Here is a 57671-nt window from a genome sequence, read left to right on the forward strand (position 1 = left end):
GGCGCACCGACGTTTCGGGGTGGACGATGCTGCGGCTGCTTTCGTGATCAGTGGAGGCAGCTGCGAGCAGGATTGTTGGTGCGGCGAGATCACAGCCTTGCTGGGACGTAAGCCGGGCAACAATCCCAGGGCGTTGCCCTGGGCTGATATGTGCAGCCCCTTTGGGGTTCGGGGAGTGCTTGGGGCACCGGGCCTGCGGTGGGGCGGGGCCGGTGGTTTCGGTGTTTCGTGAGTAGACGTAAGCTCTGGGGCCGACGGGGCGTCGGCGCTACGGCCGCGTAATCTCTGACGCGAACTCTCAGATTATGGTTCCCGAAGGCCAGTTCATTGCTCTCCCAAACGCAATCCTCGCTACTATCCTCGCTGGATTGCTCCTAGGGAAGGAACCAGGCAAACCTCTGACAAGGGCCTCCTTTAGCACGACATCTTCGTCACCGAGAGGAAGAGCCCCTCTTACTTATCAGCAGTCCAACGAGAGCATTTTTCCCAAATCTCTTCCTGCTCACGGGCCATGCGGGCGGCGTCCGCTTCGCTGCGGTCATCCAGCCCGGCCAGGTGGAGAAAGCCGTGAATGAGGTAGAGGAAGGTCTCGCCCCGCACCCCCTTGCCATATTCCCCCCCACAACGGGCCGCCATCTCCACGCTGACGAGGATTTCTCCATGGGGGAAGGTGATCACATCGGTGACAGTGGGATCGTTGAAGAATTCGCCATGGATCTCCGCCAAAGTGGCATCATCGACCAATGACAGCTCCAGCTCGGACAAGTCGGCGAGGCCGCTTTCCGGGTAGCGGGAGAGAACCTCGTCGCGCACGGCCGGGAGGCGGGACTCGATCCATTGCAAATCACTCTCCTGAAGCGGTTCCGCCCAGTGCACGAAGAGTTCCAGTTCGGGGGAATTGCTCATGACGCCGTTCCTTTGCCCGACTTGGAGGGCTGACTCTCCGTCTTTTTGGCCGGAGACGGTTCCTCTCCAGTCTTCTTCTCCTCTTCGCCATTTCCGTTTCCGCGACGGTCAGCGTTCTTCTTGCCCTTCTTTTTCTCATCGGGATAGGCGATGCGGGTGTGCATCATGCTGCGCAGGGTCTTGGCAAAGACTTCCCGAATCACCTTCACTTCATTAAGGGTCAAACCGGACTCGTCAAGCTGGCCATCCTTGATCCGGGAAAGCACGATATCATCGACCAGAGCCCGAATCTTGGTGGGGGTGGGCTTGTCGAGGCTGCGGGAAGCGCTCTCCACGGCATCGGCCAGAGAGATGATGCCACTCTCGCGGGTCTGCGGCACGGGACCGGGATAGCTGAAGTTTTTCCGGTCGACCTCCACGATATCTTCATCGGAGATGTGCCCGCTATCGGCCTCCTCCTTTTGCAAACGCCTCTGCTCTTGGGCCTTGCGGTAAAAGTAGTAAACGAGCGAATCCCCGTGATGCTCCTGAATGACGTCGATGATCTCAGGCGCCAGCTTTTCCTTGATGGCCATATCGACCCCATCCTTGACGTGAGCCACGATGACAAGCGCGCTCATGGTGGGGGTGAGGTCGTCGTGGGGATTGCCTTCCACCTGATTCTCCACAAAGTAGCCTGGCTTTTTCAATTTGCCGATATCGTGGAAGTAGGCACAGACCCGGCACATGGCGGAATTGGCCCCGATGGCATCGGCGGCAGCCTCGGCAAGCTGGGAGACCATCAGGCTGTGATGAAAAGTCCCCGGCGCTTCCATCTGCATACGCTTGAGCAACTTGTGATTGAGGTCACTCATCTCCAGCCAGCTGATCTCGGTGGTGAGGAGGAAAACTCCTTCCAAGATGGGCAAGACCGCACTAACGGCCATTCCAGTGAGCAATCCCATCCCGAAAGCTACTCCCATCTGGGTGAGACAGGCCTGGGCGGCAGCACTGCCTTGCCAAAGTTGCGCCGGATCAATGGCCCCGAAGAGCAAACCGAGCACCACGCTCACCAAACCAATGTAGCAGCCCGCTCGCAGGAGCCGGCCCCGCTTCTTAACCCGCCGGGTGGCCACCACCCCGGTGTAACTGGCGACCAATCCGTAAGCGAGAAATGGCATCGCTTCCTCGGGTTCCATCAGAAGAGCCCCTAGAATGGCGGTAAAAATAGCGGAAAACGTCCCCACCCGCTGCCCGATGAGGACAGAGTGAAACAAGGGAATCAAGGCCACCGGCATCAGAATCAAGCCGTGCACCGGGTCCATCGCCAGCACGGCCCGCAGGATAAAAAGCTCGGCCAGCAAGCCCCCGATGACGAGGAAGGTCTTGCTACTCCGGCTCGAAGTCGCCGGGTAGTTGAAGTGGAAAATGAGGACCGCCGCCGCGAGAATGACCAGGGTCACGGTCCAGCCTGCCAGCAATTGTCCTTCGAAAGTCCCGCCTGGCATGGAGGTCACCAGCCAGCCGGCAATCAACGCCATCAGCGAGTAGAGCCCGATGCGGACCCCCAAGCTGCTCTCGAGAGACTCGCTGACGTGGCGGTCTTCCTGCTTGCGACGTTTCCGCCCCGAGCCCAAGCCCCGGCGCGCCAAGCGCTCCCGTTTGATTTTATCGAAGAATTCCAAAATCGATTGATTGCCCTCGCACGCAAGCTCTCGCGAGACTGGCGGCGATAGCTGCGAGGCTACACCGTCTCCTGCCGAATGCCAATCATTCGATGCAAATTCCCCAAAAGTTCCCCGCCGTCACAAAAAGCTCATCACGATGGAGTCCCGATGAAAGCAAGCGCAATCATCGACAAGAGAAAGGAGTCCTCCCGGCGGCACCGTCCTCCGGAGAGCCCCCGTTTCCCGACGCAAGAAAACTCGACTCCACCCGCTCCCGTGCGCTAGTTCCTTCATGCGCTTTTTCCTTTTTTCCCTCTTTCTCGCCACTCCCCTTGCTGCCCAGCAGGGAAGCCCGCTCCCCGACCAGGAGGAAGGCTACGAACACCTCGAGCGCTTCATCCACCTCCTCGAAGAAGTGCGGGCCCACCACCCCGAGGCCGATAAGGTCACCTACGAGCGCCTTATCAATCACGCCCTAGAGGGCATGGTGGGTTCACTGGATCGCTTCTCGGCCTTCTACCATCCCGAGACCGCCCGCCATCTGGACCTCGAAAGCGAGGACCCGAGCGAAGCTCTGACCCTGCCCAGTCTGGGCCTCTCGCTGGCCGAGAAAGAGGGCCACATTGAACTCGCCCGCGTTTGGGAGCATTCGGCAGCAGCCCAAGGTGGCCTGCTCGATGGCGATATCCTCCTGAGAGTGGACGGCGTAGCACCGGCGGAAGGAGACCTCCTAGCCGCGCGGACCGCTCTGAGTGCGCCCCCCGGACAAGCCGTGGTGGTAACCGTGCTTCGCCCCGCCAGCAATCTGGAAGTCGAGGCCACCCTCCTCCCCCGGGTGGTGAAGGAGCGGGCCCTGCCCGAGGCCTTCCTCCTCACCGACCAGGGAGCCCCCACCACGGGCTACGCCCGCTTGGGCGAATTCTCGGCAACGGCCGCCCGCGAGCTGGGAGCCGCCCTCGATGACCTGGAAGATCAGGGAATGAAGGCCCTCATCCTGGATCTACGGGGCAATCCCGGCGGGCTCTTGACCAGTGCGGTGGAGATTCTCGGCCTTTTCCTCCCCCCCGACAGCGAAGTAGTTACCACCCGGGGCCGCTCTCCGCAGGCCCAGACCCCGGCCCTGCGCACCCCCGCCCGCCAGCGGGTCCAACGCTCCTATCCCCTCGCCGTCCTCATCGACCGCCACTCCGCCAGCGCCTCCGAGCTGGTCGCGGGCGCATTGCAGGATCTCGCGCGCGGCACCATCGTGGGCGAAACCTCCTTTGGCAAAGGATCGGTGCAAAATGTGGTCGGTCAAGCCGGCGGCACCGCCCTCCGCCTGACCTTCGCCACCTACCACACTCCCTCCGGCCGCACCCCCCACGAGGTCGGCATCTCTCCCGACCTCGCCATCAACCTCAGCGAACGAGATCGGCAGCTTTTCGACCTTTTCCGCCTGCGCCACCAAGCCGACCCGGCCACCTTGCTACCACTGGCTTCTTGGAAAGACCCGGTCCTTTCCGCCGCTCTTGAGCTCCTGAAAAGCGAGAACAATGAGTAGAGAAGAGCGCATCACGGCAAGATCCGTTCGCGCAGACTCCCCGGCGGCAAAGAGCAATCCTCCCGCGCGCCCCACCAGCGGCGGCGATTGCGAGCCACCTGGTCATAGAGCTTGTCGCGAAGAGCCGGGGGAACGAAGGCGGCTACCTTTCCCAGCAAGGCCCAGGGACCGCCGAGGTGAGAAGCCAGGGCCAAGGCCGCCCGACTGCGAAACGCGACTTGCCCCGTCTCCTCATCGAAAAGAGCAAAGGTCTCTGCCTCCTCTCCGGGGCCGGGCAAATCCAAGTCTTCCCGCCGTTCGCGCGCAAAATCACTTCCCAGCGAGGCAAACCAAAGCTTTCCCCCGCGATCCCAGCGATGACACCACCGCACCACCGCGGCGCAGAGCAGACAGTCGCCATCATAAAAAACAATTTTTCTCCGTCCCTCCATGGCATGACAGTCTAGCACCATCCGGGGCGAAAGAAATGCGCGCACTTGGCAAAAAGCTTGCAAGAAAAAGCGCCCCGAGCGCGTTTCAAAGGGAGCACTTGACAAAAATGTCATTTTTACCTTTAATTAACAAAATTACCACAAGCGAACGATCATGAGTCAGACCACCACCCGCCGCCAAGTATTGAAGACCGCCACCGCGGCCGGCACTCTCGCCGCCATCTCCGCCCCGCACATTGCCAAGGCGCAAGCTGGCAACAACGACACCATCAAGGTCGGCATCATCGGCTGTGGTGGCCGTGGCACCGGAGCCATCACCCAAGCGCTCAATGCCGACGCCAACACCAAGCTGTGGGCCGCTGGAGACGCCTTTCAAGATCGTCTCGACAGCTGCTTGAGCAACATCGCTTCCTTCGAAGACCGGGCCAAAGTTCCCGCCGAGCGCCAGTTCACGGGCATTGACTGCTACCAAGGCGTTCTCGACTCGGGAGTCGACGTGGTCATCCTCACCGCGCCTCCCGGATTCCGCCCCGAGCACATTGCGGCAGCCGTCGACAAAGGCGTCCACATGTTCATCGAGAAGCCGATGGCGGTCGATCCCGCGGGTCTCCGCGCTGTGCTGGATTCGGTCAAAAAGGCCAAAGAAAAGAACCTCACCATCCAAAATGGTTTCTGCTGGCGCTTCCACCCGGCGGTGAAAGAAGCCTACGGCAAAATTCTCTCCGGTGAATACGGTCGCGTGAATGCGGTTTACGGCACCTACCTGGCCGGTCCCGTGCGCCCTCTGCCCAATGACGCCAAGAAGCCCTCCGGCATGAGCATGGTGGAATGGCAAGTGGCCAACTGGATCAACTTCGACTGGCTCTCCGGCGGCCCCCTTGTGGAGCAGGCCATCCACACCACCGACAAGGTGGCTTGGGCCATGAACGACGCCATCCCCATCGCCGCCGTCGGCAATGGAGGCAAAATCGCCCGCACCGACCCCGGCAATGTCTATGATCACACCAACGTGACGTATGAATACGCCGACAACGTCTTCTGCCACGTGGCCCAGCGCCAGATTCAGGGCGTGCATACCGAGGTCATCGACCGCGTCACCTGCGACGACGCCACCGTCATCGGGCCAGGTCGCTGCTATGCCAAGGACCACAAAGGCAAAATGATCTGGCGCTCGCAGCCCAAGCCCGGGGAAGAGCAAAACATGTATCAAGTCGAGCACAACGAGCTCTTCGCCGCCCTCCGGGCCGGCAAGCGCATCGATGGCGGCGAGCACATGATCAATTCCACCGCCCACGCGCTGCTGGGGGCCTTTGCCGCCCAAACTGGCAAGCGCATCACCTGGGACGAGCTCTGGAATTCAGAACTGGATCTAGCCCCCGAAGGACTGACCTTCAAAGACGACTTCGAGCCCCAGCCCCTGCCCATTCCCGGAAAATTCTCTCTGGCCTAAGCCCCCTGTGGCGCCATCCTGGCCAGAGCCCTTTCGGAAAAAGCCCGTCATCCGGCGGGCTTTTTTTCCGCCAACCCACCGCACATCCGCCCTCCTTTCTTGATATGAAAATCGCACCCCTGTTTGCCGCCACCTTCCTCGTCGGCCCCCTCTATGGCGAATCCACTACCGGACTCGCCCCCACCGTCACCATTCTGCCCCAGACTCCGGCCGAGCTCCCGGCCCCTGACCAACTGGAAATCAGCCGCAAGATTCACGCCCTCATCGTTGCCAAAGCCAAGGAAGAAGCTTCTCACGAGAACTACGAAGTGCCCGTCCCCAAGGCCGGAGACAAGCCCCTTAAGCTCATTGCCATCCCTGGTGGCAGCTTTCTCATGGGTTCGCCCGCAGAGGAAGAGGGCCGCAATGAAGACGAAGGCCCTCAGCAAAAGGTCACCATCGCTCCCTTCTGGATGAGCCCGACCGAAATCACCTGGGCCCACTACAACCCTTTCTGGCAAAACAATGTCGAGACCTATCCCCGCAACAAGGATGGCACCATCGACACCAACGAGGATCGCTACGTGCCGGAAAAGCCGGACCTCGAAAAACACCCCCTCATCGACGCCGTCTCCCAGCCTACGACCCAGATCATGGATCAGTTCCTCAATGGCGAATTCATCCACAGCGATGAATACCCCGCGATGAACATGACCAATCATGCGGCCGCCAAGTTCTGCCAATGGCTCTCCGCCCAGACCGGCCATTTCTACCGCCTCCCCACCGAGGCCGAGTGGGAATACGCCTGCCGCGCGGGCACCACCACCGCCTATTCCTTCGGCGATGATGCCAGCCAGTTGGGCGACTTTGCCTGGTTCGTGGACAATGGCGACTTCACCTATCATCCGGTAGCGGGCAAGAAGCCGAATCCCTGGGGCCTCTACGACATGCACGGCAACGTCGCCGAGTGGACCATCGACCAGTATGCCGCCGACTCGATCGCCAAACTACCAGAAAATGTCACCAATCCCTGGGTCTACCCCACCAAGCGCTACCCGCGGGTGATCCGGGGTGGCTCCTGGGACCACGACGCCACGGGACTCCGCTCCGCCGCCCGGGCCCAGTCGGACAAAAACTTGAAAATGCGCGATCCCCAGATTCCCAAGTCTGTCTGGTATCACACCGGCGGCCAACACGTCGGCTTCCGCGTAGTGCGCCCGCTGGAGATTCCCTCTGCCGAAGAGATGCACCTCTTCTGGAACACCGACTACCTGACCCCCGAGCGCACCGCCGAGGATCTGTAGATTCTCCGGCTCACGCCACCGGGCCCGGCGTTCCTTCAGGGCCCACTCTCCCCTTCACCCCCTTTGGCCCTGGCACTGCCAACACTCGGCCAAGGAGTCGGGGACCTTTTCCCCACAGGCTGAACAAATCCAATCCTCGCCCAGAGGCTCGTTTTCCCTGGCCAAGTAGTCCTTCACCAGCTCCACGGCCCTTTTTTCATCCTCAGGATGAACCACACAAAGCGCGGGATAAAACTCCGGAATGGGAATCTCACTCAAGCCAGACATGGTCAGATTCCGGTTACGCAGAAAAACTTCGATCCCTTCGCTCTTCAAGAGCGATTCCAGCAAACCCACCCGGGCGTGATCGCGATGGCGATAAATCTCTCTCATTCCCAATCATTCCCCTCCAGCACGCTCTTGCCGATGAGAATTGCTCCCGCAATGGCACAAAAAGAGCCTCCGAGGAGGCTCAAGGTGAGACCAACCGGGCCTTCGAGCGGTCCCCTCCCCCCGGCGAGGTAAATCCCCACCCCGAGCAAGAGAAAGATGATGCCGAAGACCCGCTTGATCATGTGAAGAGAAAGGGAAGGCCCCTCACTTTTGCCGCGCGGCCTCTTGGCGGCGCTTCTTATCGTAAATGGCCTGCTGCAGGGGCGACATCGGCATGCGCTCCTGAGGGGCCTGCTGCTGCACGGGCTTGGGCTTGCCAAAGACTTTGTCCACCGCACTATTCACGCGGGGCTGGTATTCCGGTGCCGTGAACTGCTGGCGCGCCTTGCCACTCAGATTGCTACTGTAGTCGTAGACGTCCTGATACTGCTGAATGGCCACTTTGCCATCCACGATGGTGGGACGAATCATGATCACGAGCTCCGAGCGGCGGAATTGATCGTCGATGTTCTTGAAGAAGTTTCCGACCAAGGGAATCGCCCGCAAAATAGGCACCCCCCCTTCGGAGTCGTTGGTATCTTCTTCAATCAAACCACCGAGCAAGACCGCCGCGCCCACCGGGACGGTGACAATGGTGTCGAGTTGGTCGGAAAGCAGGTCGGGAATGATCAGCTCGCCCACGTTGCGGTCCTCGCCCACGGTGTCCCGCACGATGGAGATTTCGAGAGTCACCTCGTCGGCGGAGTTCACCAGAGGGCGAACCAAAAGCTCGAGGGCGACATCGCGATATTCCACGTTGGTGGACTGCCCGCTGGAGCCATTCAGGCCCTGATAGGTGTTGGTCGGAATGGCGATCTGCGTTCCCGAGGAAATGCGCGCCTCCTTGTTATTGGTGGTAAAAATCGTCGGCCGGGCGAAGGACTGGAAGTTGGTGTAGGTCTCCACCGCATTGATGAAGGCTCCGAAATCGCCGTCGATGCCTGCTGCGGCCAGACCCGCTCCGGGCGTGACCAAGTTGGCAAATTCGGTGATGGCATTGTTCTCAATAATGCCTCCACCGCCACCATTGTTGGTCGCGAAGCCGATGCCGTTGCCATTGAGCAAGCGACCGAGGTTGGTGCCGAATGTCAGCCCGTCAGTCACGGAGAAGCGACCGAAGACCGCACTGATGGCGACCTGCTCATTCTTCACATCCAGTTCGTCAATCAAGCCCTCCACCATTTCAATGTGGTGGGGAGGACCCTGCACAATGATGCTGTTGGCCACGTTGTCCGTAACGAGCAAAGTCTGGCCCACCAGAATGCTCTCCGGCTGGGTGGGGCGATCGGAACCGCTCAAGGAGGCCGTAGAACTGCCCGTTCCTCCACCCGCGCCTCCACCGAACCCGGTGTTGGAATTGTTGTTCGAGTTGGTATTGTTCTGTCCCAAGCTGCGGTTGTTGGCATTGGCCGTGGAACGCGCTCCCCCGGCAGACCCGCCACCACCGGCGACGGCCTCGCTCATGGTGCTGGAAATGGCACTCTCGGCAATAGGAAGAAACTCGTAAACAGGCAAGTAACGGAGCTTACGTTTGAGGAAATTGCGCTTGCTGGTGGGCACATCCCACTGCGCGATGAGTTGCTTGATGAAGACCAGGTCCACCGGACGGCCCATCAGGAAAATCCGATTGGTGCGACTGTCAGGAGTGATGGTGGGCGGGCTCTCCTCCCCACCGCCCTCGGCAGTGCCTCCTGCCGCGCCATTGGCAGCCAGGCCGGGAATGGGCGGCGTATTCGCCGGCTGCGCCTGCTGTTGGCGCTGCACCCGGGCCGATTGCTGGTTGGACTGCTGGGCATTGAACATCTCGTTGAGCTGCTCGGCGAGTTCTTGCACATCGGCATACTCCACTTCCACCCACTCGGTGCCCACTCGGGCGGAAGGAACGTCGATCTCGTCCTTCAGCTTGAGCAGATTCTGAATGAGAGCCGCTTTCTCTGTAATAATTAAAGAAGAGGCATTGCGCACCTCGGAGATGGTGCCGCCGGGGCGCAGCTGGCCAAAGACCTGCGTGAAGGCACGCTGTGCTTCCTCGGGCTTGAGATACTGGAACCTCATCACGTAGGACACCACGCCCTGCTCGAGAGCAAGTTGCGAAGGCTCGGTCACCACTCGGACGGGCTCGGCCGCCGTCGCGGGACCACCCGGCTGATTGGTTCCCAGCAGAGTGACGATGTTGGGATTGCGCAAGTCGGGATTCAGCTGATAGCCCTCCAGCATGAGGAATTTTTCCAAAAGATCGGCTACCTCCTGGTTGGTCATTCCCGGACCTTGCAGGAAGGTGAATTGCACGTCCTTGAGCGCGGAGGGCACGAGCACCCGCTTGCCAGTGACGTTCTGATAGACCGCCACCAGATCATGCGCGGTGGCATTGGGAAATTCCAAGCCCCCAGGATACGGGGCATCGGGGTCGGGTTTACTGAGAGCTTGGGTCAAGTTCGCGGGTGGCGTATCGCCCTGCTCTTCTTCGGCATTGGCTCCTCCCTGCGTCAAGCCGGGAATGGGCGGAACCTGGGCGGAGAGCAGGCTGGAGACCGCAAGGCTCAGGAGTAGAAATTTCGAAATGGACATGATTGTTTAGTTCTGGGGTGGCACCGGGACCCGACGGACTCGGGGCTGACGTCTGTTTTCTTGCGAATTATTGTTGTTGTTGCTGCGAGCGTTGTTGTTATTGGTAGGAATAGGCGGCTGAGCCTGCTGCTGGGCCGGCTGCGGCGTGGCCGCCGGAGGCTGCTGCAAGGTGAGAAACTTGTCCTCGTAGCCGATCCACCTCTTATGCGGACCCATGGTGATGAGAATCTGCGTCGATTTGTAGTTGGTGGGGTCGCGCTTCACATCGAGCACCTGGAAATTCTTTTCGTTGGGCATCCCCGGCGCGATGGTCTGCCGCTCCTTGGGGTCCTTGGTGTTGATCAAGCTGACCAGATAACCATTCCCGGTCTGGGTCCAGCCCGCGAGCACATAGTCATCCAGCTCGTTGGGCGGGGCCTCCACCGGACCGGGGTCCACCACCGGCTTTTCAGTCACAAGGGAGTTGTCCCAAAGCTGACGATACTTGTTGAGCGGGTCTTTGCGAGGAGCTTGCGCGCTCACACTCAGGACACTGGCAAGAAGAATGAGAGAAGTGAATTTCATATTTGGCCTCCTTCCGGAACGAACCATTGGTCGAGGAAGATCTGGCAATCCGCCCGGGTGGCATCATCGCGCTGAGGTTCAAGTTTGATAAAAGTCACCACCCGGAACTCGTTGGGATTGTGCAAACGGTCAATCCAGCTGTAGATCGCCGCCTCGGTGCCATTGACCTCAATGTCGTAGCGCGCCCGATGGTAGTGCAGCGAGGGGTCGACAACATTGGCTCCAAAGCCCTTATCTTTGATGGTGAGCCCTTTGCGCACCGCTTCGTTTTCAGCCAACTGCTGGATCCGGGTCTGCATTTGCCCCGCCGTGGTGGGCTTGGGCTCGTAGCGGGCCAGCCACTCCATGTCTGCGGAGAGCGCGTCGCGGATGCCGCCCATGCTTTCGTTGGTCTCGGCCTTGCGCTCGGCCGCTTCCATGGCCGCCTCCATCTCCGCCATCTTGGGCGCATACCACATATTGTAGGCCAGGAAGTTGACCGCCAAAAAGGCCATGGCCACGAGGAGGATGAGTAAGTTTCTTTCGCGTGAGGTCATCGTTCGTTATAGCGCTGCGCCGACGGGGTCGGCTTGATATCTAAAGCTCCAAGTGTCGCGATTTGTCGGTGTCGGGCTGACAATACTCCACTGAAATTCCGAAAAATAAGAGCTGCGGGTGAGATTTTCTCCGAATTGCACCGCCTGCTCGGCCTTCTCGCTCTCCCCTTCCAGAATCATGAAACGACGCAGTCGCGCCTCTCCACTGGGGTAATCAATCTCGTTGTGCATCTCGATCTCGGTCAGTTTGAGCCCTTCCTTGGGAGCGGCCAGATAAGCATTGTAGTATTGCTCCAAGGGCCAGAATTGGTTTTCGACGATGGGCTTGAGCTCTTCCCACTTGGAAGTGAAGGTCGCCACCTCCTCCGCCACCGGGCCAGAGGCGGCCGCCCGTTGCTCAGCCAGATCGGTGCGCTTTTTGGCCTCATTGAACTTGTAAGCAAAGTAGCCGATGGCTCCGAGGTAACACAGAACCACTGCCGCGATAGCCATCTTGGTTTGCCGGGCCTTCTGCAGCGCGAGCCTCTCGGCCCGGATGTCGGCCGGCAAGAGCTGGCTGAGGGGCTGTGGCAAACGCGGAGCCGGCTTTTCTGCAGCGGAAACCGGAATTCCCAGTATCTGCCCCAGCGCGGCCATTGCCTCTTCCGCAGGAGGGATTTCGCTTTCTCCGGTCCAGACCAAGCACTGCTGCAAGGGCTGGGGCAACAGCTCCTGCATGGAAAGCTGCGCCGTGCCAAGCGCGACTTCGCGACTGAGCTGGGCATCAAAGAGGGCCCCCGGAAGGGCTTGGAAATACAAAGTCTGCCCCTGGGCATCGGAAACCGCAAAAACCCAGCGACCAAATTCGCGCCAGAGCACCACCGACAAGGGAGGGAGGGGCAGGCAGCGGGCGGAGACATCAAAGGCCTTGGGCGATTTCTTGGGCAAACCGCCCTCCGGCGGCGGGGAAAGCACCACCGGCAGAAGAGTGGCCTCCTCCTCCCCCGTGCTCAGGGTGAAGCAGTCACTCAAGGAGCCCGCCGCATCCTCCGCGCGCAAACCCGAGCGCTCCAAATGCAGGTCGGCGAGATCGCGGAACATCTCCTGCTCACCAGTCGCCGCCAAAAAGGGAGCCGCCGAAACGTCGCGCACGGGAAAGGCCATGGTCAACAGTCCCTTGGGCACGCCCTCGACCGCGAGCGCCTCCCGCTCTCCGGTGGCTTTGAGCAGACTGAACTCCTCGGTCCCCCGCCAGATTTCCCAGCCTTCGGCCCCCGGAAAGAGGAGCACTTGTTCGTTCTTTTTAGCGTTTTGACTCACGTGATTGTTCTGAAATGATGAAAACTGTTAATCTACTGCACGATTTCCTCGCGCCGTTCTAGCAAAGTGGGATTGCCCTCGCGATTACGAATCACGATTGTGACCCGTCTTTTCACGTCACCGGACCAACCCGTGCTTTCGATGCGCACGGTGGGGCTGTTGACCGTGATGCGATGTCCATTCTGGGCAAATTCCTCCTCGGTCATGAAAATCGCACCTCCCGGACCAGCGGCCGCCTCCACACTCTGGAAAGGCTGATCGTCATCGGTGCCCAGAATACCATCCGCCCCCCGCACCGTTTCGGGAATGACGTCGGCATCATCGATGGAAACATTGAGCACCCGGGCAATCTTGTCCGCGCTGGCTTCATTGACATCGAGTCCGCTCTGGGTCCAGATCGTGAACCAGTCCTTCCAATTCGGGTTGGCCGCTTCCAGCAAATCAAAACCGCGCACGAATTTCATTTCGTCCAGATTGTAAAAGGGCCGGTTGAAGGGTCGGTCGAGAAAACCCAGATTTTCGTAATAGGGAGCCTCGGCACCGTTCAACTCCTCGGTATCCCCGGCATCCACCCAGTCCACCAGAGCGTCGACCAAGTCCTGCGCGTCAGTCAGCTCCAATCCCCAGTCAAAAAAGAGCTCGCGCAACCACCCCTTGTCATCCGCAATCGGATCCTGATTGCTGAGAAGGTAGTTGATATCAATTTTGTCGGCCTCGGAAGCGAGCTGGCAACTGAAGCCCTCGCCACCCCCTTCAAAGACCTGCCGCAGAATCGGGTCGTCGCGCCGCACCACGGGATTGGCTCCCACCGCGATACCCATCTCGGCCAAGTGCCGGGCCCGCGTGCCCTGGGTCTGGGAAGCCACCAGGTCGCTCTCGAACTTGACCAGAGTGATCACCGAGAAGACCGCAATGCCCAAAATGGACATCAGCCAAAAGACCGCCACCATGGTCGAGCCCCGTTGCCGGGCCCCAGATTGCCGACAACCCAGTCTCATTGTCCACCTCCTCCACCTTGGGGATCGCCATCGTCATTCCCGCCCTGATTGCCTCCTCCCCGGGTGCCTCCCCGGGCATTGGAGCCTTGGCCCATGCCCCGCATCAGCGCGGAGGGATTGGCCTTGGGCGGGACCCAGAAATAGTGAATGACCTCCTCACCATTGGGCTCAAAGACCGCATTGAGTTCGATCTGCAAAGGCAAGCGCCCGCGTATGTCCCAATCGCTGACCCACTCCATGGTGCGGGAATCCATCACCCGCATTTCAAAACGCCAGATATCGCGGTAGAGAATCAGCGAGCCCGCCGGTTCCTGTCGCTCCGTTGCGACCTGGTCTTCATCATCCAAAAGCGGCTCTTCGTAATATTCCAGCACGACATTGACGCCTCCACTGGGCACCGGAACCGTATTCAGAACAATCGCTTGGGCCGAAATCGGCAATCCCGCAAAGGAAAAGGAAGCGGGCGCATTCTGAATCGTCATCGTGGGCAAATAGCGCTGGGCGGTCTCCTGCGTGACCAGTTCGATGACCGCATTGCCCGGCAATTGCTCGAAATTGCGCCCCATGAAGTTGAGAAAAGCTTCCCGCCTCGTCTGGTAGCGCCCCTCCTCCACAATGCGCTCCGCCAGACTCATGGAGCCCGTGGCAATGGCAAAAATGCCACCCAGCAAAGCGGCCGCCAGCCCCATCGCCAGCACCACTTCGAGCAAAAGATAGCCTCCCTGCGAAGACTTATTGACGGTAGAGCCGCGCATATCGCCAGGTTTCGGTTGATTGAATTTGGTCTTGTCCATCCGCAGTCCAGTAGGCTGTCACGCGGATGAGAAACATGTTATTGAGCACCTGCCCGTCCTGATTTTCCATCTCTTCCAGAGGCTCAATGAGAGTCTCAATCTCCACCCCCAGTTCCTCGAATTCCCGCACCTCTTTTCCCTCTTCCAAATTGGGCAAAGACATGGTGCGCCGCAGCTCGCTATCGAGAATCCGCGACAGGCGCTGACTGCGGTGGAGCTTGAAGGTCAAATCTCCCACATCATTGATCGCCACCACCATGGCGGTGCCCACGATAGCAAACATGGAGACCGCGATGAGAACCTCCATCATCACAAAGCCACGGCGATTCCGCTGGCGACTGGAAGTTCCTTTAATCATAAATTTCACTCGATTCGTCAGCCACACGTGCGGTCAGTGGGTCCATCTCCAGCTCGGTCCAGCTCTCCCCGATTTCCAAACGCAGGGAAATCGGTTCGCAGAGACCACTTTGCTCGAAGTTCCAGAAGATCGCCGGGTCCTCGGGCTTCTCCTGATGAAACCAAGCCTGGAAAGGAGCACCCCAGCGCCGCACGAAGACCTCCATCCCTGCCGGAAACTCAAAGCTATCGTAATCGACCGTCAGCTCCTGCACTTCGGTGGCAGCGGCCAGCTCCTCCTCGTAAGAAGCACCGAATTCCTCGCTGGGAGCGGAGGTATCGACTTCGGTCAACTCCGCGCCCTGCAAGATCACCTTGTTGCGCTCGAAGCGGAGCCAGAAGGGCTTCTGGTGCAGCACGGCCATGGTGTGACCGCGCGCCGAGAGCGCCTCCAGCTCCACCACTGCCCTCTTCATGCGCTCTGCCGGGCTATCCGGCTTGTAGGCCATGAAGACGAAGCTGATGAGCAGAGCCACAAGGCTGAGCGTGACCATCATCTCCAACAGGGTGAAGCCACCCCGAGGCATCAGCGTCAAGCGCAGTGGCTTAGTCCTGACTACTGATGTCATCTTCGGTATCGAACTGACCGTCCGGGCCGGCGGAGATCACCTCCGGAGTGCTGGCGTCCTTACTGCCGGGATAGACGTATTTGAGCTCCTTGCCCCAAGGATCGACGGGCAGCTCATCATAGAGCGCGTTCCAACGCTTGGGAACGGGAGCCATCGAGGGCTTGGTTACTAACGACTGTAAACCTTGGGCTTGAGAGGGATACATTCCGCCCAACATGCGATACTCCCGCAACTTGGTCTCCACCCCTTTGACGAGCGTTTCCGACATCTTAATGTTAGCGGTGTCACTCGATTTTCCCACCACCGCCACCGCAACCGAGAGAATGAGTCCGATGATGCCGAGCACGACAATCATCTCCAAAAGAGAGAAGCCGCGTGCCTGGGAAGAGAAGATGAGAGTCTGTTTGCCTGTTCCTTTCATAAATTCCAATGGTTGAGCTGTGCCGACAGCCTACGTAGGATGAAACGCCCTTGAAATAAAAAGTTGTCAGCAAAATCGAGGAACTTTGTTCACTCAGCGAAAACGAGCACTTTTCCGACCTTTCAGGACGCCTCCTTCTCCCGCTGTCGGGCTGAGACCCGCTTGGCTTCGGGGAAAAGCAATTGCAACATCCCCGGCACACAATGCCGCGCCGCCAAGGCCCGCATGGCCTTGCTGATAGCGATGCGATCATCCTCCCGCGCGATGATGGCTCGCGATTGCAGAAACTGGCTGGTCAAGGTCGCGGCTTGCCACTCCACCCAAGCGGCGATGAACCCCACCAGAGTGCCCACCCCCAGGCCAACGGATACCGCTGGCAGGATCCAGCGCACAAAGCTGCCCACGAGGGCGGAAAAAATGACCACCAGAATGAGAAAGGCGGGAAAGGCCCAGGAAAACTTGAGCGCCCACTCGCGCCACCGCAAGAGCTCCGGCTGCCGTTTGCCCAGCAGCGCGAGACCAAAGAGCAAACCGACCTCCGCCAAGGGCACGATACTTTTTTCCTCCCCCCAATCCCGCGTAATGACGATCTCCTCCTCATCCAGCTTGCTGCGCTTGGCCATCCGCGGGGTCAGCTCCAGAGAAGAAGCGGCCAGCAACTGACCCAGAAAACGCTCCCCATCCAAGCGGGTAGGATGGGCCGGCAAGCGCTGCAAAACACGCTCTCCAAACCACTTTCGCATCGCAATCCCGACCACTACGGGAATCAGTCCTAGAATAATCAACGCCCTCACCACAGCCCCAGTCTCGATCCTACCCCCTCCCGCAACAACTTCTTTCTGGGTTCATTGATGCCATGGCCTTGCCACCCCTCCTTCCCAAAGGGGAAAATTTGTGCTACTTCCAACCTCATCAACGCCAGCTCTCCCAGCTTTGGCCTCTGGCCCACCACATGAGAAGACTTAAGAACATAACGATTAGAGGATTAAAGTCCATTCGAGAGCAAACTCTTGAGCTTGACAAACTCAACGTATTTATAGGCGGCAATGGAGCAGGGAAATCGAATCTTGTCGGTGCCTTCCAATTGCTTCACGAGGTCGTGAATCAGCGTCTCACAGACTATTCCATCGCCCGAGGAGGAGCATCCAGCCTCTTTCACTTCGGACGAAAAATCACTTCCGCTATCGAAATCGAACTCAGCTTGCGGCTCTCTAACTCTAGCGTTCTTGACTACAAGCTCCAAATCGAGGCTACGGATGAAGGCCTCTTATTCGTCAAAAATGAGGAAGTCAATAAGCAGGCCGACGGAAGTGACAACGGAATTATTCTGCCAAATTCTCGCCTTGAATCGCGTATCAAAGACGACCGTGATCCTCTCTCCAAGCAGCTATTTTCCTCTCTCGACAGCTTTCGGGTCTACCATTTCCACGACACCAGCGAAACGGCAGCTGTGAAAGGTCATTGCGCAGTCGAAGACAACCGGCTCCTTCGTCCCAGAGCCGAGAACTTGGCCGCCTATCTTTACTTTTTGCAACAGAAACACCCTGAACATCTTGCTCTCATTGAGGACACGATTCGTCAGATCGCACCTTTCTTCGATGGATTCCGGCTCGCGCCCTCCCGCTTGAACGAAGACAAGATTCGACTCGAATGGCAAGAGAAAGGGCAAGATGGCTATTTCAATGCCACCGCACTTTCCGATGGCACCCTGCGGTTCATTTGCCTGACCACCCTCCTCCTCCAACCTGAGGAGGATCTGCCCACCGTGCTCCTACTCGATGAACCCGAACTCGGCCTCCACCCCGCCGCCGTCGCCTTGCTGGCGGATTTACTCTCTTCCTGTGCCGAAAAGTGCCAGGTCATCGTCGCCACCCAGTCAGTCACCCTCATCAATCAATTGCATCCGGAACAGGTTTGGACCGTTGATCGCGAGAATGCGCAAAGCGTCTTCCGCCAATTGAATGAAAACAGCTACCGACAATGGCTCGATGATTATTCGCTCGGAGAGCTGTGGGAAAAGAACCTCCTCAACGCCCGCCCCTGATGAAGCGCTGCCTCATCATTACCGAAGGACAAACCGAGGAGCGTTTTATCAAAGATCTCCTCGCTCCCTACTTTCTCACTCTGGAGCTCGCGGTCACTCCCACCATCCTAAATACCAAAGTTGTAAAAAGCGGCCAAAATTTCAAGGGAGGGGTCACCAGCTACCCGCGATTGCGACGGGACATATCAAAATGCCTTGGTGACTCGAGCGCCCTGCTCACGACTTTCATCGACTACTACGGCCTCCCCGATGACGTTCCAGGCATGGAGAACCGACCACAGGGAAGCGCGCTGGACCGAGTGAGGCACGTCGAAGCAGCTATCAGGCAAGATTTTGGCAACCCTGCAAATTTCAAACCCTTCCTAATGCTACATGAGTTTGAAGCCTTCCTCTTCTGTGATTGCCAAATCACCGCGACCGCGGCTCTCCAGGGGGGGCAAGCGAGAGAGTTGGAACGCGCAGCGGGAGAACGATCACCCGAAGAAATCAATGAGCGGCCCGAAAGCGCTCCCTCCAAGAGAATTCTGCAAATATTCCCCGCATTCCGCAAAACTCTTCACGGGCCTACTGCAGCCAAACGTATTGGACTGGAAACGCTCAGACGAAAATGTCCTCACTTCGATTCCTGGTTGAGCGACCTCGAGAACTTTGCCCGACCCTAGAAAACCATGCGCAGAAACATCCGCAGAAAAGCGAAACCGGCGCAGACTCCCGCATACCAATAGGTGAAGTGACGATTGAGCGATCTCCAATGGGGATCAAAAAGTTTCAACGCAAAAAAGCCCAATACGAATGGAACCGTCGCTACCCGAAGGGGCCGAACGGGTATCAGGAAAAGCAGCAGAACAGACAAAAGTGCACACCCCATCACGACCACCCGCAGGCAAAGGAGTTTCTTTTTCCGCTCTTCTTTCTCCTTGCGGTAGAGAGCACTGATGGCTTTGTCGAACTCGGGTTTGCCTCGCACAAGAGGCAGTGGAGAAGAAAAGCTATCGGCCTGCAACCTCAATCAGCCGAACCGCTTTTCCCTCACTTGCGCCCGAAACGTCGTTCCAGCTCATTGGTAGAATAATGAATCAGCGTCGGGCGGCCGTCAGCAGTGCAGTAGGGCAATTGGCAGCGAAAGAGATCTTCCAAGAGAGCCCAGGCGGTGTCCGGGCGAGCTTTTTCGCCCCGGGCCCCTTGCTTGGCAAAGCGCGCGGCAAAGCTCTCGAAGGCCACCGCACGGCCACCTCGGGTTCCCTCGCTCGCGAGAAGCTCATCCACCAGATGCAGCACCAATTCTTCGATTTCTCCTTCCCCCAGGAAGTCCGGGGCGCTGCGAATCTGCACGGTATTGCCACCGAATTCCTCCACTTCCATGCCTGCCTCCGCGAAGTTCTCGCGATTGGCAAAGACGACGGCGGCATCCCGGGCGTCGAGGTGCAGGACCACCGGCACGAGCAGGCCTTGGGCAAGAGCATCGCCTTCTTTCTGAAGAAGACGCTCATAGACGATGCGCTCGCGGGCATTACGCGGATCCATGAGCACGAGCCCGTCTTTTCCTTCCAAAATCAAGTGCCGATCGTGGAGGCAGCCTAGCACTCGGAAGCTCTCCGCACCCTCCCTCGGCGGGGTCTCTACCGGCAGTTCCTCCTGCCGGGAGACCTCGATGGTGCGCGCTTGCAGGTCGGGCTTGGGCGCGCTGGCGACAAGATTTTGCAAAGCCTCGCGGGAGGGCAGAGGCGGCAATTGGGAAGGAGAATCATCCGGCAAGGGCAGGGGCTTCTTCTCCGGCCCAGGGGAAACCTCCCGGCCCACCCACTCAGCGGGCAAAGTGGCTCTGAGCGCAGAAGTCGCCTCCTCCCCGGCGGCGGGAGAAGCGGGCGGCTCGTCTTGCGCCGTCGATTCAAAAACATCTTGGCGTTCTCCGCGCAGGGCCGCGCCCACGCCCTCCAGCAGGATCCGCCGCACCTCGGAAGGCCGGTGGAAACGCACTTCCCGCTTGGCGGGGTGGACATTGACATCGACCGATTCAGGAGGCAGCTCCAGCCACAGCCAGGCGACCGGGGACATCCCCTTCCCCAGCCGCTCGCCATAGGCATCGGCCACGGCCCGCCAGATGACCCGGTCGTCGATGGGGCGGTCATTGAGAAACATCGCTTGCCCGTGGCGGCTCTTGCGCGCGCCCTCTACCGGAAGGACAAAGCCCCGCACTGAGAGCCTACCCTCCCGCCAATCCACCTCGCGCATGGAGCGCATCAGCTGGCGGCCATCGAGCTCGCCAATGCGCACTCGGGCATCCTTGCTGGCCGGGACATCGAAAACGGTGCGTCCGTCTTTGCGAAAGATAAAGCGCACTCCCGGCGAGGACAGAGCATGCATCCGCACCTCGTGCTCGACGTGACCGCTCTCGGTCAATTCCGTGCGCAGGAACTTGCGCCGGGCAGGGACATTGAAGAAGAGGTCCTTGACCTCCACCTCGGTGCCGACCGCACAGCCGGCCTCGCGCACCTCCCCCAAGCGCCCCCCCTCCACAACGATCTCGGTGCCGTAGTCGGCGCCTTTTTCCCGCGTGGTGAGACGAAAACGCGAGACGCTGGCAATACTGGGCACAGCCTCTCCCCGGAAGCCCAGGGTGCTGATGCCGGCGAGGTCCTCCACCGTCTTCAGCTTGCTGGTGGCATGGCGTTGCAGGCTCATCTCGGCATCGTCCCGCGACATTCCACAGCCATCATCACGCACCTTGATGAGGGCGATGCCGCCCTTGCGCACCTCGACCACGATCTCGCGCGCGCCGGCATCGAGCGCATTCTCCATCAACTCCTTGACCACACTGGCCGGGCGCTCCACGACCTCCCCGGCGGCCACTTGGCTCGCCAAGGTATCGGACATGACCTGCACTTTCCCCATCGCGACCCCACGCTAGCCAAGGATGGCGGGGACGGAAACGATTTCGGTGCAATATGACGGAGGCCTTTTCCCCCGGCGCAAGAAAAGGGGTGGAAATTCGCCTGCAGGGCTTTAACTTTCCCCCATGATCACCCTCACTCCCAAAGCCGTTATTGCGCTAAAAGACCTGCTGGCGAAGAAAGAAGCCGCGCCCACGGCTGGACTCCGCCTGGCCATTGAACGCGGAGGCTGCGCGGGTCTCGCCTACACCATGAAGGTGGCCGAAGCGGGCGAGGACGACACGGTGGTGGAAGAAGACGGCACCCGGGTCATCATCCCAGCGGATTCACTCGACCATCTCCGGGGTTCCACCCTCGACTTCTCGGACAGCCTTTCCGACGCGGGCTTCAAGATCACCAATCCCAATGCCGCGCGCTCCTGTGGCTGCGGCACCTCCTTCGAGCCTGCGGAGGAAGGGAAAAAGCCGGAGTATGATCCCGCCCTGGATGGGACGGCCTGCCGCTAAAAGCGCGGAAAAACCTAATGACTAAAAACTCAAAAATTAAAGTTCAGCCTCCGAATGGCAAAAATTTTTCGAGGGCTGAATCTTTGGTTTTTGGATTTTTGAGTTTTTCGTTTTTCGTTTTTCGTTTTTCGTTTTTCCTCGCGTAGCGAGGAGGGGCGGCCGCTCTCCTGTAAGCCGGATTCTGTTCGACCGGCCCTTTGCCGGCCGCGATGACCATTTCTCTATGCGACTATTACCCGGGGATCCAACGGACGGGTCGCCCTCTCCCCTGTTCTGTCTTGCACCACGCGGGGTTTGCCCTGCCACCTCGGTTACCCTCAGCGCGGTGGGCTCTTACCCCACCTTTTCACCCTTACCCGGCGAACCAGGCGGTTTGTTTTCTGCGGCACTTTCCGTCCAATCCCGCTTGCGCGAGACCGTCCCCCGTTTTCACGAGGCACGCTACCCGATGGAGTCCGGACTTTCCTCACCCACGCCAAAGCGCGACTGCGGTCACCCGGAGAGCGGACAGGGAGTAAGCACCTAAATCCTGAAAAGGTCGACTACTAAATGAATCGCCACGGCCCCGGCCGCTACCATGATGGGGATTTGTGCGGGAATGAGCGGAAAAAGAGGTATCCCTCAGCCGGAGAGAAGGAGGAACCACGGCAGGAAGCAAGTGCCATCAACGACCCCCCACTCACTCCGGGGATTTCCCCCGCCCGGGAGCTTTTTTCTCCGCTGTCTCGTTCTCTTCTTTCTTTGCCGAAACCAGGATGGCGGCCTCTTCTCCCTTACCAGGCTCCGCCGGGGCGACCTTGGCGAGCGCTTCTTCACAAGCCTGCAGCTCGGCTTGGCACTCCAGCCACCGGCGACGATAGCCGCGCCAAATCCAGCACCCCATCAGAAGCCCGAAGAGAAAGCAGAGCGAGCCGAGGAGAAAGTTCCAAAGCGCGAGTTGAGTGAGAAAGTGGGCGGCAGCATCCATAAACTTAACGCACTAATACCTCGACTTGCCCCGCCAACTCACTTCCCGCCTCCGTCATTTCGAAAGGGACGATTTTCAGGCGCTCTTCTGCCAATCCCTGCGAGACCAGGAGGGATCGCACCACTGCCGCCCGAGCGCGGGCCTGGGCCGACGACTCCCCCTCAGTGGGATGAGCCCCGATGACGAAGGTCACTTCCTCGCTCTGCTCCTGGAGAATCCCATGCAAGCGGGGAAGCAGACTCGCGCTCTCCGCCGTCAGAGCCTCGCCGGAGGCATCCAGCCGCAGAGTCCATTCCACCAGCTGGCGACTGAGACCCCGCAGCGCTTCGCCTTCCAAAGGAGACTCGCTGGTCCGGGAGGGAAAATGATAAAAGGAGGGAAATCGCAGCAGCACATCGCTGACCCGCACCTCCTCCCCCAAGGAGCGGGCTTGCTGCAAAATCTCCTCGGCCATCGCCGGGGTCGCCTCTCCTTCTAGCGAAAGCCGCGAGCCGAGCAGCGCAAAGGCTCGCTCTCCCGGCGGCTGGAAAAAGGCCTGCAGCCACGCCCGCCAGGCAGCGGCATCCTTGCCCGCCAAGGTGACCTCCGCGCGTTCGGCCAGCTCACCCACCGTTTGATCCCCCAGGGCAGACAAAAGCTCCTCCCGCCAACCAGTCGGGACGATTCCCCGCAAAGAGATCTCTTCCTTTTCCCGCCGAAACCGCAACCAACCCTCCACCACCAGACGGTTGTCAGCCAATCGTGCTCCGGGCAGGGCACTGACCAATTGCCCAATCCGCCGGGCGTCGGCCTCTTGCTGCACGAATCCGGCAATGGTCACGTCGAGGTAGTCAACGGTCACGCGGGGTTCCCCCACTCCTTCCGCGCGCAGAAGAGCCTCCACCTCCGCCACCCGGCGCGGCAGGGACTCCTCCCGATAGGCACGGGTCTGAAATTTCAGCAGCAAGGGGACGAGCAGTAGGGCCGCCAACACGATCAACACTCTCACGTCCCCCACCCTGCCTTCTTCCCGGACCGGACAAAATGACAAACTCTGTCCTGCCTACTGACCAGCCTTCCTTCAGGCCGACCAATCCCAGTCGGCAAGGTGGCAAACGGCATCGGCGAGCAGGTCGATGCCGCCCTGGATATCGTCCTTGTGACTCATCTCAATCACCTGGTGAATGTGCCGGGTCGGGATGGAGATGGCCCCCGCAATCGATCCCCCGGGGCTCATCCGCTGCAGCCCGGCCGTATCCGTGCCACCAGCGGCGAGAATCTCGGGCTGCCAGGTGATGCGCTCTTCCTTGGCGCGCTCCTTCAGATAGGCCACCATGCGGCGGTCGCAGATGGTGGAGCTGTCCATGATCTTGATGCCCACTCCTTTGCCCAGCTCGGTGCAGCGCTCCTGGGGCTTGGACCCCGGAACATCGTAGGCAATGGTGGTATCGAGGCCGAAACCGAAGTCCGGCTGAATCTCCAGCGCGGAGGCATTGGCTCCCCGCAGCCCGACTTCCTCCTGCACGGTGAAGACGGCATAGAAATCATAGCTCGGAGTCTGGTCCTGCAGCTTCTTGAGCGCCTCGATGAGGACAAACACCGAAACCCGGTTGTCGAGAGACTTCACATTCACGCAATCGCCCATCTCGATGAGACTGCGCTCGCGCGTGACGGAATCCCCCACTTCCACCAGCTTCTTGACCTCGCTGGCGGGCAAACCCACGTCGATGAAGTAATCCTGCAGCTTCACTCCCTTGGTGCGCTCTTCCGGTGCCATGATGTGAATGGGCTTCGAACCCATCACCCCGATGACGTCCTCGCGGCCATGCACGATGACCCGCTGCGCGGAAAGAGTCTTGGGATCAAACCCGCCGAGGGGATTGAAGCGAATGAACCCCTTGTCGTCGATATGAGTCACAATGAAGCCGATCTCGTCCATGTGAGCAGCGGCCATCGCCTTTTTCTCGGAAGACGCTCCTTTTTTGAGGGCCACCACATTGCCCATGGCATCAACGCGCACCTCATCCACCAGACCTTCGATTTCCTTCAACACAAGGTCGCGGATGGGCTTCTCGAATCCGGGAGCGCCGGGGACTTCACAAATCTTTGCTAACAATGGGACATCAATGGCCATGCCGGACGCTAGCAAGAGACATGCCGCACTCAAGGCCACAAAGCGGCTGCGCCAAAGAATGTCTCCATTTCGCGATTTCGTCTCCTCGGAAAGAAGCTTTTCCGGCTGGTTCCCCTGCTCTCGCTTCGCTAGCCTCCGCCATGTCGAACAGGGCAACCGCCCGCCAAAAAACCGAAACACGATGACGGCAAAACCTTACGGAACTCTCTCAAACGGTCGCGAGGCCACCCTTTTCACGCTCACCAACAAGAACGGAATGGAGGCGAAAGTCACCGACTACGGGGCCATTCTGGTTGGCGTGTTGGTGCCAGACAAAGATGGCACCAGCAAGGACGTCACTCTCGGTTTCGATGACCTCGCGGGCTGGGAGCAGGACACCTGTTACCTCGGAGCTACCGTGGGCCGCTTCGGCAACCGCATTGCACACGGGAAGTTCTCCCTCGATGGCAAAGACTACCAGATGGTGCTCAACAACGAGCCCAACGGCGTTCCCTGCCACCTTCACGGCGGCACCGTCGGGTTCAATTCCGTCCTCTGGGAAAGCCGGGAAATCGAGAATGGCGTCGAGTTCACCTACCTTTCTGCCGACGGCGAAGAAGGCTACCCGGGCGAAGTGACCGCCAAAGTGCGCTACCTCCTCACCGATGACAACGAGCTCATCTGGCAAGCGGAAGCCACCACCACCGCCGCCACGCCCCTGAACATGGTTCATCACAGCTACTGGAATCTCTCGGGCGACAGCAGCCAACGCATCGAGAGCCAACGCTTGCAATTGGAGGCCGACCACTACCTCCCCACCGACCCCGGCCTCATCCCCACCGGGGAAGTCGCTCCCGTCGCAGGCACACCCCTGGACTTCCGCCAGGCCACCGTCATCGGAGAGCACATTGAGGATGACTTCGAGGCCCTCAAGTTCGCCGGAGGCTACGACCATGCTTGGGTGGTCAATGGCGAAGGCCTCCGCCTGGTGGCCACCCTGAGCGATCCCGCCAGCGGACGCAGCATGACCCTGCACAGCGAGCAACCGGCAGTTCACTTTTACGCGGGCAGTTTCCTGGAAAGCGCCGTGCCCGGCAAAAACGGGCAGCCTCTCCTCCCCCGCACCGGACTTTGTCTGGAGACTGAACTCTACCCCGATGGACCGAACAAGCCAGCCTTCCCCAACTGCATCCTGCGCCCCGGCGAAACCTACCGCCACACCATGGTGCACAAGTTCAGCTGGTGAGGCTCTTCCCGCCATCAAGTTCGTAAAGGGCCGCAGACTTGAGCTCACCCAGTGGCTTCCCCAGCACCTCCCCTGCAACCGAAGATGAAACGAAAACTCCGCAGATTCATGCTTTGGTCCGCTGGGGGCCTCCTTCTTTGGGTCCTCTTCGTTGCAGTCTCCATTTGGAGCCATGGGAACAAGGACTTCGCCCAAAAATCCGACTGCCTCATCGTCCTCGGTGCCGCCGTCCAAGGCGAACAACCCTCTCCGGTATTCGAAGAGCGCATTCAGCATGGACTCACGCTATTCAGGGCAGATATGGCCCCGATCCTCATCTTCACGGGGGGCTTCGGACCGGGAGCGAGCCATGCCGAAAGCGAAGTCGCGGCCTCCTATGCGCAGGCAAGCGGCATCCCCGAGGACGCCATCCTGACGGAGAACCGCTCTCGCACCACGAGCCAGAATCTGGCCCAAGCCTAGGCTCTCATGAATGCGGCGGGGCTGAAATCTGCCATCATCGTGAGTGATCCCTTGCATCTCAAGCGCGCTTCCCTGATGGCCAAAGACCTTGGCATCCGGTCCGTCACCTCACCCACGCCCACCTCCCGCTACCGCTCCCTTAAAACAAAACTCCCCTTTCTCCAGCGCGAAATCTACTTCTATCATCACTACGCGATAACGGGCCATTGAGAAAGTTCGCTCCATGAAGAGGAGAACCCGTGGAGCGGAGAGTTCTCGTTCCCACTTTTCGGTGGAGGCCCTGAAAAGACCGCTCGACCACCCTTGCGAGGTCGGCCCTCGTTTTCCTTGGTGACCACTTTTCGCCCTGAGCAAGATCTGGTCACTGGGTCCGTAGTCTGGTTCCTTTTTCACCCATGCGACCGCTTACCCTACTCACCCTCGCCCTGGGCAGCCTCTGCGCTGCTGGAGAGCAGATCGATCTCGTCACTCTAGGCGAGGAAACCTTCTCCAGCCTCGGCTGCATCGAGTGCCACTCGGTCTTGCCCGACGACTCCTCGGTCAAGACTGGCCCGGGACTTTACGGACTCTTCCAAAAAGAGGCGCGCGACCATCGCGTGCAGGCGGCGGACGCGAAAAAAGAAGTCACCGCCGACCGCGCCTTCCTCCTCCGCTCCTTGCGCGAGCCCACCGCCGAGCTGGCGCTGAAGGATGAGAACGAGGCCTATCTGCCGGTGATGCCGCCTTACAACGAGCAACTGCTCCCCAACCAAAAAGTCGAAGCTCTCTTCGCCTACCTCCAGACCCTCAACGACCCGGCCCAGGCGGGTCCAAGTGAGGTGCTGGTCGAGAAAGTCGGCGAAGCAGACCAAGGGGGCGCCCTTGCCGATGCGGCGGAAATCCTCGTCACCGATCGCACCCGCATCTTCCGCGCCCGCCTCGGCAAGACCTCGGCCCGCGCAGTCCACGTGGGCACTCCAGTCGGCATCAATTACAGCTTTGATCCCCGCACCCTTTCCATTGAACGCCTCTGGTGGGGCGGCTTTCTCAATCTGCGCGAAGAGCTCTCCGGTCGGGCCGGCAAGGTCTCGCGCCTCGGGGAGCAAGCACAGGAGGTGGAGCTGGGCGGCTCTCTCCTCGCCCCCCTCGACCCCGCCACCGGCCAGCCCATCGACCTTTCTTTCAAGTCCCCGACCCACGCCGATGAGCAACAAATCATTGCCAACATGAAGGGCGCGGCGGAGTTTCTCGATCAACTGGCCGAAGCCTCCGGGCACTTTCTTGGCTACGAAGAGGGCGAGGCTCCGACCTTCGTCTACCGGGTGGGAGCCAACACCTTCCAAGTCCGGCTTGCCATCAACGCCGAGGGCGCGGCCAAGCTGACCTTGCAAGGGCAGCTGACCCATCCCCAGACCTTCCGCCTCTCCCCACTCATTCGCGGACAGGCCGAGGACTGGACCGTGCGCCAACTCCCCGCCGAGCTGACCTTTCAAGTTCCCGTCAAGCCCGCCTGGCGTCCCTGGGAAGCCCAAAGCCAACGCGAACCCCAGGCGGTGGTCACCTCCGCGCCCGACAAGCTGGTGCTCCCCACCGGCTACGGCGCGGAAGTCATCCAACCCCCTCTCGACGTCAATGGCCGCCGCCAGCTCTTCGAGCCCATGGGCATGGCCGAGACCGCCGAGGGAGCCCTCATCGTCTCCACCCGCACCGCCGGACTTTGGAAGTTGCAAAATGGCCAATGGCAGCAAATTGCCGAAGGCCTTCTCGATGCCCTGGGCCTTGTGGTGGAAGACGAAAACACCCTCGTGGTGGGGCAAAAACCCGAACTGACCCGCCTGCGCGACACCGATGGCGACGGCTGGATGGACCGCTACGAAACCCTCTGCGACGACTTCCTCTTCACCCACAACTACCACGAATATCTCCACGGCCCAACCCGTGGCGCGGATGGCAACTACTACATCCAGCTCAATCTCGGTCACCGCGGCAACCCCAAGAATAACCACATGGCTGGCGGCAAGTTCATGGGCACCCAGGGGGGGCTGCGGGCCTGGGCCTTGCAGGTGACACCCGAGGGCCAGATGACCCCCTTTGCCAATGGTCTGCGCAGCCCCGCCGGACTCGCTACCGGCCCCGATGGGCGGCTCTACTACACCGAGAACCAAGGAGAATACGTGGGCACTTCCAAGCTCTTCGTGCTGGAGAAAGACAAGTTCTATGGCCACCCCGCCAGCCTCATCGATCTGCCCGGCCGCCATCCCGACTCCCCGGAGATCGCTTGGGAAAAAGTCCAGCAGAGCAAGGAAAAAGCCCTCGCTCTGATGCCGCATTCCCGCCTCGCCAATGCTCCCGGCAGCCCGGCCTGGGCTCCCGCCGAGAGCGATTTCGCGCGCTTTGCCGGCCACATGTTCGTGGGCGACCAGACCCTCTCGCAAATTTTCCGCATTTTACCCAAGGAAGACCACGAGGCGGCCCTCATTCCCTTCGCCCACGGCTTCGCCTCCGGGGTCATGCGCCTGCACTTTGCTTCCGACGGCAGCCTCTTGGTGGGCCAGACCGGACGCGGCTGGCGCGCCCAGGGGGGCTCCGAGGACGGACTGGTCCGCCTTTCCCGCGCGGAGGAGTCCCTCAGCAACGAGCTCCTCGACCTCACCCGCGAGGGGGCAACCTTTACCCTCCACTTCGCCGAAGCCCTGGCCCAAGCCCCCGCCGCCGAGGCTCTGACCGTCCAGAGCTGGGAATACCACGACAGCCCTGACTACGGCTCCAAGGAGCTACGCAAGACCGATTGGAAGATTACCCGAGTCTCTCTGGGAGAAAACCGCCGACAACTGCAGGTGACCCTGCGCGAGCTCACCCCCCCGGAGGACAATCGCGTTTTTGCCCTGGAGAGCAAAAGCCTGCCCGGCACCAAAGGCGATCTCCTGCAGGCCTACTACTCGCAAACCGTGCGCTGAACCCCGCCCCGGCTCCCTCTGGCTGAGAAAAACTTGCCCCGCCCGGGGGAAAGCGCGTTATACTCCCAAGCCCCGCGAAGAAAAGTTCGCGGGGCTTGCTTTTTATCCCCTTAACCCATCTTCCCATGCCCAAAGTCCGCCTCTCTGGAACCGTCCTCGGCCCCGAGGACCCTAGCCGCTCTGCCCGCGCCCGCCTGCTTTTCCACCTCTTCAATGCCGGTTGGGATATCTACAATTCCAATGGCGACCAACAAATCACCCTCGCCAATATCGAGGAGAAAATCATCGAATCCGACGCCTTTGTCTTCACCCCCGGCGCCAGCTTGCAAGACCTCTTCAAGGCCATCTCGGTCTTTGTCGGCTACCAGACCCTCGACAAGAATCTCGCCAACAAACCTACTGTCATCCTCAACGACGACGGCTCTTGGGACCCGCTCTTTCGCCTCCTGGAGCATCTCCACGACCGCGGCACGGTGAGGCAGAATTACCGCGACTACCTCCTCATCGTCGACAGTCCCTCCGGGGTGGTGAAGGCCTTGGAAGAATTCCGCGACAAAGGACTCCCCCCCATCGATCGGGAAGCCATCGAGGATCATCCCCAGCTCCCCGCCGACGCCAAGACCCCACCCCCGACCGATCTGCAGGGGCGGGTCTGCGTTTTCTGCTCCGCCACTATCGAGAAAGAAGGCTACCTCGCCGATGGCGAAGAGCTGGGCCGGCAACTGGCAGAGCACAAGCTCGGCTGTGTCTCCGGAGCGGGCAAATCCGGCGTCATGGGTGCCGTGGTGCGCGGCTCGGTCGCCGCCGGCGGCTGGACGGCGGGCTCCAATGTCCCCCACATCATTCGCTTGGAGGGGCTCCCCGAAGGACTCTCCTACTTCTGGTTACGTGACGACATCTACACTCGCATGGAGGTGATGATCGAGAACTCCGAAGCCTTCGTCATCTTCCCCGGCGGCTCGGGCACCGTGCAGGAGCTCCTCGCTCTCATGATTTTCCTCGAACAAGGCGATGCCATGATGAAAGGCAAGCCCGTGGTCATCTTCAACCGCCGGGACCAAGACGGCATCGCCTTCTGGGATCCATTGATCAAACTGCTCGAGAACTACTGCTGCCAAGAGCAATTCACCGTCGTCGACGACCTCCACGCCATCGTGCCTACGATTGAAGAAAAACTCGCTCGGCAGGAATGAGGGGGGCTACTTGGACTAAGAGGGATGAGATTGACGTCCTTTTGAGAAGTTTGAACCGCAGATTGACGCGGAGAGACGCAGATTGACGAGGCTTTGAGTCATTTTGGTTTTTTGACGGAGGTTTCTGAACTCCACCCTGTGAAAGGGCTTCCTCCAGAGTGGAGGATGCTATTGTGCGAGGACGAGGGCTCCTTACCTGTCTTCGGCGCCAAAGGTGCCATCCATACCAGCCCCGGACGCAGTCCGGGGTTCGGAAAGGCGTGGAGAAAAAGAAGGGTGATGACGTTGCACCAAACAACGTTCCCGCCGCGACTGGGAAAACGCCGACGGAGAAATCGAAGCGATGTGTCCGTCAGCCATTGCCTTTCGACCCAACATCGCCCTTCGAATCCCCACGGCATAGACGGTCTTCGGGAGGACCTAAGAACTTCACAATCACCCGCTCGACCTCAATCTCTCTTCTCCTAGATCCGGGGGCTCCGCTGCGCTCTACCCCCGGCTACCCTCTGCCGTCCCTTCGGGACTCAAAACCCCGTCAATCTGCGTCCCTCCGCGTCAATCTGCGGTTCGTCTTCAAAAAATTTCCCTCCTCGCCAGCAACAACAAAGCACCCGGAAGCCTTTCTATAAATCATTGCGAAAAGCCCCTCCTTCCCCTAAACCAAGCGGCACGTAATCATGTCAACGCCAACCATCATTTACACCAAAACCGACGAAGCTCCCGCGCTCGCCACCTACTCCTTCCTCCCCATCATCGAGCGCTACGCCCAGGCCGCCGGAGTCCAGGTCGAACTGCGTGACATTTCCCTCGCCGGGCGCATCCTCGCCGTCTTCCCCGATTACCTCAGCGAAGACCAGCGCATCGCCGACGAGCTCTCCAACCTCGGTGCCCTGGCCAAGACCCCTGAGGCCAACATCATCAAGCTCCCCAACATCTCCGCCTCCCAGCCCCAGCTCAAGGCCTGCATCACCGAGCTGCAGAGCCAGGGCTACAACATCCCCGACTACCCCGACACCCCCTCCACCGATGAGGAGAAGGACATCAAGTCCCGCTACGACAAGGTCAAGGGCTCGGCCGTGAACCCCGTGCTCCGCGAGGGCAACTCCGACCGCCGCGCCCCTCAAGCCGTGAAGGAATTTGCCAAGGCCAACCCCCACCGCATGGGCGCCTGGAGCAAGGACTCGCAGACCAACGTGGCCACCATGGCCGCCAACGACTTTGCCCACAACGAGAAGTCGGTCACCATCGCTTCGGCCGGTGAGGCCCGCATCGAGCACGTGGCCGAGGATGGCACCGTGACCGTGCTCAAGGAGTCCGTCCCCCTTCTTGAGGGCGAAATTCTCGACGGCACTTTCATGTCCAAGAAGGCTCTCCTCAACTTCCTCGCCGAGCAGGTGCAGGTGGCCAAGGACAAGGGCATCCTCTTCTCCCTGCACATGAAGGCCACCATGATGAAGGTCTCCGATCCCATCATCTTCGGCCACACCGTGCGCGTCTTTTTCCGCGACCTGCTCGCCAAGCACGGCGACCTCATCGACCAGCTCGGCGTCAACTTCAACAACGGTCTCGGCGACCTCACCGGCAAGCTCGCGGGCGGAGAAGCCACCCAGCAGCTCGAAGCCGACTTGGCCGCCATTTTGGAAAATGGCCCCGACCTCGCGATGGTGGATTCCGACAAGGGCATCACCAACCTGCACGTGCCCAGCGACGTCATCATCGACGCCTCCATGCCCGCCATGATTCGGGACTCTGGCAAAATGTGGAACAAGGCGGGCGAGCGCCAGGACTGCCTCGCGGTCATCCCCGACTCCTCCTACGCCGGAGTCTATCAAGCCACCATCGATTTCTGCCGCGAGAACGGCGCCTTCGACCCCACCACCATGGGCACCGTTCCCAATGTGGGCCTGATGGCGCAGAAAGCGGAAGAATACGGCTCCCACGACAAAACCTTCGAAGCCCCCGCCGACGGCACCATCCGCGTGGTGCAGGGCGACGAGGTCCTTCTTTCCCACGAAGTGGAAAAAGGCGACATCTGGCGCGCCTGCCAAGCGAAGGACGAGCCCATCCGCGACTGGGTCAAGCTGGCCGTCAACCGGGCCCGCGCCACCAGCACCCCCGCCGTCTTCTGGCTCAATGAAGAGCGGGCCCACGATGCCGAACTCATCAAGAAAGTGACCACCTACCTCGGCGAGCACGACACCGAAGGCTTGGAAATCCACATCATGTCCCCCGTCCAGGCCACCGAGTTCACCCTCCAGCGCCTCAAGGACGGACAGGACACCATCAGCGTGACCGGCAACGTGCTGCGCGACTACCTCACCGATCTCTTCCCCATCCTCGAGCTCGGCACCTCCGCCAAGATGCTCTCCATCGTGCCCCTCATGAACGGCGGCGGCCTCTTCGAGACCGGGGCCGGTGGCTCCGCCCCCAAGCACGTGCAGCAGTTCCTCTCGCAGAACTACCTGCGCTGGGACTCCCTGGGTGAATTCCTCGCCCTCGCGGTCAGCCTGGAACACCTCGCCAACAAGTTCGATCAGCCCAAAGCGGCCATTCTTGGCAAAACCCTCGACGAAGCCACCACGCAGTATCTCCTCAACGACAAGTCGCCCACCCGCAGCGTGCCCGGCAACGACAACCGCGGCAGCCACTACTGGGTCGCCCGCTACTGGGCCGAGGCCCTCGCCGCCCAGAGCGAGGACAGCGAACTGGCCGCCGAATTCGCCCCCATTGCCAAGGCCCTGGTGGAGAACGAGGAAAAAATCACCGAGGAGCTCCTCGCCGTGCAAGGCCAGCCCACCGACATCGGCGGTTACTACAACCCCGACTTCGACAAAGCCAGCACCGCCATGCGCCCGAGCTCGACCTTGGCCACAAGCCTGCAAGGGTAATTTCTTACCTCATCATCAGCCCCGAATCCTCCGATGAAACTCCGCGGATGCCTCTTGAAAGACCTGCCACCCTTTGGGGAGCAGGCCATGGAATTCCCGGAGCTTCCGGCGGGGGCCCAAGGGGCTGAGATTCACTTCATCACCGGCGTCAACGGTGCGGGAAAGACGCGGTTTTTGAGTGTCTTGGAAGCGGCGTTGGGGAATTCAAGTGATCTTGATGCAAGGACTAAAGATCGTGCCAGTGTTGGAGTTTGGGGACAGGTTGACGATTTTGATGAAAATGATCCAACCTACCGATGGTCAAACGGTGCCACCCTCCTCAAAACTACGTTGGGATTCAACTTTAACAAAAACGAACCTGATTTCTCGGCGTTTCGCGAGCATCAAATCGGCGATGAAGTTGTCGACTCACAACTAATAATTAATCCAACAACCGGTAGAAGAATTCACAAACTTGATTTTTCTATTATCGAAGGAGTTTTCGCTCTTTCCTTCCGCGGTAGCCTGAAAATCACCAACTCGTCCATTCAAGCACAAGCCCCAGTTAAGCTTGGCTCGCTAACAGACCACCTCTCCTTAAACCAAAGGCCCGAGGGCGAGTCCCAGATGATCGCGCAGGCGCTGGCGAACATCGTTTCGATGGGGTCACAGGAGGTGATGCAAGAAATCACCGATGGACGCTACGGGGCCCTTCTCAAGAAAGTGAACAAGGTCCTAGGCGACTTTCTCAAGCGCAAGACCGCTTTTTTCGTCGATAGCCGACGGGAAAGAATCGCGCTCAAGGTCCTTCTCGGCTCCGAACGCATCGACCTCGATCATCTCCCCGACGGCTTGCGCTCGATCATTGCCTGGCTCTTTGCCACCATCGCCAAGCTTGAGGTGGCTTTTCCCGATGATTCGGACCCACTGGAGCGCGAGTTTATCATGATTCTCGATGAGCCGGAGACCCACCTCCACCCGGCTTGGCAACGCTACGTGCTCCGCATTGCACAGGAGCTTTTCCCCAATGCCCAGTTCATCGTAGCCACCCATTCCCCTTTCATCATCTCCAGCATCAACCGCGGTTGGATTCACATCCTCAACACCTGTGAGGACGACGGTCTCGTCTACTTCGGTGAACCCCAGCCGTGTAGCGAAGGCGACACCTACATGGATGCGGTGGAAGATGTCCTGGGGATCAAAGAACTCTACGATCCGGAAACCGAAGACCTCCTCGCCCAGTTCCGGGAACTGCGTCAGCAAGTTCTCAGCAACGGCTTTGAGGGGGAAACCGAATTGCGCAGCTTAATGATGAAGATTGGAGCGCGCAGCAAGTCACTGGAAAATATGATGGGGCGCGAACTCTTCCAGCTCGACAAAGCCAAGCAAATGGCGGCGGCGTCATGAGAAAGCAAGTCCGCCCCCCAGCCCCCGACGTCTTCCAGAAGCACGCCGACTCTTGGAACGCCCGCTGGGTGGCCCTGCGAGCGAAGAACCCCAGCGCCCGCTTCAGTTGGTATTCGGCCGAGGGCCAAACCGCCCGCGACTGGGCTTTGCCCGCTCTCAAGGTAATGAATCAGGGGCACTGCTCATTCTGCGACAACTTTCCTCTGGATGCTGGCGATCACCCAATCGAACACCTTCGCCCCAAAACCCATCCTGACTACCAGCACTTGGCCTATGCTTGGGAGAATCTCTACTACTGCTGCACCACCTCCTGCAACGGCTTCAAGCGGGAGCGATTCGACGAGGAGGTTCTCAGCCCTGACGCGGACGATTTTGAGCCTTTGCGCTACTTCTATTTTGACACCACCACTGGCGAAGTATTGCCACACCCGTCCGCCTCGGCAGCGAACCAAAAGCGAGCGAAAGTCACCATCGACCTCTTTGGACTGAACAAAGACGAACGCCCCAAGCTCCGCCGCTTGGAAATCCAAAAATGGGCCGGACAGCAAGAGAACAGCAACTTAAACGTGGACGATTTTGGCTATCGTGAGTTTCTGGCCTGAAAGCGCCCCCCTTTTCCCCGACATTCTTTCGGCAAGGCCGGGGTTTGCAAAAGCGGTCGTTCCTGATAAGCCCGCTCTGTGAGCTATCTCGATACTGCCATTGCCGCTGCCAAGGACGCGGGCCAACTCCTGCGCGACCACTTCCATGCCGATAAGAATGTGGACGAGGCCCTCCACCACGACCTCAAGCTGGAGCTGGACCGCAAGTCCCAGGACCTCATCTTCGACCGCATCGCGCAAGACTTTCCCGACCACGCCCTCTACGGCGAGGAGGGCCTGGGCGGCAACCAGCAGTCGGAGTTCCAATGGATCGTGGATCCCATTGATGGCACGGTGAACTTTTTCTACGGCATCCCCCATTTCTGCGTCTCCATCGCCATGCGCCAGGGCGACGAGATTCTGGTGGGCGTGATCTACGACCCCATGACGGGAGAGCTGTGGACGGCGGAAAAAGGAGGCGAGGTCCTTCTCAATGGCCAGCCCCTGCGGGTGAGCAAGCGCGAGAAGCTGGAAGAAGCCATTGTCTTCATCGGTTGCGGCAAGGATGAAGAAGCGCTCAAAATCGGTCTCGAACGCTTTCGCAAGGCCTCCCTGCGCTGCCGCAAGATGCGCATGATGGGGAGCGCCGCCCTCGGGATGGCCTACACCGCAGCGGGACGACTGGACGCCTATGTGGAATCCCGTATTTCGCTCTGGGACATCGCGGCGGGCAAGCTGATTCTCGAAATGGCGGGCGGTTCCTGCGAACTCGTGCCCAATGCAGAGAACCCCGACATTTACGCCATCAAGGCCAGCAACGGCCTCATTCCCATCGACGAAGTGCTTTAAGTGATGTTTAAGAAAATTGATTCTGACCCGACTTGGATCCCGCTGGTGGGCACGGGCTACGATGTCCATCAGTTTGCCGAAGGACGCCCGCTCATCCTCGGTGGGGTGGAGATTCCGCACACCCACGGACTCCAAGGTCACTCCGATGCCGACGTGCTCTCCCACGCCATCGCCGACGCCATTCTAGGAGCGGTGGGCCTGCCCGATATCGGCCACTACTTCCCGCCGGGCGACCCGGATTGCGCCGGCATTTCTTCCCTGAAGATTCTCCAGAAAGCAGCTGAACTGGTGCGGGAGCAGGGGGGACGCTTGTGCAATGTGGACTCCGCCCTGGTGGCCGAGGCACCCAAGGTTCTGCCCCACGCGGCGGCGATGAAGGAAAACATCGGAGCGGCTCTCGGGCTCTCCCCCACCCGCGTCGGCATCAAGGCCACCACCAACGAGACCATGGGCTTCGTCGGTCGTCGCGAAGGCATCGCCGCCCTCGCCAGCGCCAGCGTGCTGATGCCGGAGGACTAAGGGCCGACCCCACTTTTTTCCGCTAGCTCACTTTTACTCTTCGCCCCGCCCACTTCAGCAGGCGCTCGATGTCGTCGAGGACGACGTAGACCGCAGGGACGAGGAAAAGGGTGATGAGGGTGGCGAAGATAATGCCAAAACCGAGCGAAACCGCCATCGGGACGAGGAATTTGGCCTGCATGTCTTGCTCAGCGAGCATGGGCAGGAGTCCGGCAAAGGTGGTCAGCGAGGTGAGCAAAATGGCCCGGAAGCGCCGTCCTCCCGCCTGCAGGGCGGCCTCCCGCGCCGAACCCAGCTCCGCGCGGTGGCGATTGACGAATTCGACCAGGACGAGGGAATCATTGACCACCACCCCCGCCAGGGCCACGAAGCCGACCATGGACATGATGGACAAGTTCATCCCCAACAACCCGTGCCCCCAAATGCCTCCAATGAGACCAAAGGGGATGACGCTGAGGATGATGAGCGGCTGGAAGTAGCTCTTTAGCGGAATGGCGATGAGGACATACATCACCACCAGGGCCGCCAGGAAGCCCATGCCAATCTCGCGCACGGAATTGGCCTGATCCTCTTGCTCACCCTCGAAGCCCCAGGTCACGCTGGGGAAGCGCGCGTTCAGCTGGTTGAGCACTTCTTCGGTGTAGCGGGCCACCACTTCGTTGGCATTGGTCTCCCCGTCCACGTCGGCGGTGATCTTGATGGAACGCTTGCGATCGGTGCGGTTGATCACAGCGGGACCACTGCCGAATTCCAGCACCGCAATCTCACTGAGCGCGACCCGTTCCCCGGCCGGGCTGACCAGCTCCAGCTTCTCGATGGTCTCCACTGTGCGGCGATCGTCTTCCGGCAAGCGCACCATCACTTTGACCTCATCGCGGCCCCGTTGCAGCCGCTGCACTTCGTTTCCGTAAAAGGCATCGCGCACCTGGGCTCCGACTTCGCCCAAAGTGAATCCCAGGGTCTCGCCCGCCCGGGTCAGGCTCACGATTTGGATTTCATCTTTGCCCGCCCGACTGCTGTCCGCGATGTCGATCACGCCCTGGTAATCATTGAGCCTTTCTTTGGCAAAGGCGGTGGCGGCTTCCAATTCCTCCAAATTTGTCCCGGTCAGCTTGAGGTCGATGGCGTTGCCACCCGCCGCTGTCTCGGCCTTGAAAGACAGCTCCACGACCCCCGGAATGGCTCCGACCAGCTCCCGCCAGGCTTCCACCAATTCATCACTGCCCGCTCGCCGTTGGGCCGAGGGCACGAGTTCGATGGTCACTTCGCCAAGATGGGAGGCCTTGGGCGGCCCGCCGGGAGTGAATCCCGTCAGGAAAGGCTGGGTGCCACTGCTGGCCAGGATATGCTTCACCACCGGCTCCCCGTTTTCGGCGCGATACCTCTCACCCAACTCCACGGCCGCGGATTCGATTTCTTCCACGATGCGTTGGGTTTCGCTGAAGGGCACCCCTTGCGCCAGTTCCAGCTTCGCGCTCAAGACATCGCCTTCTACCACCGGAAAGAACTCGGCTTTGATGCGTCCCGTCCCGACCACGGCGAGGCTGACGACAAAGACGGCGAAGAAAAGAGCGATCATGGGATAGCGCCACCGCAGGCCGAAGTTGAGGGCTGGCTGGTAGACCTTGCGAATGAAGCGCAGCAAACCCTCGGAGATGAGGTGTTGCAGCCAAAAAAGAAAGGTCGAGAGCGCAAGGATCCACTTGAGAGGATTCCACGCGGCCATCTTTTTCCAGCGGGGCTCGCGCTGGCGCTCCTCTTCGCTCTTGGTCGGTCCCAGCAGCGCTAGGTGGGAGGGCAGCACGAACTTCGATTGCACCAGCGAAAAGAGCAGAGTGGGAATGACCACCAGCGGAATATTGGGCCAGATTTTTCCACTCACTCCGCTCAGCCCCAGCATGGGGGTGAAGGCCACCACCGTGGTGAGAACGCCAAAGATCACCACCGTGCCCACCTCGTGAGTGCCTTTCCAGGCGGCCAAGGAGGGATGTTCGCCACCTTGAATGCGCGAGTAGACATTCTCCCCCGTCACGATGGCATCATCGACCACGATGCCGAGCACCAGGATGAAGGCGAAGAGAGAAATCATATTGATGGAAATCCCCATCATGGGCATGAGCCACATCCCCCCGGCAAAGGAAACGGGGATGCCCAGCGCCACCAGGAGCGCCAAGGACGGACGGAGGAAGAGGGCGAGCACCACCAGGACGAGGAGGAGGCCGGTGACCGCGTTGCGGGCGAGCAAATCGATGCGCCCTTTCAAAATCTCGCTCTGATCGTTCCAAATCCCGAGCTGCACCCCATCAAGCGCTTGCTCATTTTTCCAAGCAACGTATTCCTCCACCAGCTTGGCCAGGCGGGTGGTGTCCTGCTCGCCCACCCGGTAAACGTTCACCACCACCGCTTCGCGCTGGTCGTAGTCCACGCTCAGATCGACGTCCTCAAAACCATCAATGAGGTCGGCCACCTGCTCCAGCCGCACCACCGAGCCATCGGCCAAGGTCTTGACTGGCACGCGGGCAAAGTCGACCGCGCGAAATTTCTTGCCCACCGTGCGCACGATGAGTTCGCCACCCTGGGTGCGGATGGAGCCGGCGGGCAAATCGACCGAGTAACGGCGCACCGCTTCCGCCACTTGCCCGAGGGTCAGCCCCAGTTCCTGCAAGCGTTCTTCGCTGACTTCCAGCGAGATTTCGTAGGGGCGGGTGCCCGCGATAGAGACCTTGGTGATGCGGGGCTTGCCCGCCAAGGCATTGCCCACGAAGTCGAGGAAGCCCGGTGCTTGCCGCGACTCAAAGGCCAGCAGCTCATCCTTCATCTCCTCCGCCAGTCGATTGAGGGTGGCTTCATCCGCTCCGTCCGCGACCAGGGTGATAGCCATCACCGGGGAAGTGATGACCACCTCTTCCAGAATGGGCTTCTCTGCTTCTTCCGGGAAATTGTCGATGGCATCGACGCGGGTCTTCACGTCATCCATCACATTGCGCACCTCGTAGCCGGTCTCGACTTCGATGGTCACCGCCCCCGTGTTTTGCGCGGAGGTCGAGGTCATTTTTTTGATGCCCAGGACATCGGCGATGGCCTCCTCCACGGGCACCACCACCCCGCGCTCGACCTCCTCGGGGGTGGCATTGGGATAGGGAATGGAAACGGTCAGGGCATCAAAGGCGGTGTCGGGAAAGATCTCCTTGCGCACCTTGAACCAAGTCGTCACCCCTGCCAGCAGGACGGCCAGCATGAGAAAGTTGCCCGCGACGTGATTGCGGGTGAACCAGCGAACAGCGCCTTCCATCACTCGCCCTCCTCTGCTGGGGTTTCCGCGGCCACGGTCACCGGGGTGCCTTCCAGGGCTCCCGTCAAGCGCGTGAGCACGACCCGCTCGCCCGCCTCCACCCCACTGGTGGCCAGGACCGTATCAGGAGTGGTGCGCACGATTTGCAACTGGCGAAAAGTCAGGGTCTCATCGGCAGCGACCACCGCCACCCGATCGCCCTCGCGCACCGCTTCCCGGGGAATGACCACCGCTTCGTTGAGAGCCTGCCCGGTCAAGGACGCTTCCACAAACAAGCCCGGCGGAGGAAGACGGAGCTCGCCCTCGCCATCGGTGGGCTCCACGGCGGCCACCACCCCGGCGGTGAGCGCGCCGCGACTGACCTCGCCCGTGGTGCGCACGATGCGGGCCGGCCAGGACACAGAGCGCGTGCCCAGAGTGCCGGTGAGAGTGACCTCGCCCTCAACCTGGCCATCGGCATCGCGGCGCAAGAGCGCGTAGTCCGCGAGCTTGAGAGGGAGTTCCACTTCGAGACTTTCCTCCGAAAAGAGAGTGGCAATGCTGATGCCGGGAGCAAGAACAGCCCCCACTTCCACCGACTCCTCGCGCACCACGGCATCGAAGGGAGCCCGGATAATGGTTCGGTCCAGGTTCCGGGCCGCGCGCTCGATTTCGGCTTCCGCACTGGCGATATCGGCTTCCGCGCTCGCCACCCGGGCCCGCGCGCTTTCCAGCTGGGGCTTGCGCACCAGCAGGTCGCTGGGCTCTCCCCCGCCCAGCTGTTCCCAGTCGCGCAGCGCCTGCTCGCGGCGGGCTTCTTCCTGCTCAATGGCCAGGCGCGCTTCCGCCAAAGCCTGTTTCGCCTTGTCGCGAGTGGCCTTGGCCTGCTCCAGAGCCGCCCGGTAATCGGCCGGTTCGATGGCGACCAGGATTTCATCACGCCGCACCCGTCCCCCGGGCACGAGTTTCTCATTCACCTCGGTCAACTTGCCGGAGACCTCCGCCGTGAGAGTCACCTCGCGTTGACTCTCCACCACCCCCTCGGCCACAATCTCCGCTCCGCCACTGGCCTGGCCGACCAGGGCCACCGCCACCGAACGGGCCAAGGCCGCTTCTTCCGCCTTCTTGACGGCCTGGGGCTTTGTTTTCACCAAAATCCAAACTGCCGCCACCAGGGCTGCCAGAATCCCCAGCACGGCCACAAAGCTCAGCACCGCCCGCAGGGCCGTCTGCCGCTCGGCCTCCATCTCCTCGTGCGATCGTTCCGCTTCCAACTCTTCACTCATGATTTGCTCGTTTTCTAAAAATGTTCACTTGCCACGCACCTTGAAGTCGCCGCCCAGCGCGAGGTGCAGATCGACCCGGTTCTCAAGACGCTGCCGCCGCAGGGTCACGACCTGACTGGCGATTTGCGTCCGCTGCCCCTGGGCCTCCAGCACCGTCAAGACATTATCGAGACCATCGGCATAGTCGCGCACGGCGGCCTCATCGGCAGCCTCGGATTCAGCCAAAGCCCGCTCCGCAGCCGCGAGGCGTTCGTCGAAAAAGGCATCCGCGACGAGGGCTTGTTCCACCTCGCCAAAGGCAGCGAGCACTTTGCTCTGCAAATCGGCCAAGGCCCCTCGCTCACTGCTCTGGGACAATTCGTAATTGGCCCGCAACTGCCCGCCGGAAAGAATGGGCGCGGTCAGGTTGCCCCCCAGCGACCAGACCCCGAAATCGCTTTTCAGCAGATCCTCCAACTGCGAAGAGCTGCGCCCCGCACTGCTGGTCAGGGAAATACTAGGAAAACGCGCCCAATGAGCCACCTCCCGATCCTTGCTCGCCGCGGCAAAGAGTCGCTCCGCCTCCAAGACATCGGGGCGACGCTGGAGCAATTCACTGGGCAGCCCCACCGGCGGCTTGGTCGGCAGCGAGGGCAAGGTCACCCCCTGCCCCGCTTGTCCCGCCGGGTAACGCCCGACCAGAATCTCCAGCTGGCGCCGCGCCCGCTCCGCTTCGGCCTGCCAGCTGACAATCAACTCTTCGTTATTGGCCACCTCGGTGCGAGCCAGCCGCAGCTGCGCCGCCGTGCCCCCGTCTTCACTCAGGGCATTGGCGAAGCGCTCGTGCACCGCTGTTTCCAATTTTTTGCGCAGCCCGAGGGTGTATTGGGAGAGGGCGACCTGCTCCTGAGCTTCCCCCAAGGCGAGCCAGGCCTTCACCACCTGCCCGGCCAGGCTGGCCCGCGCAGCGCGATAGGCATTCTCCTCGGCCCCCACGCGAGCGAGGTCGGCAGCCTGCCCGGCCGCCACCTTGCCCCAGATATCGGGCTCCCAGCTGACATCCAAGGAAGCCCCGAAATTAGTCGAAAGCGAAGAGAGCGGCCCGCTCGATCCCGGAATGGGCAAACCGACGAAAACCTGTTTGTTGCGGTTGCCATTGAAAGTGCCGTTGAGCTGCGGCAAGGAGGCCGCATTGGAAGCCTCGGCCAGAATGACCGCCCGCTGCACCTTCTCCCGGGTCGACTGCAAATTCGGATTGGCCGCGATGGCTTCCCGCACCAGCGCCTCCAGGCGACTATCGCCAAAGCGCCGCACCCACTCCTCATCGACCCCCGCACGCCCCGGCCCACTGGCCACCCAGGATTGTGGGGCCATCGCAGTGACCGCCGCCATCTGCGAATCCGGCACCGAGCCCACGCCACAGCCCGCCACCAAGACCAAGAATCCGGCCAGACCACTCCAAATCACTACCTTTTTCATGCGCGCAACCCTCCTTCACAAAAATTCAACACCTCGTCCAAGAGCTCCTCCAAGCTCCAGTTCTCCTGCCCGTGACCCTCCGCTATCTGGCTGAAAGCCTCATCCGGAGTGAGGGCGTCGGCCATCACTGCGAAGCAAAATTTCAGCTGCAAATAAGCCCGCTCCTCACTGAGTCCGGGCACCGCCACCTGCAAGGCCACGACCACCTGCCGCATCATTTTCTGGAAATCAACCAACACCTCGGACGGCAAACAAGCGGCCCCCTCCCCCACCATGCGTGACTTGAAACGAGCAAAGAGGCGTTGGCGAAACTTCCGCTCACACACCCGCTCAATCAAGGGGCGGAGAAAGGCTTCCACCACCTCCCGCACCTGAGGCGGCTTTTCCTGTGCCAAGAGCTCCTTCAGCCGCGCCATCCGCTCCCGATTCGCGGGCAAAACATGACGCTTGATGACCGCATTGATGAGGTTCTCCTTGCTCCCGAAGTGATAATTCACCGCCGCCACATTGGCACCGGCCGCCGCCGTGATTTCCCGCAAAGAAACCGACTCGAAACCCTTTTCCGCAAAGAGTTCCTCTGCCGCATCCAAAAGCCGCTCCTGTGTTTCCTGCTTCTCGTTCGCCCGATCCACGGCCGCAATCTAGGAAAACCCGCCCTCGTGTCAAACAATTGTTTGAAACGGTTGTTTTTCTCCTTCAGGAAGCACCTCACAACTCCGTCACCACGAGCCGTTCGTCTCTTTCAGAGCGTTGAGTTGGCGTTGCAGAGCATTGAGCCGCCATTGCAGAGCATTGAGCCGCCGTTGCAAAGCATCGAGACGCCGTTGCAGAAACCGCAGAACCCGAATCGCCCGGTTATGCCTGCGGTGCAGCCTTGAACCTCACCAGATAGCCAAAGCGTCCTTGCTCCTAAAAACCCCGCATCCGAATCACCGCCAAAATGGCACCGCCGATCACGACCAGCCCGGCCAGCACACCCAGAATCCGATCGGTCGTGGTGGCGCGGGGGCGATGAGCGGAGCTGGATTTGGGAAAAACGATGGCGGCATAAACGGCTCCCGCCAGCAGCCCCCCACCGTGGGCCCAGTTGTCGATGAAGTTGTAGCCCACAAAGCCGACCACAAAGGTGAAGACCACGGCCGCGATGAGACGACGGGTCGCACGCTGGGGCACGAGCTTGCCGTGCAGATACTCAAAGGTCAGCACGAAGCCCAAGAGCCCCATGATGCCACCGGAGGCTCCCACCGAGGGATGCTCCGGCAAGCCATGGGCAGAGGCCATTCCACCCGCAATCATGGAGACGAGAAAGACGAGGGCGAAGTGGGGCCAACCAGCCATCACCTCGGTGCGACGGCCGAGATAGAGGAGCCCGAGCCCGTTCATGACGATGTGGAGGAGCTGCCCGTGGAGCAAAGGCGCGGTGAGCAGACGCCAGCTTTCTCCATGAAAGTAGCCGATCCCGTTCATCGATTTGACCAAGCCCGCCTCGGGCAACCCGGCCAAAGTGAGCTCGCCATTCCAAGTCGCAAACGGGAACCAAAGGGAATTGAGGAGGCTGCCGGATTGGGGGAGCCCTTTGAGGGCCTGCACGAGGTAGACCCCGACGAGCATGCCCATGAGGGTCTTGGTGGCCGGGATATGCTGGCGCCGAATCCAGATTTCGAAGCGGACTTCTTCGGCCTCATCGGCCAGCGTCGCGGCATTCAAGCGGCGGGCCCGGCGGGTGCGTTTCCAAGCTTCGTAGGCGGGAATGCCGGCAAACATGAGCCAGAGAACGGCGAAGATGCCCAGCTCCTGGGAACGAAAGAGGCGTCCTTCGGCGAGGGCCTGCCACAGGAAATAGATAATGGGGAGCGCGAAGAGAAAGGCCCGGAAGCGGGAGCTCCCCCAATCCATCTCGGAAAGCGCCGCCTTGCGCTTGCGCAACACAGTAAGCAAGCGGGCGTCCTCTTCAGGCGGAAAACACCGTTCGCGCTCGGGCGTCCAAATGAGCCCGGCAGGCTCGTTGATGCGGCCAAGGTGGGCTTCCAACTCGCCAAAGTCGTAAAAAGCGCGGGCCTGGCCTTTTCCCAGCAAGACCCCGTAGGGAGCACCGGGAGGCTTTTCAGGAAAAATCTGTTCCCGCCGCCAGACGGGCAGGTCCGACTCACTGTCCTGCCCGCTCATAAATGATCCTTATTCGCCGGCGGATTGTTCGTCCGTTTCGGCGGGAGTTTCTTCGCCAACCGCCTCTTCAGCGGGAGTTTCCTCTTCAGCGGGAGTTTCCTCTTCAGCGGGAGTTTCCTCTTCAGCGGGAGTTTCCTCTTCAGCGGGAGTTTCCTCTTCAACCGGAGCTTCCTCGGTCGCTGGGGTTTCTTCCGCAGCGGGTGCTTCTTCTTCGGCCGCAGTTTCCTCAGAGATAGGAGCTTCTTCCGCAGCAGGAGTTTCTTCTTCAGCCGCAGGTGCGGTGGCGGTCTCGATGGCCTCCAGAAGTGCGTCTTCCTCACTGCTCAAATCGATGGTAGCGGGAACCTCCGGCGCGGGGGCCGCAGATTCCTCACCAGCCACGGGCTTGAGAGTGGTGAGCCCCTGGGCCTTGTTGGAGCGGCCTACCAGGATGCCCAAAATCAGGCTGAAAAGGAAAAAGAGAATACCCAACACCACGGTGGACTTCTGCAGGAAGCTCGTGGTGCCAGCTCCGAGCAGCTGGTCGGTCATGCCGCCCCCGAAGGCCGCGCCGAGGCCTTCCTGCTTGGGACGCTGCATCATGACAACGAGAATCATGAGAAGACTGATCACCACCAGAGCGATGATGAGGAGAGTGATGGCAATATTGAGGCCTGTTGAAGCGGCTACCAGAGTCATGGGCGGCGGACTATGGGTAAGGGATCTGGAGTTGTCAAAAGAAGTTTCACGCAATGCGATGGCGGCGCAATACGGGCGGAGAAAGGGACCAGGCCCGGACCCGATGTGGAATGGATAAGAACTTGAGCCAAGCTTTTCACTTTTCGCACGTATCATCCTATGCCAGATTTTACTGAATCGATTTTTAACCCATGAACCGACTCCCCTTCGCCTCTTCCTTAACGGCCTTACTCCTGGTCTCCACGCCGATCCTCAGCGCTCAGACCGTTTCCATTACCCAGAAATCCACCGGCAAATCCCTTTCGGTGAAGATCCTCGGCTACTCCGAGGGCGAAGTCCGCTTTCGGGCCAATGGCCGCGTCTATGAATTGGCGGAGGACAAACTCACCCCCGACAGCTTGGACCGGGTGAAGGAGGCCCTGGCGGCAGCGGGCAAGCTGACAGCGAGCCTGGGGGTCTTGGGCGAGAAAGCCAACGAACTGGCGGGCCACTCTCTTTTCGGAGAGAAGTCCCTTTGGCAAGAACCTGCCGAGGAAGTCGCCCAACGTCTGCGCCTCCCGCGCGAAAGCCGTAAGGAGGACTCCAGCAGCTACCGCCTCTATCCCCCCAGCGACTACTTTTTCCTCGGTGCCCACCCCTACTGCATCACCCTTTACGGCAATAGCGAGCACCAGCCGGAGAGTTTCTCCCTAGTCTACGCCAACAAGGGCGACTTCGGGAGCACGATGGGACGCGGCGAGGATCACTTCAAAAAAGTGCACCCCGACAAAGAGCTGCCCACCACCCTGGAAGAAGCCATCGAGCTGGATGCGGAATTGATCGCGACCACTCTCAGCGAGCTCCTGGGCGAACCCGAGGACCAATATTACGGGGAGAAAGAAGACAAACGCCGGGTCAAGCGCTGGGATCTGGGCGACCATGCCTTCCTCCTTTCCACCATGGACGAGGAATACACCAGCTTGCTGATCGTGCCCACCGAAGTGGCTGATGCCGAGGGCAAGGTGGAATTCATCGCCGACTCCGAGATGAAAAAGCAGCAGGCGGGCAATCTGCGCCAGGAGGACAATGGCGACGTCTGGATCGACAACATCCCCATGGTGGACCAGGGTCCCAAGGGCTATTGCGCCCCAGCGACCTTCGAGCGGGCCATGCGCTACATGCGCATCCCAGCGGACATGTATCTCCTCGCCACTGCGGCTACCGCCCCGGGCGGAGGCACCAATACCATGAAGCTCTCCGACGATTGCAAACGCATCGTGCGCAGCAAGGCCCGCAAGATCCGGGAACTGGAGCTGGATGAGGATCTGGACCTGAAGACGGTGCGCAAATACATCGACAAAGGAGTGCCCATTCTCTGGCAGATGTGCAGCCTGCCGAACTACAATCAAATTGCCAACACCCGCACGATCCAGCGGAGCGAGGTGGAAAATTTCGAAAAATGGGCCGAAGAGATTGCGGAGGAAGCCGAGAAGGTCGCCCCCGGGCTAGCCATCCCCGCCAATCACCACATCTGCATGATCATTGGCTACAATGAAGCGACCAAGGAACTGGCGGTCAGCGACTCCTGGGGTCCGGAATACGAACTGCGTTGGGTCCACGTCGACATCGCCAAGGCCGTCACCAGCCAGGGAGGCTTCGTGATCGACTATTGACTCTCGCCGTAGGGCACACGCTCGCGCGGGTTCTCCGGACCCGAGCGGGCCACGACCTCGTTCTTCTCGTTCATCACGATGCGGCGGGCCACGACCGGCCCCTCCGAGAGGCCCCAGGCCATGATGGTCACCCGCTCCCCTTTTTTAATGCGGTGGGCAGCCCCTCCATTGATGATGAAGTCGGTGCCGTCGGCCCCCCGCTGGGCGTAGGTTTCCAAGCGATTGCCGGAGGTCACCGAAGCGACGAGAACCTTCTCTCCTTCCACGAGGTCGACTTCATCCATCAGATTCCCGGGCAGCTCGATACTCCCTTCGTATTCGATATCGGCTTGGGTGATGACCGCACGATGAATCTTGGATTTGAGGTATTGCCGTAACATGATTCTCGCGCACTCTTCTCTCCCGACAGCGGAATCGTCAACGGCGAAAACGAATTTTCATGGCCGGGGCGAAGGAGTCACCCCCTCCGCCGACGATGTGGGAAAGGGACGCCCTCAGCGCTGGCTGGCCCGCTCGATGGCTCTCTCCACCACCGGGCGCAGCTCTTCATGGGAGAGTTCACCGAGCATTTCCCGCATCCCGGGCACTTGCGCCGCCGTGCCGACCTGACCCAGCAAGTGGGCCGCCGAGCGCACAAGCGCGGACTCGGACGAGCGCAAGAAGGGCACCAGCAAGGGGGCCACCCCGGAGCCGTAGTTCTCAAGAAAGCGCTGGCGGGAGACCGGCTCTTCCACCCAAAGCTCAATCAAAAGGACAGCAGCGGACTCGGGCTTCCGCTCTGCCAGAAAGGCCATCACGTCGTCTGGAATCGCCACTCCCTCCTCCCGCAAGCGGGTAGCATTGTCCACCACCAGACGATCGACCCCGTCACCCTCTTGCGACCAGACCCCGAGGGCCTTGACGAGGGAGCCCAGCTCCTCGCTGGAAAGACTGCCGCCCAAGAGCCCGACCAGACGCACCGTCATATCTTGCCGCATTTGCCGCGGCTCCACGGAAGCCAAGCGGTCCAAGGCCGACTTCACCCGCGTGCGATCCAGTGCGACCAGTTCGGCGTAGTTCAGCTCGAAGAATCGCTCGCTGGTGGCATCATTCAATTGATTGATCAAGGCCCCGCTGGCAACGCCGAGGACCTCGGGATTGACTTTGACCTGAATGAGGCGCAACTCGGGCAGAACGGCCTCGATCTCTCCGATGCGACCGGCGGCGACTTCCACCCGCTCCAAATCCAAGGGCACCCCGGTCATCACAAAAATACCGCCATCCTGAAGCACGCGGAACTCGGGGGACAAGGGCAGGTCAAACTCACCCTTGAGATATTGCTCGAGCTGGAGACTCTGGAACTCTTTCATCTCCCGCACCCAGATGGCAGCGACCTGGCTCTCATTTTCCACCGTGTGAGGCAGGACCATCGCCTCCCATCGCGTGGCCTCCATGATTTCCTGGGGAGAAAGGGAGTCATCGGAAATGCCCGGGAAATAGGCCTGCTCCCTCTCGCCAGTCTCGTCCGCCGCTTCTTCCAAAGCACCGGTCCCGGCCTGCCTCTCCCCCACCCCGCGCACCGAATAGTGGACGGGCATAAGGTAGGCGAGAGCCATCACTCCAGCCAAGCCCAGCGCACCGACCAGAATGCCGAGGGCCCGTCCCCGCACCGCACCCCAGCCCAGGAGGAAAAAGCCCAGCAAACCAGCGAAGCCCCCCAGCAAAAGTCGATCCGGGCGCTCCACGTCGCGCAGGAGGGTGCTCCCCGGTTGCGAGCCAAAGTAGAGGAAGAGAGCGGTCAGCACGAGGGCAAAGAAGCCTGCCACCACCGCGAACACGCGGATGGGAGGGACGGGCCCCACCACCGGCTGCTTGGGAGGCTCACTATATTCCATGGTGCGGAAAGCCACCGGGGCCGCCTTGGCCGGAGCCCGGCCAAATCGGCTCAAATCGGTGTTCTTGCGAATCTCATCCGGGAAGAATCGTTCGCGCTGATTGGCGATCACGTCGGGAGTGACCTGAAAACGGCTTTCACAAGATCCACATTCCACCATGCGCCCCTTCAGCTCCTCACTCACTTCGAAATCCTGGCGGCAATCGGGGCATTCAATACGCAATGTCATAGGTCACTTTGGAGTAGTCAGCGTGCTAAGCGGGCCCAAGTGTCTCTTTTTCCTTCGCCCGCATCAACTCATTCCCACAAAAATCGAGTCCTTCTCCTTTCTCCTGCCATTCCCGCTCTTGCCAGCCCCCCTCTGGCGCGATAATCACAAGGAATGCTTCCAGAAATTGAGCGCCTCCTCATCCTCCAGCAACGCGACCAGACCATTGCCGGGCTGGAGAGCGACCTCAAACGCCTCCCCCACGAGAAGGAACTGGCCCGCACCCGCCTGGCCACCTCACAAAATGCCGTCGCCAAGGCCAAAGCCGCGCTGCAAGAAAACGAAATGGCGATCAAAACCGTTGAGCTCGATGTCGAGACCCGCAAGAACACCATTCTGCGCCTGAAAAACCAGCAGTTCGAGACCCGGAAAAACGAAGAGTTCCGCGCCCTCGGCACCGAGATCGACCGCTATCAAGCCGAGATTGACGACCGCGAGACGACCGAACTGGAGCTGATGGAAAAGGCCGACACCCTGCGCGCCACGCTGGATGAAGCCAAAGCCACGCTGGAAAAAGCAGAAGCCAGCGTGAGCGAGGAAATCACCCTCATCGACCAACGGGAAGAAGAAGAGCGCAAACGCCTGGCCGAAGTGAAGCTCCAGCGCCAAGCAGCGCAAGAAAAGCTCGCCGACGAGGATCTCCTCGAGCTCTATGAGCGCCTCCGCAAAGCCCGGGGCACGAAGGTTGTGGTCAATCTTTCCGAAAGCGGACAATGCGATGGCTGCCATGTCAAGGTCACCCCCGCGACCCTGATCAAGGTCACCGCCGACAAGGAAGTGACCCAGTGCGAAAACTGCGGCCGTATACTCTATGCCGGCTAATGCTCTCACAAAATCGGCAAAAAATGGCTTTTCCGGGCCGATTTCGAAAAAAACAGTTGAAACACGTCGGCGAATCCCTTAGTTCCCTCGCCCCTTCCGGCCCGAAACCTTCGGCAAGACCCCGGCAGAAAAATCTTTCAAGCCATGAGCACCATCATCGACAAAATTGAGCAAGAGCAGCAGAAGGATGACATCCCCGAATTCGGTGTCGGTGATAGCGTCAAGATTCACTGCCTCGTAAAAGAAGGCGACAAAGAGCGGACCCAGATCTTCGCGGGTCTCGTCATCGCCCGTCGCGGCGGCGGCGTGAATGCCTCCTACACCGTGCGCAAGATTTCCTACGGCGAAGGCGTGGAGCGCGTCTTCCCCCTGCACACTCCTCGCGTGGCCAAAATCGAAGTCACTTCCCGCGGTAAAGTGCGTCGTGCCAAGCTGCACTACCTGCGCGACCGCGTGGGCAAGCGCGCTCTCCTCGTGAAGCCCGCCGACTCCAATGCAGCGGCCAAAGCACGCGAAGCCAAGAAAGAAGCTGCCGCTGCCGCCCGGGCCAAGAAGGCCGAGAGCGAAGCCGCCGAAAGCGCGGAGTAACTTTCCGACGGACCATTTTCTTTCAAAGAACGGCCTCCTCTCCAGGGGCCGTTTTTTTGTGCCTTCTTCCCTTGCGTCTCCCCAAAGCAGCCTTAGAGACTAGCCATGATTGCGAAAATTGCAGGAATCACTTTGGCGGGCTTCGGGCTGGCCGCAGCGGACAACATTCTCCTCGTCCTCACCAACCATGGTGAACTGGGCGATACCGGCAAGAAGACCGGCTTCTATCTCTCCGAAGCAGCCCATCCCTACCAAGTCTTTACCGAGGCAGGGCACGAGGTCATCCTCGCCAGCCCCCAGGGCGGAAGCGCGCCACTCGATCCCAAAAGCCTGAAGCTGGACGACCCGGCCAACGAGACTTTCTGGAAAAAGTTCGGCAACGCCAAGGAAGACTCCCCCGCCGTGAGTGACACCGTCCCTCTGGCAGAAATCGAGGCCGATGAGTTCGCTGGAATCTTCTTCGCCGGAGGCCACGGCACGATGTGGGACTTTCCGCACTCCGAGCCGCTCCAGGCGCTCACCCGTGAACTCTACGAAGCCGGCAAGCCGGTGGGAGCGGTCTGCCACGGCCCCGCCGCCTTGGTCAACGTCACCCTCAGCAATGGCAAGAAGCTCATTGCCGACAAGTCGGTCGCCGTCTTCACCAACGCCGAAGAAGAAGCCGTGGAACTGACCGAGGTGGTCCCCTTCCTCCTGCAGACAAAGTTTGCCCAAGCCGGGGCCGAGGTGAAGGAAGGAGCCAACTTCCAGAAAAACGCGGTCCGGGACGGACTTCTCATCACCGGCCAGAATCCCGCTTCGGCGCACCAGGCCGGCGAACTGTTTGTGGAGGCTCTCTCCGCAGAGTAAACTCCAGCCCATTTGGCTCAATTCCGCAAAAAAAAGATTCCTGAATCGCATTGTCAGTTGGCGATTCGGGCTTTTTTTGTCATGAACGGTCGCACCGACGATGCCTGATGCTGAATACAAAGACACGGTCCTGATAGTTGATTCCGATATCGACTTTCTCAACTGGGCAACCAAACATTTGGAAGCTCCGGATTTGCGGATTCTCCGCACCGATAATGCCGAAAAGGCCTTGAAAATCATTGCGGGCACCGAGGTCGACCTCGTCCTTTCCGACATTCAGGTGCAGCCCTTTGATGGCCTGGAGCTCATCTCCAAAATTCGCGCCCAGAATCCCGCCATCGTGACGATTCTATTGGCCGGCTTCCCCAGCACCACCCAAATCATCGAAGCCACGCGGCTGGGAGCACGGGATGTCTTGCGCAAGGAGGCCCTCAACTTCGAGCTGCGAGCCGTGGTGGAAAGCGCGTTTCAAGTCATCGAGAGTCGGCGCTCCGCTGAACAGCCCGAGCAAGCCCTCCCCGTGGCCGATGCCCGCATCAAGATGATCGGCCAGTCCCGCATCATCCAAGAGACCTTCAAGCTGGTCGGCCGGGTCGCGCCTTCCGATGCCCCCGTGCTGGTGACGGGGGAATCCGGCACGGGCAAAGAGCTCGTGGCCCAGGCGGTGCACGAATACTCGCCCCGTCGCAAGAATGACTTCATCGCCATCAACTGCGGAGCAATTCCCGAGAATCTGCTGGAGTCGGAGCTCTTTGGTCACGAGAAGGGTTCCTTCACGGGGGCGATGGCCCGGCGGGCGGGCCGCTTCGAGCAAGGAGACGGCGGCACCCTCTTTCTGGATGAGATCGGCGACATGCCGCAGTCGGTGCAAGTCAAGCTCTTGCGGGTGCTGCAGGACGGCAGTTTCTCACGGGTGGGCTCCAATGAGACTCTGAATTCCGACGTGCGCATCGTGGCGGCCACCAACAAAGATCTGGCCCACGAGGTGGCCAAGGGCCGCTTCCGGGAAGACCTTTACTACCGGCTGAACGTGGTGGAAATCCACCTCCCGCCCCTGCGCGAACGGCGGGAAGACATCCCCTTGCTCGCCGAGTTCTTCCTCCAGCGCCTCGCCCGCAAATACGGCTTGGCCAAGATCAAGCTCTCGGGAGAAGCGATCCACACTCTCCAGAACCACCGCTGGACAGGCAATGTGCGCGAGTTGGAGAACACCATGGCCCGGGCTTGTGCCCTGGCCGAGTCCTCCCTCCTCCTCTCCGACGACATCCCCTTCGCCCGCTCCCCTTGGTCGGAGGAAGGCCGCCGGACCAAGGCCCTGCGCGAGCTCATGGACCTGCTTCCCGAGAGCGAAAAGGATCCCGTGGCGTGGTTTGGCCAACTGCTGGCGGAAGAAGAGCTGGCTTGAGGCCGCCTACAAATCCTGCTCGATGGCATTGATCTCCAGGAAATAGCGGTCCCAGCGATCCAACTGGGGCTTGAGCTTCATCTTGAGGTCGGCGACATGGCGACGGATGCCCTCGAACATGGTGGCATATTCCACAAAGAATCCCCGCACCCCCTCCTCATAGTCTTCCCCCAGAGCCTCGGCAAAGGGACGCGCGCAGGCCGACGATTTCTCCTCAAACCAGGCCAAGAGGTCGCGGGAATTGCGCCGGGCCTGCCAGAGGCCGTTGGCAAGGCTACCCCCGGCTCCAAGGAGGAGAACGAGAGCAATGATATGGAGCCCGAAAGTGCCAAAAAGCCCTGCCAGCATGACTAGAAACAAGGTGGAAGAAACCACCCGGCGCAAGGCCTGGCGATGAGCATTCATCTCACGATCCAGGAGAGCGCGTATTTTTTGAGCAAGAACGGCTTTGCGTGCGGCCGCTCCCAAGCGTTTGGCAAAGCGCTCGCGGGAGTCGGCAAAGCCCCCGGAAACCACTTCGAAATCCGGGGGCGGCATTTCCAACCGGTCCTCCACGCGGGGAACCACAGTCTCCCAATGGGCCCGGCAGGCGGCGACCAGCTCGTCACTCTCCCGCAGGGCCAGCTCTTCAATGGCCCTTTGCACGGCCTCAGAGAGTTCCTTCTCGATTTCACCCGGAGTGGGGTCCTTGCGCACCAGAGACCGCAGAGAGGGCCTCAGACAGGTCCTCTGCGCCAGCAGCTCCCCCATTCGCTCCAGTTCCTCGACAAAGACCTTGGCCAAATCGGCGCTTTTTCCCGCGAGACGCAGGATTTGCCCCTCGCGGGCCTGCACCACTTCGCTCTCGATATCACTGAGCAAACCCTGGTCATTGTCCAGGGTGCGCCGCCGGGTCTCCATGCGGTCCTCGATGGTGCGCAGCACGGCTGCAGTCTCCTTCCGCACCCGCCGCAGCTGTTCACGCCGGGGCCAGGAGCCAGCCACCTTGCCCGAGACGAAGCCCTCGAGCGCGGGGTAGCCACTCTGGGTCCAGAGATGGTGGCGCTTCGGAGTATGCTGTTTGGCCTGCAGCGCCTTTTGCCCCGAGACGGGAAAAACCGGCAAAGAGTCGCCGATTTTTTGGCGCGACAGCTCATTGATATGCCCGGTCAGAACCCTCAGCTCATCCTCGGTGCTGCGGTCGCATTGCTGAATGACAATGGCCACCTTGCCCGCCATCGCGGGAGCATGCTCACTGATGAGGGACCAAGTCGCGGCCGCCCAGGGATTCCCCACCGGAAAGACGAAAAACAACAAATCGATCGTTTCCAACAAGGCCTCCAGAGCCCGGCGGCAATCCTCCCTCAGGCCATTGCTGCCCGGCGTATCGAGAACGTTGAAATCACGCAAAAATTCGTCCGCACGGAAGAGGTGGGCCACTCCTTCGCCCGCCGCCTCGCGCCGCTCCCGGCTCCCGTAGCGGAACCACTGCACCTCCTTGGTCCAAGGCAGGACATTGCTCTCGCAAAGCTCGGCGCCAAAGAGGCCGTTGAGAAAAGCCGACTTGCCCGCATTCACTTCCCCGCAGACGGCGAAGAGAAAGGGCTCGTAGAGGGGGGCCAGAAAGCTCTCCGGGTCGGCCAACGGACCGCAGTCCGCCCCCGTTTCCTCGGCCAGGGCCTTCACCCCGCGGGCGACCTCCGCGAGGCGCTCCCGGGTCGCGAAGTAGCGTTCTCCGAACATGACTGGGCCCTCACGGCCGCGAAGCGTCCTTCATGGCAAGGAGTTGAGAGACAGTCACGAAGCGATAACCCTTGGCCAGAAGAGCATCGATCGTGGAAGGCATCGCATCGACGGTCGTGGAGTGCAGATCGTGAGCGAGCACGATGGAACCCGACTTGGTGCCATTGAGGATGCGGGAGCGCACCACCGAGGTGCCCGGCCGCTTCCAATCCAAGGGATCGACATCCCAGAGAATGGTGGGATAGCCGTAAGCCCGATGAATCATCTGGCGCTGGGTCGTCTTCAACGAGCCGTAGGGCGGCCGCATGGTGCGGGGACGCACCCCGGCCGCGCTGATGATGGCTTCCCGGGTACTGTCGAGCTCTTGCCGCACCTTGGCATCGCTCAAGTTGGCCAGATTGGGGTGATTCCAAGTGTGATTCCCAAGCTCGTGCCCCTCGGCATGGATGCGGCGCACGATGTCAGGGTAGAGCTTCACGCTTTTCCCAATCACATAAAAGGTGGCCTTCACGTTGCGTTGACGCAAAATATCAAGCAGCCGGGGGGTATTCTTGGGATGAGGACCATCATCGAAGGTCAAGGCGATGAAGTTGCCATTGTTCGCCACATTGGTGAACGTCACCCCGGCATTGGGAGAGAAATTGGAAGGTAAGGACAGGGTGGGATTGCGCGCTGCGGCCGAGGCATAGGGCGGAGTCTGATAAGCCCCGTTGGGTTTCATCAAGACCTGTGGCGGATTGCTCACTGCGGCCTTTCGATCCGCTTGCGCGGTTTTGTCAGCCGAGCACGCCGCGAGGGTCAAAACTCCGCTGAAAAGAAGAAAAAATCGTTTCAAGAGGGAGGGAAGGTTGGGATTGAGATTGGAGGTCACCGTTGCCGTTTTCTACTGACTCCCTTCCATGATGTCACGCGCTCATTTCGCACAGAAAGCAAGTTGCCGCCCCTCCCCAGTCCCCTTAGTCGCGGCGCGCCTGGCCGGCGACGGCGAAGTGGACGGTGGTGACCAGTTTGTCATCCGCCGTGGTGCCGGGATCGCTGTTGTAAATTTCGAAGGGATGAATCCCGCGAGCACACTTCCATTGCCGGGCCCGCACCCGGGCGACAGCCGCTGCCCAGGCATTGCCCAAATGTTGATAAGAGCCCGTGTGGCGAATTTTCTGCACGCGGCAAGCGGGGATTTTTTCCGAAACCAGATCCTCCGGCAGCCAGCCGGGCACTTTTTCGACCGGGAAGCCCAGGGTGAATCGAGTGATGCCCTGCGTGGGTGACCACTTGTGATAAATGGCCAAGGGCGGTCCCTTGGGCGTGATGTGCTGGTCCTGCACCCACTTCTCCATGCGGTGAAGATCCATCTCCATTTTCTCGGCCACATCGGCGATGCGACAAGTGGTATTCACTCCCACATAGGAGAAACCGGCGAAATCCTCCTCTCCCAGGAGCTCAACCTTGGAAGGCACTTCTCCCTTCTGGATCAGGTCCTTGAGCATGGCGAGCCCCCGCTTGTAGTCGAGAGCGATATTGGCCACCATCATGTCGCGCAGGAAGAAAAGGTAGAAGGGCAACTTGCCGTGCATCTTCCACATCACCCGCGTGCGATCTCCTTCGCGACCAAAGTCGAAACGCACCCGGGAGACAGACTTCCAAGGCGAGGTGAGAGTCAATTCCAGCTCGATAAACTCGTTTTCGCGCTCGCTGGTGACTTCGATTTTTCCTCCGCCGATGACCTCACCATCCCAAGCATAACCTTTTCCCTCCGGAAAAAAATCCAAGGGACAATCACGCTCGGCATAAAGCCAAGGGGACCACCGGGGCCAGGTTTTGAAGTCCCGCACGGTGGCGAAAACTTTTTCCGCCGGCTCACCGATGAGAATGGACCGCTCGACCTCGAAGTTGCTCATGGGCGGGAAGCTGTCAGGGCATCAGGAGAGAAACAAGACCTACTCGCGACCTCAGGAACTTTTCTCTTCATCGGAAGTCATCACGAGCTCGCGAGAGCCTCAAGCAGCTTAGGGTGAATTCCTCCGAAGCCGCCATTGCTGAGCACGGCCACCAAATCGCCCTCGCGGGCTTCTGCCACCGTCCAGGCCACGATATCCTCGACATTGGAAATGCTGCGGGCATCCCCTCCGGCGGCGTTGATATCGGCAATCAACTGCGGGACATCGAGCAGGGCCTCCTGCGCAATCTGCCCCACCTCGAGCACCGGGGGGACCACGGCCAGATCCGCTTTCGCCAAGGCGCCCGCGAGGTTCCCCTTGTGGGCCTCCTGACGCATGGTGTTGGAGCGCGGCTCAAGAATCACCAGCAAGCGTCTTCCGGGGTAACCCTGACGCAGGCCATCGATGACCTGCTCCACGGCGGTGGGATGGTGGGCAAAGTCGTCAATGACGGTGACCCCCCGCACCTCGCCGCGCACTTCCTGGCGGCGCTTGATGCCAGCAAAAGAAGCTAGTCCCTCGCGAATCTCCTCCTCGCTCAAGCCCGCCTGCCGCGCCACGCAAACGGCCATCGCGGCATTGCGCACATTGAACTCACCCGTCATGGGCAGGAAAAAGGACTCGCCATTGAGCTGGAAAGAAGTTCCGCCATCCGCACCGGTGATCTCGCTGATGCGGACCTGGCAGTTTTCCCCCATCCCGACCAACTGAATGGGGCAAGGGGCGGCCTCCACCAAGGTCAGGGAGTTGGCGCAATCGCCATTGAGAAAGGCCACGCCATTACCCGGCACGATGCGCAGGAGTCGGGAAAAAGTGAGCAACACCGCATCGAGGTCGGCATAGATGTCGGCGTGATCGAACTCGATATTGTTGATCACCGCTACCTCGGGCAAGTAGTGGAGAAACTTGGAGCGCTTGTCAAAAAAGGCAGTGTCGTATTCATCGCCCTCCAGCACCACGAATTCAGAATCGGTGAACTCCGCGCCGCGCTCGAAGTTCTTGGGCACGCCCCCGATCATGTGGCTGGGATTGCGCCCCGCCGCCTTCAGGAGCCAGGCCACCAGCGAACTGGTGGTGGTCTTGCCATGGGTGCCGGCGATGACGAGATTGCGCTTTCCCCGGAGGAAATGCTCTTTCAAGACCTCGGGCAGTGATTGGTAAAGCAGCTTGCGGTCAAGAACTTCCTCCGCCTCTTCATTGCCCCGGCTCACCGCGTTGCCCACGATGATGGTATCGGCGCTGGCGGGGATGTTCTCACGCCGGTAGCCCTCGAAAAGCTCGATGCCCTCGCTCTCGAGAAAGGTGGACATGGGCGGATAGACAT

51 protein-coding genes, 1 other RNA gene and 1 pseudogene (1 of these 53 running past the window's edge) are annotated in these 57671 nt (G+C 60.3%); 21 read left to right on the forward strand and 32 right to left on the reverse strand.

The features are described 5' to 3' along the window. Window positions 1-453: 453 nt before the first annotated feature. Window positions 454-906 carry an rRNA maturation RNase YbeY gene (ybeY, locus tag JIN78_RS07460; protein ID WP_200391327.1) on the reverse strand — a complete coding sequence of 151 codons (453 nt, stop codon included), beginning with the start codon at window positions 904-906 and terminating at the stop codon, window positions 454-456. Then, entirely contained in the window at window positions 903-2570 is a 1668-nt protein-coding gene (locus JIN78_RS07465) for an HD family phosphohydrolase (protein ID WP_200391328.1), read from the reverse strand. The genes ybeY and JIN78_RS07465 overlap by 4 nt, the downstream gene beginning before the upstream one ends. Window positions 2571-2844: 274 nt before the next feature. Between JIN78_RS07465 and JIN78_RS07470 the strand changes: the two genes are divergently transcribed. Continuing rightward, window positions 2845-4092, forward strand: coding sequence for a S41 family peptidase (locus tag JIN78_RS07470; protein WP_200391329.1), 1248 nt, complete (start codon window positions 2845-2847; stop codon window positions 4090-4092). Window positions 4093-4103: 11 nt separating this feature from the next. Here JIN78_RS07470 and JIN78_RS07475 read toward each other — a convergent pair whose 3' ends face one another. Further along, entirely contained in the window at window positions 4104-4568 is a 465-nt protein-coding gene (locus JIN78_RS07475; RefSeq protein WP_200391330.1) for a DCC1-like thiol-disulfide oxidoreductase family protein, read from the reverse strand. Between the two features lie 109 nt (window positions 4569-4677). On the opposite strand from JIN78_RS07475, the gene JIN78_RS07480 reads away from it, so the two are divergent. Continuing rightward, window positions 4678-5973: a Gfo/Idh/MocA family protein gene (locus JIN78_RS07480; RefSeq protein ID WP_200391331.1), complete on the forward strand. Its 1296-nt coding sequence runs from the start codon at window positions 4678-4680 to the stop codon at window positions 5971-5973. Window positions 5974-6077: 104 nt separating this feature from the next. Then, window positions 6078-7256, forward strand: a complete 1179-nt coding sequence (locus tag JIN78_RS07485) for a formylglycine-generating enzyme family protein (RefSeq protein ID WP_200391332.1) — start codon at window positions 6078-6080, stop codon at window positions 7254-7256. A 54-nt stretch (window positions 7257-7310) separates the two neighbouring features. Here JIN78_RS07485 and JIN78_RS07490 read toward each other — a convergent pair whose 3' ends face one another. The 12 genes from JIN78_RS07490 to JIN78_RS07545 all read right to left on the reverse strand — a co-directional run bounded on the left by JIN78_RS07490 (window position 7311) and on the right by JIN78_RS07545 (window position 16555). Next, on the reverse strand, window positions 7311-7628 hold the full coding sequence (locus JIN78_RS07490) for a putative signal transducing protein (protein WP_200391333.1): 318 nt from the start codon (window positions 7626-7628) through the stop codon (window positions 7311-7313). Continuing rightward, window positions 7625-7810: a hypothetical protein gene (locus tag JIN78_RS07495; protein ID WP_200391334.1), complete on the reverse strand. Its 186-nt coding sequence runs from the start codon at window positions 7808-7810 to the stop codon at window positions 7625-7627. The genes JIN78_RS07490 and JIN78_RS07495 overlap by 4 nt, the downstream gene beginning before the upstream one ends. A gap of 22 nt (window positions 7811-7832) precedes the next feature. Further along, complete coding sequence (locus tag JIN78_RS07500; RefSeq protein ID WP_200391335.1) at window positions 7833-10235, reverse strand: secretin N-terminal domain-containing protein; 2403 nt, start codon at window positions 10233-10235, stop codon at window positions 7833-7835. A 6-nt stretch (window positions 10236-10241) separates the two neighbouring features. After that, entirely contained in the window at window positions 10242-10799 is a 558-nt protein-coding gene (locus JIN78_RS07505; protein WP_200391336.1) for a hypothetical protein, read from the reverse strand. Beyond that, window positions 10796-11335 carry a hypothetical protein gene (locus JIN78_RS07510; RefSeq protein WP_200391337.1) on the reverse strand — a complete coding sequence of 180 codons (540 nt, stop codon included), beginning with the start codon at window positions 11333-11335 and terminating at the stop codon, window positions 10796-10798. The genes JIN78_RS07505 and JIN78_RS07510 overlap by 4 nt, the downstream gene beginning before the upstream one ends. Before the next feature lie 6 nt (window positions 11336-11341). After that, window positions 11342-12634, reverse strand: coding sequence for a hypothetical protein (locus JIN78_RS07515; RefSeq protein WP_200391338.1), 1293 nt, complete (start codon window positions 12632-12634; stop codon window positions 11342-11344). A 32-nt stretch (window positions 12635-12666) separates the two neighbouring features. After that, window positions 12667-13632, reverse strand: coding sequence for a type II secretion system minor pseudopilin (locus tag JIN78_RS07520; RefSeq protein WP_200391339.1), 966 nt, complete (start codon window positions 13630-13632; stop codon window positions 12667-12669). Next, entirely contained in the window at window positions 13629-14387 is a 759-nt protein-coding gene (locus JIN78_RS07525) for a hypothetical protein (RefSeq protein ID WP_200391340.1), read from the reverse strand. The genes JIN78_RS07520 and JIN78_RS07525 overlap by 4 nt, the downstream gene beginning before the upstream one ends. Then, complete coding sequence (locus JIN78_RS07530; RefSeq protein WP_200391341.1) at window positions 14365-14784, reverse strand: hypothetical protein; 420 nt, start codon at window positions 14782-14784, stop codon at window positions 14365-14367. The genes JIN78_RS07525 and JIN78_RS07530 overlap by 23 nt, the downstream gene beginning before the upstream one ends. Continuing rightward, the gene (locus tag JIN78_RS07535; RefSeq protein ID WP_200391342.1) at window positions 14777-15349 is read right to left on the reverse strand and encodes a pilus assembly FimT family protein; all 573 of its coding nucleotides are present in this window, start codon (window positions 15347-15349) and stop codon (window positions 14777-14779) included. Before JIN78_RS07535 ends, JIN78_RS07530 begins: the two co-directional genes overlap by 8 nt. 19 nt (window positions 15350-15368) lie before the next feature. Continuing rightward, window positions 15369-15812, reverse strand: coding sequence for a type II secretion system major pseudopilin GspG (gene gspG, locus JIN78_RS07540; RefSeq protein ID WP_200391343.1), 444 nt, complete (start codon window positions 15810-15812; stop codon window positions 15369-15371). Between the two features lie 122 nt (window positions 15813-15934). Then, window positions 15935-16555 carry a hypothetical protein gene (locus JIN78_RS07545; protein WP_200391344.1) on the reverse strand — a complete coding sequence of 207 codons (621 nt, stop codon included), beginning with the start codon at window positions 16553-16555 and terminating at the stop codon, window positions 15935-15937. A gap of 209 nt (window positions 16556-16764) precedes the next feature. On the opposite strand from JIN78_RS07545, the gene JIN78_RS07550 reads away from it, so the two are divergent. The 3 genes from JIN78_RS07550 to JIN78_RS07560 are packed head-to-tail and all read left to right on the forward strand — an operon-like array spanning window position 16765 to window position 18928. Beyond that, window positions 16765-17856: an AAA family ATPase gene (locus tag JIN78_RS07550; RefSeq protein WP_234037867.1), complete on the forward strand. Its 1092-nt coding sequence runs from the start codon at window positions 16765-16767 to the stop codon at window positions 17854-17856. Further along, window positions 17856-18518 (forward strand): DUF4276 family protein, encoded by a 663-nt coding sequence (locus JIN78_RS17960; RefSeq protein WP_200391346.1) that lies wholly within the window; start codon window positions 17856-17858, stop codon window positions 18516-18518. The genes JIN78_RS07550 and JIN78_RS17960 overlap by 1 nt, the downstream gene beginning before the upstream one ends. Further along, window positions 18464-18928 (forward strand): hypothetical protein, encoded by a 465-nt coding sequence (locus JIN78_RS07560; protein WP_200391394.1) that lies wholly within the window; start codon window positions 18464-18466, stop codon window positions 18926-18928. The genes JIN78_RS17960 and JIN78_RS07560 overlap by 55 nt, the downstream gene beginning before the upstream one ends. Here the strand turns inward: JIN78_RS07560 and mutL are convergent. Further along, entirely contained in the window at window positions 18886-20730 is a 1845-nt protein-coding gene (gene mutL, locus JIN78_RS07565; protein ID WP_200391347.1) for a DNA mismatch repair endonuclease MutL, read from the reverse strand. The genes JIN78_RS07560 and mutL overlap by 43 nt on opposite strands. 142 nt (window positions 20731-20872) lie before the next feature. On the opposite strand from mutL, the gene JIN78_RS07570 reads away from it, so the two are divergent. Then, a complete protein-coding gene (locus JIN78_RS07570; RefSeq protein ID WP_200391348.1) occupies window positions 20873-21253 on the forward strand; it encodes a HesB/IscA family protein in 381 nt (126 codons plus the stop codon). Window positions 21254-21407: 154 nt separating this feature from the next. Here the strand turns inward: JIN78_RS07570 and rnpB are convergent. The 4 genes from rnpB to JIN78_RS07590 form a co-directional block, all read right to left on the reverse strand. Beyond that, window positions 21408-21761, reverse strand: an RNA gene (rnpB, locus tag JIN78_RS07575) — RNase P RNA component class A. A 171-nt stretch (window positions 21762-21932) separates the two neighbouring features. Further along, the gene (locus JIN78_RS07580) at window positions 21933-22220 is read right to left on the reverse strand and encodes a hypothetical protein (protein WP_200391349.1); all 288 of its coding nucleotides are present in this window, start codon (window positions 22218-22220) and stop codon (window positions 21933-21935) included. A 4-nt stretch (window positions 22221-22224) separates the two neighbouring features. After that, entirely contained in the window at window positions 22225-23208 is a 984-nt protein-coding gene (locus tag JIN78_RS07585) for a BON domain-containing protein (protein WP_200391350.1), read from the reverse strand. Between the two features lie 72 nt (window positions 23209-23280). Further along, window positions 23281-24333: a M42 family metallopeptidase gene (locus tag JIN78_RS07590; protein WP_345778144.1), complete on the reverse strand. Its 1053-nt coding sequence runs from the start codon at window positions 24331-24333 to the stop codon at window positions 23281-23283. 181 nt (window positions 24334-24514) lie between these two features. On the opposite strand from JIN78_RS07590, the gene JIN78_RS07595 reads away from it, so the two are divergent. The 9 genes and pseudogenes from JIN78_RS07595 to ispF all read left to right on the forward strand — a co-directional run bounded on the left by JIN78_RS07595 (window position 24515) and on the right by ispF (window position 36372). After that, on the forward strand, window positions 24515-25558 hold the full coding sequence (locus tag JIN78_RS07595; protein ID WP_200391351.1) for an aldose epimerase family protein: 1044 nt from the start codon (window positions 24515-24517) through the stop codon (window positions 25556-25558). An 84-nt stretch (window positions 25559-25642) separates the two neighbouring features. Next, window positions 25643-26230, forward strand: a pseudogene (locus JIN78_RS17965) (YdcF family protein). Between the two features lie 185 nt (window positions 26231-26415). After that, a complete protein-coding gene (locus JIN78_RS07610; protein ID WP_200391354.1) occupies window positions 26416-28956 on the forward strand; it encodes a DUF7133 domain-containing protein in 2541 nt (846 codons plus the stop codon). A 125-nt stretch (window positions 28957-29081) separates the two neighbouring features. Then, entirely contained in the window at window positions 29082-30149 is a 1068-nt protein-coding gene (locus tag JIN78_RS07615; protein WP_200391355.1) for an LOG family protein, read from the forward strand. A gap of 677 nt (window positions 30150-30826) precedes the next feature. Further along, on the forward strand, window positions 30827-33037 hold the full coding sequence (locus tag JIN78_RS07620; protein ID WP_200391356.1) for an NADP-dependent isocitrate dehydrogenase: 2211 nt from the start codon (window positions 30827-30829) through the stop codon (window positions 33035-33037). 606 nt (window positions 33038-33643) lie between these two features. Continuing rightward, window positions 33644-34423 (forward strand): AAA family ATPase, encoded by a 780-nt coding sequence (locus JIN78_RS07625; RefSeq protein WP_200391357.1) that lies wholly within the window; start codon window positions 33644-33646, stop codon window positions 34421-34423. After that, window positions 34420-35025 (forward strand): retron system putative HNH endonuclease, encoded by a 606-nt coding sequence (locus JIN78_RS07630; RefSeq protein ID WP_200391358.1) that lies wholly within the window; start codon window positions 34420-34422, stop codon window positions 35023-35025. The genes JIN78_RS07625 and JIN78_RS07630 overlap by 4 nt, the downstream gene beginning before the upstream one ends. 78 nt (window positions 35026-35103) lie before the next feature. Then, window positions 35104-35853 (forward strand): inositol monophosphatase family protein, encoded by a 750-nt coding sequence (locus JIN78_RS07635; protein ID WP_200391359.1) that lies wholly within the window; start codon window positions 35104-35106, stop codon window positions 35851-35853. A 3-nt stretch (window positions 35854-35856) separates the two neighbouring features. Continuing rightward, a complete protein-coding gene (gene ispF / locus JIN78_RS07640; protein WP_234037865.1) occupies window positions 35857-36372 on the forward strand; it encodes a 2-C-methyl-D-erythritol 2,4-cyclodiphosphate synthase in 516 nt (171 codons plus the stop codon). Between the two features lie 22 nt (window positions 36373-36394). Here ispF and JIN78_RS07645 read toward each other — a convergent pair whose 3' ends face one another. From JIN78_RS07645 to secG, 6 genes are all read right to left on the reverse strand, one after another. After that, entirely contained in the window at window positions 36395-39664 is a 3270-nt protein-coding gene (locus JIN78_RS07645; protein ID WP_200391360.1) for an efflux RND transporter permease subunit, read from the reverse strand. Beyond that, entirely contained in the window at window positions 39664-40929 is a 1266-nt protein-coding gene (locus JIN78_RS07650) for an efflux RND transporter periplasmic adaptor subunit (RefSeq protein WP_200391361.1), read from the reverse strand. The genes JIN78_RS07645 and JIN78_RS07650 overlap by 1 nt, the downstream gene beginning before the upstream one ends. Window positions 40930-40953: 24 nt before the next feature. After that, window positions 40954-42387, reverse strand: coding sequence for an efflux transporter outer membrane subunit (locus tag JIN78_RS07655; protein WP_200391362.1), 1434 nt, complete (start codon window positions 42385-42387; stop codon window positions 40954-40956). After that, entirely contained in the window at window positions 42384-43019 is a 636-nt protein-coding gene (locus JIN78_RS07660) for a TetR/AcrR family transcriptional regulator (protein WP_200391363.1), read from the reverse strand. Before JIN78_RS07660 ends, JIN78_RS07655 begins: the two co-directional genes overlap by 4 nt. Window positions 43020-43296: 277 nt before the next feature. Further along, window positions 43297-44553, reverse strand: coding sequence for a rhomboid family intramembrane serine protease (locus tag JIN78_RS07665; RefSeq protein WP_200391364.1), 1257 nt, complete (start codon window positions 44551-44553; stop codon window positions 43297-43299). Between the two features lie 9 nt (window positions 44554-44562). Continuing rightward, window positions 44563-45231 carry a preprotein translocase subunit SecG gene (gene secG / locus JIN78_RS07670; protein WP_200391365.1) on the reverse strand — a complete coding sequence of 223 codons (669 nt, stop codon included), beginning with the start codon at window positions 45229-45231 and terminating at the stop codon, window positions 44563-44565. 191 nt (window positions 45232-45422) lie between these two features. Between secG and JIN78_RS07675 the strand changes: the two genes are divergently transcribed. Beyond that, window positions 45423-46883 carry a C39 family peptidase gene (locus tag JIN78_RS07675; protein WP_200391366.1) on the forward strand — a complete coding sequence of 487 codons (1461 nt, stop codon included), beginning with the start codon at window positions 45423-45425 and terminating at the stop codon, window positions 46881-46883. Here the strand turns inward: JIN78_RS07675 and JIN78_RS07680 are convergent. Continuing rightward, entirely contained in the window at window positions 46877-47263 is a 387-nt protein-coding gene (locus tag JIN78_RS07680) for an aspartate 1-decarboxylase (RefSeq protein ID WP_200391367.1), read from the reverse strand. The two genes, JIN78_RS07675 and JIN78_RS07680, sit on opposite strands and share 7 nt — an antisense overlap. Window positions 47264-47377: 114 nt before the next feature. Further along, window positions 47378-48985: a zinc ribbon domain-containing protein gene (locus JIN78_RS07685; protein WP_200391368.1), complete on the reverse strand. Its 1608-nt coding sequence runs from the start codon at window positions 48983-48985 to the stop codon at window positions 47378-47380. 153 nt (window positions 48986-49138) lie between these two features. Here JIN78_RS07685 and JIN78_RS07690 point away from each other — a divergent pair, with 153 nt between their 5' ends. The 4 genes from JIN78_RS07690 to JIN78_RS07705 all read left to right on the forward strand — a co-directional run bounded on the left by JIN78_RS07690 (window position 49139) and on the right by JIN78_RS07705 (window position 52688). Then, entirely contained in the window at window positions 49139-49846 is a 708-nt protein-coding gene (locus JIN78_RS07690; RefSeq protein ID WP_200391369.1) for a zinc ribbon domain-containing protein, read from the forward strand. A 144-nt stretch (window positions 49847-49990) separates the two neighbouring features. Next, on the forward strand, window positions 49991-50434 hold the full coding sequence (gene rplS / locus JIN78_RS07695; protein WP_200391370.1) for a 50S ribosomal protein L19: 444 nt from the start codon (window positions 49991-49993) through the stop codon (window positions 50432-50434). A gap of 105 nt (window positions 50435-50539) precedes the next feature. Further along, the gene (locus tag JIN78_RS07700; RefSeq protein ID WP_200391371.1) at window positions 50540-51283 is read left to right on the forward strand and encodes a type 1 glutamine amidotransferase domain-containing protein; all 744 of its coding nucleotides are present in this window, start codon (window positions 50540-50542) and stop codon (window positions 51281-51283) included. Window positions 51284-51383: 100 nt separating this feature from the next. Then, complete coding sequence (locus tag JIN78_RS07705; RefSeq protein WP_200391372.1) at window positions 51384-52688, forward strand: sigma-54-dependent transcriptional regulator; 1305 nt, start codon at window positions 51384-51386, stop codon at window positions 52686-52688. Window positions 52689-52694: 6 nt separating this feature from the next. Here the strand turns inward: JIN78_RS07705 and JIN78_RS07710 are convergent, their stop codons facing one another. From JIN78_RS07710 to mpl, 4 genes are all read right to left on the reverse strand, one after another. After that, complete coding sequence (locus tag JIN78_RS07710) at window positions 52695-54410, reverse strand: GTPase (RefSeq protein WP_200391373.1); 1716 nt, start codon at window positions 54408-54410, stop codon at window positions 52695-52697. 10 nt (window positions 54411-54420) lie between these two features. Next, window positions 54421-55245: a polysaccharide deacetylase family protein gene (locus tag JIN78_RS07715; RefSeq protein WP_200391374.1), complete on the reverse strand. Its 825-nt coding sequence runs from the start codon at window positions 55243-55245 to the stop codon at window positions 54421-54423. A 121-nt stretch (window positions 55246-55366) separates the two neighbouring features. Beyond that, window positions 55367-56308: an SRPBCC family protein gene (locus JIN78_RS07720; RefSeq protein ID WP_200391375.1), complete on the reverse strand. Its 942-nt coding sequence runs from the start codon at window positions 56306-56308 to the stop codon at window positions 55367-55369. An 80-nt stretch (window positions 56309-56388) separates the two neighbouring features. Beyond that, a protein-coding gene (gene mpl, locus JIN78_RS07725) for a UDP-N-acetylmuramate:L-alanyl-gamma-D-glutamyl-meso-diaminopimelate ligase (RefSeq protein WP_307832987.1) crosses the window boundary here: on the reverse strand, window positions 56389-57671 show its 3' portion. The gene runs 100 nt beyond the window's last position; the window shows 1283 of its 1383 coding nt (coding positions 101-1383); the start codon falls outside the window, past its right edge; its stop codon occupies window positions 56389-56391.

The sequence above is a fragment of the Roseibacillus ishigakijimensis genome, from assembly GCF_016595415.1.
GTDB lineage: Bacteria > Verrucomicrobiota > Verrucomicrobiia > Verrucomicrobiales > Akkermansiaceae > Roseibacillus > Roseibacillus ishigakijimensis.

Excerpts from the sequence above, each read along its gene's own strand:
- ybeY (WP_200391327.1), bottom strand. The coding sequence starts at position 906 with ATGAGCAATTCCCCCGAACTGGAACTCTTCGTGCACTGGGCGGAACCG.
- JIN78_RS07470 (WP_200391329.1), top strand. The coding sequence starts at position 2,845 with ATGCGCTTTTTCCTTTTTTCCCTCTTTCTCGCCACTCCCCTTGCTGCC.
- JIN78_RS07480 (WP_200391331.1), top strand. The coding sequence starts at position 4,678 with ATGAGTCAGACCACCACCCGCCGCCAAGTATTGAAGACCGCCACCGCG.
- JIN78_RS07485 (WP_200391332.1), top strand. The coding sequence starts at position 6,078 with ATGAAAATCGCACCCCTGTTTGCCGCCACCTTCCTCGTCGGCCCCCTC.
- JIN78_RS07490 (WP_200391333.1), bottom strand. The coding sequence starts at position 7,628 with ATGAGAGAGATTTATCGCCATCGCGATCACGCCCGGGTGGGTTTGCTG.
- JIN78_RS07495 (WP_200391334.1), bottom strand. The coding sequence starts at position 7,810 with ATGATCAAGCGGGTCTTCGGCATCATCTTTCTCTTGCTCGGGGTGGGG.
- JIN78_RS07500 (WP_200391335.1), bottom strand. The coding sequence starts at position 10,235 with ATGTCCATTTCGAAATTTCTACTCCTGAGCCTTGCGGTCTCCAGCCTG.
- JIN78_RS07505 (WP_200391336.1), bottom strand. The coding sequence starts at position 10,799 with ATGAAATTCACTTCTCTCATTCTTCTTGCCAGTGTCCTGAGTGTGAGC.
- JIN78_RS07510 (WP_200391337.1), bottom strand. The coding sequence starts at position 11,335 with ATGACCTCACGCGAAAGAAACTTACTCATCCTCCTCGTGGCCATGGCC.
- JIN78_RS07520 (WP_200391339.1), bottom strand. The coding sequence starts at position 13,632 with ATGAGACTGGGTTGTCGGCAATCTGGGGCCCGGCAACGGGGCTCGACC.
- JIN78_RS07525 (WP_200391340.1), bottom strand. The coding sequence starts at position 14,387 with ATGCGCGGCTCTACCGTCAATAAGTCTTCGCAGGGAGGCTATCTTTTG.
- JIN78_RS07530 (WP_200391341.1), bottom strand. The coding sequence starts at position 14,784 with ATGATTAAAGGAACTTCCAGTCGCCAGCGGAATCGCCGTGGCTTTGTG.
- JIN78_RS07535 (WP_200391342.1), bottom strand. The coding sequence starts at position 15,349 with ATGCCTCGGGGTGGCTTCACCCTGTTGGAGATGATGGTCACGCTCAGC.
- gspG (WP_200391343.1), bottom strand. The coding sequence starts at position 15,812 with ATGAAAGGAACAGGCAAACAGACTCTCATCTTCTCTTCCCAGGCACGC.
- JIN78_RS07545 (WP_200391344.1), bottom strand. The coding sequence starts at position 16,555 with ATGCGAAAGTGGTTTGGAGAGCGTGTTTTGCAGCGCTTGCCGGCCCAT.
- JIN78_RS07550 (WP_234037867.1), top strand. The coding sequence starts at position 16,765 with ATGAGAAGACTTAAGAACATAACGATTAGAGGATTAAAGTCCATTCGA.
- JIN78_RS17960 (WP_200391346.1), top strand. The coding sequence starts at position 17,856 with ATGAAGCGCTGCCTCATCATTACCGAAGGACAAACCGAGGAGCGTTTT.
- JIN78_RS07560 (WP_200391394.1), top strand. The coding sequence starts at position 18,464 with ATGTCCTCACTTCGATTCCTGGTTGAGCGACCTCGAGAACTTTGCCCG.
- mutL (WP_200391347.1), bottom strand. The coding sequence starts at position 20,730 with ATGTCCGATACCTTGGCGAGCCAAGTGGCCGCCGGGGAGGTCGTGGAG.
- JIN78_RS07570 (WP_200391348.1), top strand. The coding sequence starts at position 20,873 with ATGATCACCCTCACTCCCAAAGCCGTTATTGCGCTAAAAGACCTGCTG.
- JIN78_RS07580 (WP_200391349.1), bottom strand. The coding sequence starts at position 22,220 with ATGGATGCTGCCGCCCACTTTCTCACTCAACTCGCGCTTTGGAACTTT.
- JIN78_RS07590 (WP_345778144.1), bottom strand. The coding sequence starts at position 24,333 with ATGGCCATTGATGTCCCATTGTTAGCAAAGATTTGTGAAGTCCCCGGC.
- JIN78_RS07595 (WP_200391351.1), top strand. The coding sequence starts at position 24,515 with ATGACGGCAAAACCTTACGGAACTCTCTCAAACGGTCGCGAGGCCACC.
- JIN78_RS07610 (WP_200391354.1), top strand. The coding sequence starts at position 26,416 with ATGCGACCGCTTACCCTACTCACCCTCGCCCTGGGCAGCCTCTGCGCT.
- JIN78_RS07615 (WP_200391355.1), top strand. The coding sequence starts at position 29,082 with ATGCCCAAAGTCCGCCTCTCTGGAACCGTCCTCGGCCCCGAGGACCCT.
- JIN78_RS07620 (WP_200391356.1), top strand. The coding sequence starts at position 30,827 with ATGTCAACGCCAACCATCATTTACACCAAAACCGACGAAGCTCCCGCG.
- JIN78_RS07625 (WP_200391357.1), top strand. The coding sequence starts at position 33,644 with ATGATCGCGCAGGCGCTGGCGAACATCGTTTCGATGGGGTCACAGGAG.
- JIN78_RS07630 (WP_200391358.1), top strand. The coding sequence starts at position 34,420 with ATGAGAAAGCAAGTCCGCCCCCCAGCCCCCGACGTCTTCCAGAAGCAC.
- ispF (WP_234037865.1), top strand. The coding sequence starts at position 35,857 with ATGTTTAAGAAAATTGATTCTGACCCGACTTGGATCCCGCTGGTGGGC.
- JIN78_RS07645 (WP_200391360.1), bottom strand. The coding sequence starts at position 39,664 with ATGGAAGGCGCTGTTCGCTGGTTCACCCGCAATCACGTCGCGGGCAAC.
- JIN78_RS07650 (WP_200391361.1), bottom strand. The coding sequence starts at position 40,929 with ATGAGTGAAGAGTTGGAAGCGGAACGATCGCACGAGGAGATGGAGGCC.
- JIN78_RS07655 (WP_200391362.1), bottom strand. The coding sequence starts at position 42,387 with ATGAAAAAGGTAGTGATTTGGAGTGGTCTGGCCGGATTCTTGGTCTTG.
- JIN78_RS07665 (WP_200391364.1), bottom strand. The coding sequence starts at position 44,553 with ATGAGCGGGCAGGACAGTGAGTCGGACCTGCCCGTCTGGCGGCGGGAA.
- secG (WP_200391365.1), bottom strand. The coding sequence starts at position 45,231 with ATGACTCTGGTAGCCGCTTCAACAGGCCTCAATATTGCCATCACTCTC.
- JIN78_RS07675 (WP_200391366.1), top strand. The coding sequence starts at position 45,423 with ATGAACCGACTCCCCTTCGCCTCTTCCTTAACGGCCTTACTCCTGGTC.
- JIN78_RS07680 (WP_200391367.1), bottom strand. The coding sequence starts at position 47,263 with ATGTTACGGCAATACCTCAAATCCAAGATTCATCGTGCGGTCATCACC.
- JIN78_RS07685 (WP_200391368.1), bottom strand. The coding sequence starts at position 48,985 with ATGACATTGCGTATTGAATGCCCCGATTGCCGCCAGGATTTCGAAGTG.
- JIN78_RS07690 (WP_200391369.1), top strand. The coding sequence starts at position 49,139 with ATGCTTCCAGAAATTGAGCGCCTCCTCATCCTCCAGCAACGCGACCAG.
- rplS (WP_200391370.1), top strand. The coding sequence starts at position 49,991 with ATGAGCACCATCATCGACAAAATTGAGCAAGAGCAGCAGAAGGATGAC.
- JIN78_RS07700 (WP_200391371.1), top strand. The coding sequence starts at position 50,540 with ATGATTGCGAAAATTGCAGGAATCACTTTGGCGGGCTTCGGGCTGGCC.
- JIN78_RS07705 (WP_200391372.1), top strand. The coding sequence starts at position 51,384 with ATGCCTGATGCTGAATACAAAGACACGGTCCTGATAGTTGATTCCGAT.
- JIN78_RS07710 (WP_200391373.1), bottom strand. The coding sequence starts at position 54,410 with ATGTTCGGAGAACGCTACTTCGCGACCCGGGAGCGCCTCGCGGAGGTC.
- JIN78_RS07720 (WP_200391375.1), bottom strand. The coding sequence starts at position 56,308 with ATGAGCAACTTCGAGGTCGAGCGGTCCATTCTCATCGGTGAGCCGGCG.